Source organism: Deinococcus humi (genome assembly GCF_014201875.1).
Taxonomy (GTDB): domain Bacteria; phylum Deinococcota; class Deinococci; order Deinococcales; family Deinococcaceae; genus Deinococcus; species Deinococcus humi.
This window is the reverse complement of record NZ_JACHFL010000007.1, coordinates 57672-115342: the sequence shown is the minus strand read 5'-3', so window position 1 is coordinate 115342 and position 57671 is coordinate 57672. Positions and strand designations below refer to the sequence as shown.

General features: G+C 62.8%; 39 protein-coding genes and 2 pseudogenes (1 of these 41 only partly in view). 22 read left to right on the top strand and 19 right to left on the bottom strand.

Annotated features, from left to right (window positions below):
- Window positions 1–73: 73 nt before the first annotated feature.
- Both nagZ and HNQ08_RS27450 read left to right on the top strand, forming a co-directional pair.
- On the top strand, window positions 74–1537 hold the full coding sequence (gene nagZ / locus HNQ08_RS14280; RefSeq protein ID WP_184133436.1) for a beta-N-acetylhexosaminidase: 1464 nt from the start codon (window positions 74–76) through the stop codon (window positions 1535–1537).
- A gap of 656 nt (window positions 1538–2193) precedes the next feature.
- A pseudogene (locus HNQ08_RS27450) lies at window positions 2194–2723 on the top strand (GGDEF domain-containing protein).
- Window positions 2724–3148: 425 nt separating this feature from the next.
- Here HNQ08_RS27450 and HNQ08_RS14260 read toward each other — a convergent pair.
- From HNQ08_RS14260 to HNQ08_RS14250, 3 genes are all read right to left on the bottom strand, one after another.
- Window positions 3149–4612 carry a potassium/proton antiporter gene (locus tag HNQ08_RS14260; RefSeq protein WP_184133422.1) on the bottom strand — a complete coding sequence of 488 codons (1464 nt, stop codon included), beginning with the start codon at window positions 4610–4612 and terminating at the stop codon, window positions 3149–3151.
- Window positions 4613–4982: 370 nt separating this feature from the next.
- The gene (locus HNQ08_RS14255; protein WP_184133420.1) at window positions 4983–7091 is read right to left on the bottom strand and encodes a tetratricopeptide repeat protein; all 2109 of its coding nucleotides are present in this window, start codon (window positions 7089–7091) and stop codon (window positions 4983–4985) included.
- A gap of 122 nt (window positions 7092–7213) precedes the next feature.
- Window positions 7214–7519, bottom strand: coding sequence for a hypothetical protein (locus HNQ08_RS14250; protein WP_184133418.1), 306 nt, complete (start codon window positions 7517–7519; stop codon window positions 7214–7216).
- 131 nt (window positions 7520–7650) lie between these two features.
- On the opposite strand from HNQ08_RS14250, the gene HNQ08_RS14245 reads away from it, so the two are divergent.
- Window positions 7651–7989: a hypothetical protein gene (locus HNQ08_RS14245; RefSeq protein ID WP_184133416.1), complete on the top strand. Its 339-nt coding sequence runs from the start codon at window positions 7651–7653 to the stop codon at window positions 7987–7989.
- Window positions 7990–8204: 215 nt separating this feature from the next.
- Here HNQ08_RS14245 and HNQ08_RS14240 read toward each other — a convergent pair whose 3' ends face one another.
- Window positions 8205–8966 carry a carboxypeptidase-like regulatory domain-containing protein gene (locus tag HNQ08_RS14240; protein WP_184133413.1) on the bottom strand — a complete coding sequence of 254 codons (762 nt, stop codon included), beginning with the start codon at window positions 8964–8966 and terminating at the stop codon, window positions 8205–8207.
- Between the two features lie 433 nt (window positions 8967–9399).
- On the opposite strand from HNQ08_RS14240, the gene HNQ08_RS14235 reads away from it, so the two are divergent.
- The 3 genes from HNQ08_RS14235 to HNQ08_RS14225 all read left to right on the top strand — a co-directional run bounded on the left by HNQ08_RS14235 (window position 9400) and on the right by HNQ08_RS14225 (window position 15869).
- Window positions 9400–10413, top strand: coding sequence for a hypothetical protein (locus HNQ08_RS14235; protein ID WP_184133411.1), 1014 nt, complete (start codon window positions 9400–9402; stop codon window positions 10411–10413).
- Between the two features lie 648 nt (window positions 10414–11061).
- Complete coding sequence (locus HNQ08_RS14230; RefSeq protein ID WP_184133409.1) at window positions 11062–12381, top strand: Vgb family protein; 1320 nt, start codon at window positions 11062–11064, stop codon at window positions 12379–12381.
- A 419-nt stretch (window positions 12382–12800) separates the two neighbouring features.
- A complete protein-coding gene (locus tag HNQ08_RS14225; RefSeq protein WP_184133407.1) occupies window positions 12801–15869 on the top strand; it encodes an ATP-binding protein in 3069 nt (1022 codons plus the stop codon).
- Between the two features lie 108 nt (window positions 15870–15977).
- Here the strand turns inward: HNQ08_RS14225 and HNQ08_RS14220 are convergent, their stop codons facing one another.
- Window positions 15978–17834: a glycoside hydrolase family 2 TIM barrel-domain containing protein gene (locus HNQ08_RS14220; RefSeq protein WP_184133405.1), complete on the bottom strand. Its 1857-nt coding sequence runs from the start codon at window positions 17832–17834 to the stop codon at window positions 15978–15980.
- Between the two features lie 549 nt (window positions 17835–18383).
- Here HNQ08_RS14220 and HNQ08_RS14215 point away from each other — a divergent pair.
- From HNQ08_RS14215 to HNQ08_RS14195, 5 genes are all read left to right on the top strand, one after another.
- The gene (locus tag HNQ08_RS14215) at window positions 18384–19712 is read left to right on the top strand and encodes an ABC transporter substrate-binding protein (RefSeq protein ID WP_184133403.1); all 1329 of its coding nucleotides are present in this window, start codon (window positions 18384–18386) and stop codon (window positions 19710–19712) included.
- A gap of 115 nt (window positions 19713–19827) precedes the next feature.
- Entirely contained in the window at window positions 19828–20775 is a 948-nt protein-coding gene (locus HNQ08_RS14210; RefSeq protein ID WP_184133401.1) for a carbohydrate ABC transporter permease, read from the top strand.
- On the top strand, window positions 20772–21632 hold the full coding sequence (locus HNQ08_RS14205) for a carbohydrate ABC transporter permease (protein WP_184133399.1): 861 nt from the start codon (window positions 20772–20774) through the stop codon (window positions 21630–21632). The genes HNQ08_RS14210 and HNQ08_RS14205 overlap by 4 nt, the downstream gene beginning before the upstream one ends.
- A 2-nt stretch (window positions 21633–21634) precedes the next feature.
- Window positions 21635–22663 carry a glycoside hydrolase family 43 protein gene (locus tag HNQ08_RS14200; protein WP_184133397.1) on the top strand — a complete coding sequence of 343 codons (1029 nt, stop codon included), beginning with the start codon at window positions 21635–21637 and terminating at the stop codon, window positions 22661–22663.
- Window positions 22660–23583 (top strand): glycoside hydrolase family 43 protein, encoded by a 924-nt coding sequence (locus tag HNQ08_RS14195; protein ID WP_184133395.1) that lies wholly within the window; start codon window positions 22660–22662, stop codon window positions 23581–23583. The genes HNQ08_RS14200 and HNQ08_RS14195 overlap by 4 nt, the downstream gene beginning before the upstream one ends.
- Window positions 23584–23643: 60 nt before the next feature.
- On the opposite strand, the gene HNQ08_RS14190 is transcribed toward HNQ08_RS14195, so the two are convergent.
- Window positions 23644–24912 (bottom strand): MFS transporter, encoded by a 1269-nt coding sequence (locus tag HNQ08_RS14190; RefSeq protein WP_184133393.1) that lies wholly within the window; start codon window positions 24910–24912, stop codon window positions 23644–23646.
- Window positions 24913–24954: 42 nt separating this feature from the next.
- Here HNQ08_RS14190 and HNQ08_RS14185 point away from each other — a divergent pair, with 42 nt between their 5' ends.
- Window positions 24955–25656 carry a helix-turn-helix transcriptional regulator gene (locus HNQ08_RS14185; RefSeq protein ID WP_184133391.1) on the top strand — a complete coding sequence of 234 codons (702 nt, stop codon included), beginning with the start codon at window positions 24955–24957 and terminating at the stop codon, window positions 25654–25656.
- Window positions 25657–25970: 314 nt separating this feature from the next.
- On the opposite strand, the gene HNQ08_RS14180 is transcribed toward HNQ08_RS14185, so the two are convergent.
- The 3 genes from HNQ08_RS14180 to HNQ08_RS14170 form a co-directional block, all read right to left on the bottom strand.
- The gene (locus HNQ08_RS14180) at window positions 25971–26774 is read right to left on the bottom strand and encodes a GNAT family N-acetyltransferase (RefSeq protein ID WP_184133389.1); all 804 of its coding nucleotides are present in this window, start codon (window positions 26772–26774) and stop codon (window positions 25971–25973) included.
- A 169-nt stretch (window positions 26775–26943) separates the two neighbouring features.
- Window positions 26944–27153 carry a hypothetical protein gene (locus HNQ08_RS14175; RefSeq protein ID WP_184133387.1) on the bottom strand — a complete coding sequence of 70 codons (210 nt, stop codon included), beginning with the start codon at window positions 27151–27153 and terminating at the stop codon, window positions 26944–26946.
- Window positions 27154–27271: 118 nt separating this feature from the next.
- Window positions 27272–28306, bottom strand: a complete 1035-nt coding sequence (locus tag HNQ08_RS14170; protein ID WP_229790066.1) for an alpha/beta hydrolase — start codon at window positions 28304–28306, stop codon at window positions 27272–27274.
- A gap of 290 nt (window positions 28307–28596) precedes the next feature.
- Here HNQ08_RS14170 and HNQ08_RS14165 point away from each other — a divergent pair, with 290 nt between their 5' ends.
- The 3 genes from HNQ08_RS14165 to HNQ08_RS14155 all read left to right on the top strand — a co-directional run bounded on the left by HNQ08_RS14165 (window position 28597) and on the right by HNQ08_RS14155 (window position 34633).
- Window positions 28597–29448: a patatin-like phospholipase family protein gene (locus HNQ08_RS14165; protein WP_184133385.1), complete on the top strand. Its 852-nt coding sequence runs from the start codon at window positions 28597–28599 to the stop codon at window positions 29446–29448.
- Between the two features lie 164 nt (window positions 29449–29612).
- Window positions 29613–32132, top strand: a complete 2520-nt coding sequence (locus HNQ08_RS14160) for an ATP-binding protein (RefSeq protein WP_184133383.1) — start codon at window positions 29613–29615, stop codon at window positions 32130–32132.
- Between the two features lie 1124 nt (window positions 32133–33256).
- Complete coding sequence (locus HNQ08_RS14155) at window positions 33257–34633, top strand: replication initiator protein A (RefSeq protein ID WP_184133381.1); 1377 nt, start codon at window positions 33257–33259, stop codon at window positions 34631–34633.
- Window positions 34634–34911: 278 nt separating this feature from the next.
- Here HNQ08_RS14155 and HNQ08_RS14150 read toward each other — a convergent pair whose 3' ends face one another.
- The gene (locus HNQ08_RS14150; protein WP_184133379.1) at window positions 34912–35391 is read right to left on the bottom strand and encodes a YbjN domain-containing protein; all 480 of its coding nucleotides are present in this window, start codon (window positions 35389–35391) and stop codon (window positions 34912–34914) included.
- A 352-nt stretch (window positions 35392–35743) separates the two neighbouring features.
- Between HNQ08_RS14150 and HNQ08_RS14145 the strand changes: the two are divergent.
- From HNQ08_RS14145 to HNQ08_RS14130, 4 genes and pseudogenes are all read left to right on the top strand, one after another.
- Window positions 35744–36574: pseudogene (locus HNQ08_RS14145) on the top strand (SDR family oxidoreductase).
- A 728-nt stretch (window positions 36575–37302) separates the two neighbouring features.
- On the top strand, window positions 37303–38244 hold the full coding sequence (locus HNQ08_RS14140) for a dienelactone hydrolase family protein (RefSeq protein WP_184133377.1): 942 nt from the start codon (window positions 37303–37305) through the stop codon (window positions 38242–38244).
- A 165-nt stretch (window positions 38245–38409) separates the two neighbouring features.
- Window positions 38410–39303 (top strand): C39 family peptidase, encoded by an 894-nt coding sequence (locus HNQ08_RS14135; protein ID WP_184133375.1) that lies wholly within the window; start codon window positions 38410–38412, stop codon window positions 39301–39303.
- 242 nt (window positions 39304–39545) lie between these two features.
- The gene (locus HNQ08_RS14130; protein WP_184133373.1) at window positions 39546–39821 is read left to right on the top strand and encodes a hypothetical protein; all 276 of its coding nucleotides are present in this window, start codon (window positions 39546–39548) and stop codon (window positions 39819–39821) included.
- A gap of 387 nt (window positions 39822–40208) precedes the next feature.
- Here HNQ08_RS14130 and HNQ08_RS14125 read toward each other — a convergent pair whose 3' ends face one another.
- On the bottom strand, window positions 40209–41294 hold the full coding sequence (locus HNQ08_RS14125; RefSeq protein WP_229790067.1) for a M20/M25/M40 family metallo-hydrolase: 1086 nt from the start codon (window positions 41292–41294) through the stop codon (window positions 40209–40211).
- Between the two features lie 794 nt (window positions 41295–42088).
- On the opposite strand from HNQ08_RS14125, the gene HNQ08_RS14120 reads away from it, so the two are divergent.
- Window positions 42089–42379 carry a WGxxGxxG family protein gene (locus HNQ08_RS14120; protein WP_184133369.1) on the top strand — a complete coding sequence of 97 codons (291 nt, stop codon included), beginning with the start codon at window positions 42089–42091 and terminating at the stop codon, window positions 42377–42379.
- 436 nt (window positions 42380–42815) lie between these two features.
- Here HNQ08_RS14120 and HNQ08_RS14115 read toward each other — a convergent pair whose 3' ends face one another.
- Window positions 42816–43871: a LacI family DNA-binding transcriptional regulator gene (locus HNQ08_RS14115; RefSeq protein ID WP_425321350.1), complete on the bottom strand. Its 1056-nt coding sequence runs from the start codon at window positions 43869–43871 to the stop codon at window positions 42816–42818.
- A gap of 301 nt (window positions 43872–44172) precedes the next feature.
- Here HNQ08_RS14115 and HNQ08_RS14110 point away from each other — a divergent pair, with 301 nt between their 5' ends.
- A complete protein-coding gene (locus HNQ08_RS14110; protein ID WP_184133365.1) occupies window positions 44173–46110 on the top strand; it encodes a glycosyl hydrolase family 28-related protein in 1938 nt (645 codons plus the stop codon).
- Window positions 46111–46449: 339 nt separating this feature from the next.
- Here HNQ08_RS14110 and HNQ08_RS14105 read toward each other — a convergent pair whose 3' ends face one another.
- From HNQ08_RS14105 to HNQ08_RS14080, 6 genes are all read right to left on the bottom strand, one after another.
- Window positions 46450–46674: a hypothetical protein gene (locus HNQ08_RS14105; RefSeq protein WP_184133363.1), complete on the bottom strand. Its 225-nt coding sequence runs from the start codon at window positions 46672–46674 to the stop codon at window positions 46450–46452.
- Window positions 46675–47095: 421 nt separating this feature from the next.
- Window positions 47096–49285 (bottom strand): ATP-binding protein, encoded by a 2190-nt coding sequence (locus HNQ08_RS14100; protein WP_184133361.1) that lies wholly within the window; start codon window positions 49283–49285, stop codon window positions 47096–47098.
- Window positions 49286–49631: 346 nt separating this feature from the next.
- On the bottom strand, window positions 49632–50816 hold the full coding sequence (locus HNQ08_RS14095) for an ATP-binding protein (RefSeq protein ID WP_184133359.1): 1185 nt from the start codon (window positions 50814–50816) through the stop codon (window positions 49632–49634).
- A gap of 86 nt (window positions 50817–50902) precedes the next feature.
- The gene (locus HNQ08_RS14090; RefSeq protein ID WP_184133357.1) at window positions 50903–51577 is read right to left on the bottom strand and encodes a response regulator; all 675 of its coding nucleotides are present in this window, start codon (window positions 51575–51577) and stop codon (window positions 50903–50905) included.
- A gap of 94 nt (window positions 51578–51671) precedes the next feature.
- Window positions 51672–52157, bottom strand: a complete 486-nt coding sequence (locus HNQ08_RS27145; protein WP_221284202.1) for an SHOCT domain-containing protein — start codon at window positions 52155–52157, stop codon at window positions 51672–51674.
- A gap of 415 nt (window positions 52158–52572) precedes the next feature.
- Window positions 52573–55053, bottom strand: a complete 2481-nt coding sequence (locus HNQ08_RS14080; RefSeq protein ID WP_184133339.1) for a tetratricopeptide repeat protein — start codon at window positions 55051–55053, stop codon at window positions 52573–52575.
- 177 nt (window positions 55054–55230) lie between these two features.
- Between HNQ08_RS14080 and HNQ08_RS14075 the strand changes: the two genes are divergently transcribed.
- Window positions 55231–57045, top strand: a complete 1815-nt coding sequence (locus HNQ08_RS14075; RefSeq protein WP_184133337.1) for a S8 family serine peptidase — start codon at window positions 55231–55233, stop codon at window positions 57043–57045.
- A 214-nt stretch (window positions 57046–57259) separates the two neighbouring features.
- Here HNQ08_RS14075 and HNQ08_RS14070 read toward each other — a convergent pair whose 3' ends face one another.
- Window positions 57260–57671, bottom strand: the end of a protein-coding gene (locus HNQ08_RS14070) for an NAD(P)/FAD-dependent oxidoreductase (RefSeq protein ID WP_184133335.1). It continues 545 nt past the right edge of the window; the window shows 412 of its 957 coding nt (coding positions 546–957); the start codon falls outside the window, past its right edge — the gene reads right to left on this strand; its stop codon occupies window positions 57260–57262.

Genomic DNA, 57671 nt, shown 5'->3' with positions numbered 1-57671 from the left:
GACAGGCCAGGAGGCGGCTGTTCACGATCTATCGCCCGCTGGCCGCCACCCGCCTTGTGGAAGGTGACCTTCGATGAATCCTGCCCGGACCCTGATCGTCGATCTGCCCGGTCCTGACCTGACACCGGAGCAGGGCCGCTTTCTGGCGCTCTACGGCTTCGGTGGCATCTGCCTGTTTGCGCGCAACATCACGACGCCGGAAAGGACGGCGCGGCTCGTGCGGGACATCCGCGACGCGCTCGGTCACGACGCCCTGATTGCCACCGATCAGGAGGGTGGAGCCGTGTTGCGCCGGCTGGACGTTCCCCACGCACCAACGCCACAGGCGCTGGGCTGGCTGAACGACGTGGAAGCCGCGCGGGAGGCCGGACGGGTGGCGGCGCGCGGAATTATTGAGCTGGGCCTCAACTGGAATTACGCACCCAGCCTAGATGTGAATGTGGACCCGCTGAACCCGGTGATCGGCGAACGCTCCTTCGGCGCAGACCCGCAGGTGGTGGCTGAACTGGGCGTCGCCTGGGCGCAGGGCAGTGAGGAAATGGGTGTCATGAGCTCGGTCAAGCATTTTCCTGGCCACGGTGACACTCGCACTGACAGCCACTTGGCGCTGCCCGTGGTGGACAAATCTCGCGCCGAATTGGAGGCTGTAGAATGGCGGCCTTTCCAGGCGGCCGTCCAGGCAAATCTGGGCAGCATCATGACCGCCCACATTCTTTATCCACAAATCGACGCCGAAGAGCCCGCGACCCTCTCTCGGCACCTGCTCCATGATTTGTTGCGGCGTGACTGGGGCTACGACGGCGTGGTCGTCACCGACGCGATGGACATGCGGGCGGTGGCGGACCGCTATCCGGATGGACACGGCGCGGCGCTGGCCCTCCACGCTGGAGCAGACGCCGTGCTGAGCTGTGGTCACGGTGATCTCGACATTCATGTCCGCCACCTGGGGGCCGTCGAGCGTGCGCTTCGGGCGAACGAACTCTCGGCAGAGCGGCTGGCGGAAGCGGTGGGACGGCTGGAGAAAGCGGCACGCCGTTTCCCCGGGAGTCCTCGGCCATACCGGGCAGCGCAGCGGCAGGCAGACGAGGCGTGGACTGACGCTATCGCCCAGCGCAGCCTGCAGCAGGTGGGCAGCATTCCCAGGCTTGATCCTCACGAGACGGTGGTGCTGATCGCTCACCGGCAGCCTGGGCTGGGCGGACCCTACGGCGACAGTCTGAGCGGTGAAGCTCTGGCCGAAGCCTTGCGGCCGACTTTTCCAGAACTACACCTGGCCGTGCACGACGGACAGGATCTATCTGGGGTGACCGCCCTGCTCTCCGAGTTCCCGGATGCCGCCATTTTGCTGGCCACCACTGAGCGCTGGGACGTCGGCGAGGCTGTTCAGCAACTTGCACAGGACTTGAAAGGGCGGCGAACCGCGCATCTGGCACTGTGGAATTCCGACAGGGCGGCGGAGCTGAAATTGCCCGCGCTAGTGACCCACGGCTTTCGTCCGGCACAGTTAAGGGCCTTGACCGCTCGTTTAGCCAGGTGATGTGGGTGTTGTGGAGGATAGTTGACGGGTACAGGCAGTGAATTCATGCAATTGCGGGTCACAGTTGCAAGGTGCCGCCCCGCACCATGCGCACAGAAATGACCACAAAGCTTGAGAAAACCGACGTTCTGAAGAGCTCTAACGGGATGCTCTCGCCTTCTTTGAACGAAGCCGTACCTGCACAGTGGCCAGGTGCTGCACGGTCTATTTCTCCTGGCCTGCGGTGATATAGCCCTAATGCTTTACCCGCGTCTGATTGGGACGCTCCAGTTCCAAGTCCAAAGGAAAAACGGTCTATTCGGTGCGGAGTTGGAAGCACCAACAATGACGGCTAAGCTTTACGAATTGAAACACAACGACTCTCAGGGCCACCCAGACCAGTAAGGGCTGGCCCTCCTTTCGTCTGGTGCGGCAGCGAAATGCCCTCTCGTGAGGAAAATCTTCCAGAAAAGTCAGAGGATGATTAGTCACACCGACTGAATTCTTGCCTTTTAAAAGCAAAGAACTGTTTTGAACAGCTCAAAAGCGAGGGGAGAGAGAATTCACCTCCTCAGGGTGATCTGTCGCATTTTCGTCTCTGCTCAGACTCGCTCTACAGGAACGCGCTGGTGCTCTTCGACATCACGGACCGCCGCGAAGCGGAGCGTCAATTGGAAATGCTCGCACAGACCGATGGCCTCACCGGAACCACTAATCGGCGGCAGTTTCTTGAACTGGCCGAAAGCCAGGCGACACAGGCACGGCAGGAAAATCGACGTTTTGCCCTCCTGATGCTCGATATTGACCATTTTAAAAGCATCAACGACACCTACGGGCACTTGGCGGGCGATTAGGTGTTGCGGGAGACAGCCCGGATCTGTGGCTCGAATCATCGTCCATCAGACCTGCTCGCCCGCTATGGCGGCGAGGAATTTGTGGCCTTGCTGCCAGATGTCACGCTTGATGAGGCTGAAGTTGCCGCACGCAGCCTGGGCGCCGCCGTCGAGTCGCTTCGGCTGGAGCACGACGGGCGCACTTCTCCATCACCTTGAGCATTGGAGTGGCACGCTTCAATAGCGCCTCGCGCGACACGCTGGAACGCAGCATGAATGTCGCAGACGCGGCACTTTACACTTCCAAGTACAATGGTCGCAATCGGGTCACGGTAGAACCGAAAATTTCAGTCAATTCGGTTATTAGCGTCTGACACAGCTCCGCATCTATGATTTTTCACCTCATGCAATTAAACCTTGTCCACGAATGTATAGCTCTATACTTAAGGTCAAAATGCACACTGACTACGCCTTATCAAATAGTAGCAACTTCTCATATATAAATGAGTGTATAGAAACTCAAAAATCATTTTGAGATCAAAACACAGGAATTCCATGACGCATCTAAGTTGTGTTCGAATCAGCTCGGCAGGACTGGCGCCAGAGATATTCGGCGGCAAAGACAGGCACGGCGAGCGGGTTATGCATTCACATGACCCTCTTCTCTCGATTTCGGACAGTGAATCCTTACCTGATGCAGCACTTGCGGTCTGGGACGCTTCGCCAAACTTCAAGCAGGGTAGGCAAGCACAGGCATCACCGGAATTCCTGACGGGACGTCATTCCGCCCGAAACCCGATCAGGCCTCATGGCCCAGCTGGCGCTGAACCTCGCGCAGTTCCTCTGCCTGAGCCAGCACCTGCACGCTGTCGCCGGCCATGAGCCGGGTCGCACCTCTCGGAATCAGGTATTCGTCCGCACGGTGAATCAGCACCACGAGTGCCTCTGGGGGCAGATGCAGGTCGACGATGCGCTGGTTGTCAGCGAGACTACCCGGACACACTTCGACTTCTACCAGTGCATTCTTACTATGTCCAGTGGGCGTGTAGGTCATGGGTGGAGTGGACGGTGCGGTGCGGGTTTCACGCAGGCCCAGCAGATCCGCCATGGTGGTAAGCGTGGTGCCTTGCAACAGCACGCTGGTCAGCACGATGAAAAAGACAATATTGAACAGCTCCTGTGCCTGCGGAACTCCGGCCAGCAACGGAAAAGTGGCGAGCACAATGGGAACCGCGCCGCGCAGGCCCACCCAGCCCACCATCGCCTTGTGACTGAACGGCATGCGTGAGGCAGCCAGGCTGACGACCACACTGACGGGCCGGGCCACGAAGACCAGCACCAGCGCGCAGGCCAGCGCGAGTCCGGCTGTGGGCAGCAGCTCGCGCGGATTGACCAGCAGGCCCAGCGTCAGGAACATGGCCACCTGCATCAGCCAGGCCAGACCGTCATGAAATGAAAGCAGGCTGCGCTTGTGCAGGAAGTCGGCGTTCCCCAGGATGATGCCAGCGACGAAGATGGCCAGAAAGCCGCTGCCACCCACCACCGCTGTGACGCTGAAGATGGTCAGCGCCAGGGCCAGGGTCAGAACCGAATACAGGCCCTCAAATTGCAATTGCAGACGGTTGAGCATGAACAGCGCCCCTCGGCCCAAGACCATGCCCAACACGCCACCAATGACCATTTGCTGCGCGAACAGAGGAATGATGTCTAGCACGCCCATGCTGGGGTGGGCGATCAGTTCCAGCAGACCCACGGTCAGAAACACGGCCATCGGATCGTTGCCACCCGATTCGAACTCCAATAAAGGTCCGATGTCTCCTTTCAAGCCCAGCGCCCGCTCCTTGAGAACGCTGAAGACTGCCGAGGCATCGGTGCTGCTAACCACTGCGCCCAGGAGCCACGCCACCAGCCACGGCAGGTTCAGAGCGTAATGCGTGAAAACGGCCATCACGCCCGCCGTGATGAGCACGCCCAGCGTCGCCAGACTCAGCCCCCGCCGGATCACGGGCCGCGTCTCGCTCCAGTTGGTGGTCAGACCCCCTTGAAACAGAATGAAACACAACGCGACGGTCCCCAAGGCCTGTGCCAGCTGATAATCGCTGAACTGAATGCCCAGGCCATCCGACCCGGCGAGCATCCCCACCCCCAGGAAAAGCAACAGGCCTGGAATGCCCAGCCGTCCACCCAAGCGGCTCACGATCAGGCTGATGAGCAGGAGTATTCCGGCAGCGAGCAGATAGAGTTCAGTGGTGACGACTGGCACGTCTCAGAATGTCACACGGCCCTTGCAGCAAGTTGTTGAGGGACGGCGACGCGGTGGTGAGGGTTCAGAAGCTGGCGTGTCCATCCTGGAGGTCCGCCGAGCTTAGCCGCTATGCCGTCCTGCTGGGTGGTGCCCTGAACGACGGGGGCGGGTGCGGTGGCCTGGGCGGCTCCGGCGAGTGTCAGGGTGGCAAGGAGGGAAAGTCGGCGGCGGGAAGTCGTCTTGTCCATGGCATCTTCTGGCTGGCCTGTGCGGGCCTTTGAACTGCGCCCGCGGTAGAAGGGTGACAATGATGGGCCGATGGTGGAAAAAGACGCCGAGGGGAGGCCCTCGTCTTCCGTGACCGCACCCTCCGTGCGTGTCCCCTCGCTCAGCGTTCGCGCCAGTAAGCGGCGGCGGCGGCGATGCCGAACTCCTGCTCAATCTTGCCCTCCCACAGCCCGGTGGAGGCGTCTGGTCCCGCACCCAGCGAGCCTTTGAGTTCCACGCGCATCCCGGCGTCCTCAATTCCGTCCTTGCCGAACTTGATGTACACGCCTTCCTTTGCCCCGATCCCACCCGTGACAGGCACACCCTTGGGCAGCTTGAGTTCGGCCTTCACGCCCGTAAACAGGGTGGCATTGCCGTTCCAGTCCAGGCTGGCGGACGCGAATCCGCCCAGCCAATCGGTGCCCATCAGGGATGAGGTGGACAGTTCGATGTCGACTTTCTTGCAGCTCAGTGAAAAGCTCAGGCCCAATCCCTGCGCCTTGAGGGCGGGTGAGGGCACCTTGGACTTCACCTTGGCTCCAGAGAACATCCCTCCACAGGGATCGGCGTCGAGAGTGGGCAATTCGGCGAGGTCGAGCGGGACGCCCGGCAGAGTCTGTTCGGTGCAGAACAGACTCGGCACTTCGCTGAAGAAGACCCCTCCGTACACGACCGGGCCGTAGAACATGGCCTTGGCCGACGCCTCGATCTGCGCCCGCTTGGAGGCGCGTACCGCCGGATCAGGCAGGTTGGCGGCGAGCGCGGTTTCGAACTTGACGCGCGCCGAGACGTAGCGCGCCATCGCCTGTTCCTGCCCCTTGAGGTAGGGCCGTAGGGCGTCCATATAGGTCTGGTAAGCATCGTCGTATACCGTGTCCACGTCCGCGCAGGTGTGCGGCACCGAAGCCAGGCGCGCCATGCCCGCCTCTATGGTCTTGTTGCGCTGATCGGCCAGTGGACGCCGCGCCTTGTCGAGCGCGTAGTGGGCGTCGTAGGCCGCCTTATGCGCGGGCCAGACTTCCGGCTCGAAGATGGACGTGGTGATGGCACCGTTGACCAGCTTGAACCAGCGCATCTCGCCTGGGTCGAGCACCTGCGAGAGGTTGACAGCGCTGGCCCGGACGCCCAGAGCGCGCAAAATCGCGTGTCCCTGCTGCTCGAGGGCCTCATACTGCGAATGCATCACGATGGCCTCGCGGCGGGTTCTGGGCAGCTTGAGCTGTGGCAGATCAAAGGTGGCACCGCGCGATAGGTCGAACAGCGAGGCCGACGGACGGCGGGTTGGAGACTGCTCGCGCGGCCCTACCCCGTCGCCGTGGCGTCCTGGTGTCTTTTCCTTGAGGATCAGGTCGCTGTTCTCGGGCGCAATGGTGCGGCGCAGTGCCACCCGCAGTTCCCTCGTCGCGCCGTTCACGTCGCCGTTGCACAGCAGGGCCTTGGACAGGTTCATGCGCGCCTCGGAGAGATCTGGGGCAAGCGAGAGGGCCTGTTTCAGCGGGGCCTGCGCCTCGCTCCAGCGCCCCAGTCCCAGGAAAGCATGCCCCCGGTTGGTCAGCGCAATGGCTTGCCCGGGCACACCCCCTGGCGTGGGCAGCTTCCCGCCCAGTTCCGCCGCCCGGTCGAGCACCGCGATGGCCTCACGGGGCAGGCCCGCAAGAGTCAGCACGCCTGCAAGATTGACCAGCGTCATGGCGTCTTTGGGCTTCGCGCGGTGACCGGCCAGCAGGAGGGCAAGGGCTGCGCGGGGACTCTCTGCTGCCAGGGCCGCCACCACATCCGACGACGAGCCGCCCGTCGCTTTTCTGCCCCTGGCGCCCACCAACGTCTCCGCCGTCCTGAGGGCCGTTTCGAAGGTCATGGCACCTTTCTCGCGGCGCACCGGCAGGGGCAGCACCTTGGTGCCATTTTCCTTCTGCTCGCGCGCCATCTTCAGCGAGTGTTCCAGCCCCGCACGAGCCGGGTCGCCGGGCTTGAAGGTGGCGAGCATCTTTTCCAAGGACCGGATCACCTCGTCGATGTCTAAGCCGCCGACGGGTGCCAGGCCGGGCGTCTTGTAGTCGCGCACGGTGGGCTGGCAGGCCTCGGTGCGAAGTTTGGCGACCTGGGCGCGCATCCCGGCTTCCGGCCCGAGGATGGTCTGGTCGCTGAGGGATACCCAGCCCCCGGCAGCCAGGGCGGGCGAAGCGAGCAAGGCGACAGCAAGGGGGAACAAGCGGTTCAATCTGTTCATAGGCGCAGAGTGACGGAGGGGGAATGATGGGGAGATGATGGGGTGCCGGGAGGGCGGAACAAGCCGACTGGCACCGGGGCGCGCGGGCCCACAGTGCCAGGGAAAGGGGGAAAGCCAGTGGATCAGGGATTCAACAGGCGAAGTTCCATCAGTTTGTCGCCCCGGTTCAGGAAGCAGAACCCCACCGCCGCGGCTAAGACGGGCTCAGGCTGGTGACTGGTGCTGATCAGCATCCGTTGCCGCTCGCCGTTAAAGGTCTGTACGGGGGTGACCCGGTAGAGCCCCAGCGGAATCTTTGTCGATTCCACTGGTGACTTGAGAGGCTGAACCGTGAGCATCGCCGTTTCACCCAGGACGTTGGGATACACGGGGATCAGAGTCAATTCCAGGCCAGCGTCAAGGTCTACAGCGGAATGCACGTCGCTCACGTCCACCGACCGTAGAGGTTGGTGCCATTCAGATACACGAAGTCCCGAGCGGTCCCCCGGGCCGAGGTAAACGGCGTGATGTCTTGGGTTCGGTGGGTACGTCGAGCAAATCACCGCCCTCGCTGACTCGCATGATTGCCTCAGTCCGCCGTGGGCCGGGGCGAGCGGGCAGGGCGACGGAACAGTTGCCCTGGGCATCGGTCATCGTGCCTATCGTGAACGCGGTGGCCTCGTGGATGGCCCGGACTTCCATGTTAGGTATGGGCCTCGGCTCGCCGTTGAGCACCCGGCCGGTCAGGGCGCCCACCACGGGCGAGGTGACCCCACCGGGCACTGAGGGGCCGGGACGCGGCGCGGGCGTGGAGGAGCTGGCACCTCCGCAGGCGCCGAGCGTCAGGATAAGGGCGGTCAAGATCGGGGGAAGGGGAACGCTTCATGGTGGTCCCCAGGGCGCAGCAGGTATCGGATGACGTGGGAACGGCCCACCCCAAGGTGCGATGATCCGAGGGCTCTGGAACGGCGTGACAGTTAAACCGTCAGGACATTCCGGGTTCTTGATAGATGGCGCCATCGTGATGCCGGAGCGGTCTTGGTTATCCTGGATCAGGACAGCATCTTTAACAGGGGCCGACAGTGCATCGGCGGTCTGGCCCGGCGTCTCTGGAGGTGAGAACAGCTCCCGGAACTACGGATTTTTCCAGAACAGTTCCATGTTGGGGCCGTAATGGCTGTCGTTCAGGAAGCGGGCTACGGCCTGCGGAAGATAGTTCGGGTTGTCGCGCGTGGCGATCAGGAGCTGCTCCTTGACCCCGTTGCGGACATGGGTGGCCGTGACCTTGTACTGCCCCAGCGGGATATCTGGCAGGCCGTAGCCGAAGGGGTACTTCACCATGAAGGGCGCCGTGCTGTGAGCCGAGTTGGGGCCGTCCGGCGTAAACGTGACCTCCATTGTGTTGTAGTCGATCTCCACGTTCGAGTTGTCGATGTAGTCGAACACCTTGCCCTTGGGCGCATCCTTCGCTCGATACACGAAGTCGCGCACGGCGCCGTGCGCTCCGGCAAAGGGGTTGTCATCCTCAGGGGCCAGACGCACCTCGAAGTCCTCGCCGCCGAAGGTCAGGGTCATGGTGGCCGACACGTTCCAGGAGCCCAGTTGTTGGGCCAGGGCAATACGGTAGCGGCCCTGCGCATCGGTGACGCCCGAGCCGTAGGTGTAGGACACCGTGTGCGAGGCCGTCACCTGCACGCCGGCGAGCGGCTGACCGGCCTCGGTTAAGATGCGGCCGGTCACCGTGTAAGCGCCGGGAGCAGGCTGCGGCGCTGGCGTGGGGCCGGGCTGTTCCTGGCCGGGCGGTGTCGGGCCGGGCTGGGAGGGAGTGGCCCCACCACCGCAGGCGGACAGGGTGGTGACGGCCAGGGCAAGCAGCAGCAGTTTCGCGTTCTTCATGTCGTTCCTCCTGGGCGGCCGTAGGTGCGCCGCTTTCAATGACTGGAGCGTAGGTGGGTACGGATGATGAGCGGATGGTGCTGCTGACAAACCGCCAAGGGCGGAGGTGACTGCCCGCACCAGCTGACCTGTGTTGAACCTGTGCGCTCGCTGCTCCGTCTCTCCGGTGCGACGACCCGTCAATTGGGTCGCCCGGAAGTTTTCAATCTGCGAAGAAAGCTTCCCCGCTGTAACGCAACGGCCTGGCTTTCGTTGCTCAAAACAAATGACCGCCCTCACTGGGACGCGGGGTCCCTTGAGCAGGGCGGAACCCATCTTCTGCTTTCAAGGGGCCGCCGCTCGCTGTGTCCCCGTGGGCACCATCGGGTCATCATCCTGTCGCCCGCATGCTCTGGCCAGTCAAAGCGCACCAGCGTGCGCAAAGGGAGACACCATGATGTACGTCCGACTGCTGGCCCTCGCTCTTCTCATTCAGCCCGTCGCCACTGCCACTTCCGCCGACCCTATCAGCGGCTCCTGGCAGGGTCTTTTAGACGGGTTCTACCCCCTTGAAGCGACCCTCACCCTCAAAGGCAACAAGGTCACGGGCGTCACTCATTTCGCGAAGATGGATTTCCCACTCACAGGCACCTTCGACACCAAGAAGAACATCGTCACGTATACCTTCAAATGGGTGGATGGGAAGACCGCCACGGTCAACCTCAAGCTGGGGGGCAATACCCTGAGCGGAACGTACCAGGTCCACACCGCCTCAAAGGACAACACCATGAGCATGACGCGGGTCTCCCTCGTCACAGGCACGACGGCCAACGCCGCTGGCAAAGCCGGACCCTACGTCATGACGGGTATGGTGCGCGACGAAAAGGGCAAGCCCATTGCGGGCGTCCAGGTGTTCGCCGACCACACCGCCTACTACAACATGAATGCCCTGGGCACCACCGACGCCCAGGGCCGCTACCGTATTGCCCTGGCCCATCAGCCCGGCACCTGGGCGGCAGGCGCTTATCTGCGGCAGAGCTTCGGTGGAGAGCCCGTCGAAGTGCGCCTCTCGCCCGACGACGACACCGCCTTCGACGGCTCCCTCGGCGCCGTGCGCAACTTCACCTACAAGGCCAGCGACGCACCCTCCGGCAAGGTCTACACCTCCATCGCACACAGCAATGTCGAACTCGATTACGACTCGCTGGAGTTCACCTTCACCCCCGACGGGCCGAATGCAGCGGGCACCACCGCACCATTCACACGGAAGTTCGTTTTTGGATCTGGCGTCCAGAACGTGCCATTGGGCGGCTATCGGGTCAGCGCCACCCAGGTGCTGAACGGAGTCAGGCAGCAGCTGCTGTTGAGTTCGCGTAGCCAGAAGGAAGCCTCGACCAGCGTGCGCGCCGCATTTACCCATGACACCCACTACGGCGAGACCCTCGAACTTTTCCTCAGCAATCCCTGAACTACCGATGGGCACGGAGTCTTGCTCTGCGAGGCTCCTACTGCTTTGCATCATTACAAATGGCCCGGCAGCGACAGGCTAGAGAAACAAAATCAGACACACTCTGACCTGACTGAGCCTGGTGCTGGCAACTGAGTCTGAGAAAGGAACGATCATTGAGCAGGCGGCCTGACGTTCGGGCCGCCTGCTGCGACGTTTCTGACAGCACACTACACAGGCCTTGGCCGCCTCTAGATCATAGCGTGCTTACCCAACATCTCGCTGGCTGACAGTAGTACAGCTGCAAAGCGGAGGCCATGACGCCCAGGGAAGAACGATGGCCTTATGGGGTTCGCTCAGTCAAAGCCCAGCAACCTGAAGAGGTTAGGCTCCCAGAATCATCTGGAAAATTCTCAGGGAATCCTTTTAGTTGCTGATTACCTTTGAGCCGCACTTCCATCTGGGATTCAGGCCCATGGAGTAACTCCCACAGCTCTTAATATGAGAAAAAGGATACATATTGATCCGGTTTGACTGTTCAGCAAATGTGCTTGCTGTGTGATTTTTGACTGATACTCTAAACATTACATGAACCCGCGTGCTCATCGTTTGCTCTCCGCTTTTGCCCTGTCCTCCATGCTTCTCCTTTCCGCATGCGGTGGAGGGACTATGTCTCCTGTCATTCCCCCTGCTGATGGCGACAAACCTGTCGAACAGCCCAAGGCCAGCTTCAAAGTGGGGATTATTAGTCCAGAGAACGCCCTGCGGAGCGGTGACAACGCCGTAATTCGGGTGACCGTGACCCCGCAAAACGGCTTCTCAGGGAATGTCACCGCTGAGCTGGTGGACGCTCCAGTAGGGGTCAGCGCCCAGCCGGTCACAGCCACGGTGGGGGGCGCTACCGAGTTGAAAATCACTGTCAAGCTCGGCACGGCAGCCGGACTGCTCAAATTGCCCATCCGTGTCACGGGCGGCACTATCAGCCAGCGGGAGGACGCCTTCGCCTTCGTTTACCGCGTGTCCACGCTGCCTAGCGGGGCGCTCGATTGTCCTTATCCCACCTGTCGGTTTCCCGCCGGTCCCAGCGCGTTCGTTGACGGAGTGTACTGGGTAGCGGGCAGCAATGGATCTAACGCTAATTCCACGCTTGTTGGGGTCAGTGCCCGCGACGGCAAGACACAGACCCATGATTTGGGCCTGGAACGGGGGAATGCTGATTACTATGACTATGGGCTGGCCGTAGCGTCTGGGAAAATCTGGTTGGGGATCTCTCATTTCAGCACGGTGGCGTATTTGCTTGGCTTTGACCCAGTGAGTGGGACCAGAACGCAGATCGAAGTCGGCGAGAGAAACGGAAGGATAATCAACGTGGTATCCCTCCCCGATGGCCGGATAGCCTTTCTGTTCCGTCCGGACTATCAGCCCGAAGCCCAGGCTTGGTCGATTGGCGTGTATGACCCAGCGAGCAACGTTTTGAAATTAACGCCTATCACCGCTCCAGGCAATACTCTCTTTGCTTTGAAAGTGGCTCCAGACGGTGCACTTTGGACCACTGAAAATTACACCTCACCTGCGCTGGTCCGGTTTGATCCCACCACCTTCACGACCCGCAAATTCAGTATTGGCAAGGAGCGCGCCAATCTGGCTCTGAATATCGCTCCCACCGATGACGGCAAGATCTGGTATCTGGACTCGTGGGCTAACACTTTAAACATTCTCAATCCCATGGACGGCTCAGTAAAATCTTTCAACAAGTATTATAACTCTGGACAGCTTTATTCTTTCGGCGACTCAGTATTCTTGATTAATAATGATCCTTCTATAAAGGGCGTCGAATTGTTAGTCTCCGATGGGGAGGAATTGGTAAGCTTGCCTTTTCCTTCCGCCCTCGGTGTAAATAATGATTTGGATGGCTTCATTGTCTCACCAGAAGGCGATTTAGCTTATGAGAGCAGCGGAGAGATTTATATTTTACCAATAACTCAGTGAGATAGTGCAATGTTATATATTTTGGCAGTGTTCTCAAATTTTCTTCGTCACTTTATATGAGTCTACTAATAAGGACAGCCATCTGTTTCATATTTTATACAGAACGGCGCTGTTCAGTCACTCCACCCCGCCTATTTTTCCTTCTGCACGAATGCCCATGACTAAGACAGCAGATAATCACAGGCCGCACCTTCCGGACGAAGCTCCGCGAGGGCTGCTCGCCTTGCCAAATGTTTTGGACGTCAGCTTCTGGCAACCTCGTCCAGCAATTTCCGAAGCGTGAGTGGACTGCTTCTGCCTGCGGCGAACCGCCGGGCACCCTGAGGACTTCAAGTCGATACCATCGGGAAAGAACGATTGAGTCTCAGGCTCCCCCCAGTCTGATCCTCAACGAGGCCCTTCTGGTATCTTAAGGTCCCATGAACAGCGCAGCCTGGCACCTGGCGGCCTTCGGCAAACCGCGTCTCCTCGGTCCCTCCGGGCAGGCCGTGCGCTGTGAACAGCGGACGCTCGCCCTCCTGACCTATCTCGCGTTGGAGGGGCCGACGTCTCGCTCTCGCCTGGCGGGCCTGCTGTGGCCAGACACCCCCGAGTCAGGGGCCCGCAACAATCTCGTCCACCTGCTGCGCCGGGTGGCGAAAAGCCATCATCCTGATCTCGTCCACGCGGGAGAGACGGTCGCGCTGGGCAGCGTTCTGGAATCGGACGTGGCAGCCTGGGGAGTCATGGGGGGGGCTCTCCCCGCGCCCGAAGCCGTGCCCCCCGGCGTATTGCTGGACGGCCTCTCATTCGATGACCAACCTGACCTCGCCGAGTGGCTGCTGGCGTGGCGTGAGCGTATCGACCTCGCGCGGGCCGAGCGGCTGGCGGATGCCGCGACCCACGCCGAGGCCGAAGGCGATCTTGTGGGCGCCCTGCGTCTCGCCCGCGCCCTTGTGGACCTTGATCCCCTGTCTGAAGACGCGCACCGCCGCCTGATGCGGCTGCTGTATCTCGCCGGCGACCGTCCGGCGGCCCTCAAGGCATACCACCGTTGCCGGGACGTGCTGGAACGCGAACTGGGCGTGGAGCCACTGCCCGAAACCCAGGACCTTGCCCAGCTCATTGACCGGGGCGCGGTTGAAGCGCCGCCCGTACCCGCTGCGCCCCGCATCCCGCTGTCCGTCCTGAGGCCGCCAGTGCTGGTAGGACGGGCGGCCCAGTGGGCCCGGATGGAGCAGGCATGGGCAAACGGGCAGTCCATCCTGCTCGTCGGCCCAGCCGGATCAGGCAAGTCGCGGTTGATGCACGACTTCGTGGCGAGCAAGGGCGCGGCCTTTCGTCTGGAGGGCAGGCCGGGTGACCGCGCCGCACCTTTCACGACCACTGCGCGCATGTTGCGCCGCGTGCTGGACCTGCTGCCGGCGGATTTCGAGCTTCCAGCCTGGGTCATGCCCGCCCTTGCCCCACTGCTGCCCGAGACCAGAGCGGACCTCGGCGGCGGCCACGCCGACCCCCGCATGATTGAGGCGATTCATCTCATGTCGGGCGTGGCCATCCAACTGCAGGGCGCGGTGGTGAGCGTGTTCGAGGATCTGCATGACGTCGATTCCGCGACCTCTGAGATGGGCATGGCAATGTTGGCGAACCACTTCCCGCTCGGCCAGCCAGGGGGACTTCCACACTTTATTGGGACGTTCCGCGCCGAGGAACTGGACCAAAGCGCGCGCGCCCTATTCGGGCGGTTCGTGGCCGCCGGTCAATCGGTGTGGATTGACGTTGCCCCCCTGGGGGATGCGGACGTGCGTGAACTCGCCGTGAGCCTCGACCTGCCCGGCCTGGGGGAGCGTGGGGGGGAACTCGCCCGCTTCACCGGGGGCAACCCGCTGTTCGTGTTGGAAACGGTCAAGCACATGATCGAGCAGGGACCTCTCGACGCCGGGCAGCCTCTGCCGGTGGCTGGGAAGGTTTCAAGCATCATCTCCAGGCGCCTCTCAGGCCTCTCGGTCCCCGCCCTGCATGCCGCGCGGGCGGCAGCGGTCCTCCAGAGTGACTTCGACCTTGAACGCGTGGCAGAGGTGCTGCGCGCCCCCCTGCTGGAGGTCGTCACTGCCTGGGAAGAACTGGAGGAGGCTCAGATTGTGGTCGGCGAGCGTTTCAGTCACGATCTCATCGCCGAGATCCTGCGCCAGGAGACGCCCGAGGGAGTGCGCCGCTTGCTCCACCGGGCGGCCGCCCGCGCGCTGGGCGCGTCGGCCGGGGTCTCTCCGGCCCGGGTGGCCGGGCACTGGCTCGCCGGTGGACAGCCGGCCGAGGCTGCCCCGTGGCTCATCCAGGCCGGACACGTGGCCTGGCGGTCCGCACGGCTGGAAGAGGCCCAGCGGTTCTTCGCTGAGGCTGCCGAACGGCTCACCGCACCCGACCCTGCCGCCGCCTTCGGTGCCCTCGCGCTGCGGGCCGAGGTCCTCGCCAACATGGACGATCCCCGGCACGCGGATGTGGTGCAGGCATTACACCAGCGGGCGGTCACGCCGCTGGAGCGTGCAACCGCCTTTATGCAGGAGTACCGCGCCACCGAGGGGACCATGGACGTCTCCCGCATCGAACCGGTCGTGCGCGCGGGGCTCGCTGCCCTGCGCGCCGCGGAGGTGGGGCCTGAGGCCTGGCTGGTGGAGGCACAGCTCACCGAGGGGCTGGCACTGATGGCGTACATTCGCGGACAGCGGGAGGAGACGCTCGTTCACCTCAGGCGGCTGGCGGACCTGGGCGAACGGGCAGCGTCGCTGGAGTGGCAGGCCAAAGCGCAGGAGGGTCTGGGGCTCGCACTGACCGCCACCGCGCCCTGCGAGGCGAGTTTTCACCTGGAACGGGCAGAGGGGCTGCATCTCAGGCGCAATGACGTCTTGCGGGCCGGGTCGAGCCTCGGCAAGCTCGCACGGGTGTTGTGCGAGCTCGGCGAGGTCGCGGCCGCGCGCGAGGTGGTGGCGCGCGGCGCGGCCCATCTGGGTCGCCTCGACGCCAACCACGGCGAGCGCGTGGCGCTGCTCAACGCGCAGATCATAGTGGCGCAGACGTCAGGCGACCTTGGCCTCGCCGGAGCGCTGTATCAGCAGGCCCACCGGGACCACACGACCCAGCACAATGCGCTCCTAGGCTCATTTCCGGTCCTCCACGCCAAGACGTTGCGACTTGCCGGACGGCCCGAGGAGGCCTGGGCAGAGATCGCGCGTGCGAGGGACGGCCGCCCCTTCCCCACACACCTGAACGCCATGCGCGCCCTGGAGGAAGCGGCCATCCTGCTCATGCTTGAAAGGGGTGACGACGCCGTTCCCTACCTCACCGAGGCGCAGGGTCAGCTTGAGCGCGCGCCGAACGTCGCGTGGCAGGCCCAGTTGCACGATCTCTGGGCCAAGCGACTGAGGGAACAGGTGGGCGGGACGCATCACGCGGCGGCGCAGGCTTTACGCGAACAGTATGGCCTGCCCGAGCATCACTGGAGCGCCCTGTAAACCTCCGGCAGGCCCTGTCTGCCGAGAATTCCCTCACGCCGCTCCTCTCCTGGCTGAAGGGGTTGGGCAACAAAAGGGGCCCGGACTGCGTGTCCGGGCCCCCTCTGCTTACTTCAAAGCGTGGAGGTCCTCCGGCCTCGCCTGCGCTTCCCGCTCCCGCCAGCGATCCGTGTAACCCAGCGGGTGTGGGTCGGGATCCAGGTCGATGTCCCAGGCATGACGCGGCCCTCGGGTCGCCAGCGCCAGACGTGCAAGGTCAGCCTTCGGCTCGCGGTTCTCGGTCAGGATGCCATTTTTTTCCTGAAAAGTGTCGGTCAGCTGGGTGTAGCAAAAGCCGGCCAGAGCGTCGCACTCATGGACGGCCGCGAGCAGCCCCTCGTACAGTTCCAGAAACGCCGTGCTGTCGCCTGCCCGGTGGTAGCCCCAGCCCCGCTCGTCTTCCAAGCTGTAGGCGATGCCCCCAAATTCGCTGAGGATGGCCGGTTTGCCCTCGGCGCTGAAGTCATCCAGCAGCAGGCGGCGGCCAAAAGGCTGGGTCAGCAGACGAGACAGGGCCTCCGGGCTTCCGTATCGCCGGGTCAGCACGGCAGGATCATGGGCGTAGTCGTGAATGCCCAGCAGGTCAGTGGCCACATGTTCCCAGCCATCGTTGCCGATCACCAGTCGGCTCGGGTCCAGGGTCCGGGTCAGGTGATACAACGCCCGGACGTAGTCGCGCTGTGCCGGGTTGGTCGGCAGGTCCGGCACGCCCCAGCTCTCGTTGAAGGGCACCCACGCCACGATGCACGGATGCGAGACGTCGCGGCGGATCACTTCCATCCACTCGCGGGTCAGGCGCTCGACCCCCTCCGGGGTAAAGCGGTACGAGCTGGGCATCTCTTCCCAGACCAGCAGCCCCAAAACGTCGCACCAGTACAGCCAGCGGGGGTTCTCAACCTTCTGGTGCTTCCGGGCCCCGTTAAAGCCCAGCCGCTTGGTCAATTCCACGTCGCGGCGCAATTCCTCATCGGTCGCCGTCATCAGTCCCTGCGGCCAGTACCCCTGATCCAGGACCATCTTGAGGGTGTAGGCATTGCCATTGAGCAAGAAGCGCTGTCCGTCAGAGGTCACCGAGCGCAGCGCCGTGTAGCTCTGCACCTGATCCACAACCCGTTCGCCGTCCATCACCTCGATGGTCGCCTGGATGAGCTGGGGATGTTCCGGACTCCACAGCAGTTCGTTGCGGGCGTCATCAATCCCAGGATCAGGAATGGCGATGCGGCGGCTGACATTACGGTTGGTGAGCTTGTAGGTGTCCTCGACGAGTTCACGCCCCTGGGCGTGCAAACGCACGCGCACCCGCAGTCCAGCAGCCATTGGACCGGTCAGCTGCACTTCCAGTCCCAGCTCCCAGTGGTCCAGCCAGGGTGTCCATCGCAGGAACTCCACCCGGGTTTCCGGCACCCATTCGAGCCAGACACTCTGCCAGATCCCGGTGGTGCGCGGATACCAGATGATGTGCGGGTTAGCCTTCCAGTCCTGTTTACCGCGTGGCTGTGCCAGCTCATGTGGATCGTCCTCAGCCCTCACCACCAGTTGAACGGTATCGCCGTCGCCAAGCGCTTCAGTGATGTCCACGGTAAAGGGGGTGTGACCGCCCTCATGCTGCCCGACCAGACGGCCACCCGCCCACACCTGCGCGGCATAGTCAATCGCTCCGAAATGCACCAGCACCCGTCCCGCCACTTCCTGGCGATCCACTGAAATCTCACGGGCATACCAGGCCACCGGATGAAATCCACTGTCGTGGATCCCACTCAGGGCGCTCTCCGGGGCGTAGGGCACCATGATGGTCCGGTCGAAGGTCACGTCTGCCGGCTGCTGCCAGCGGGCCATGTCGTCGTAGGCGAACTGCCACTCGCCGTCGAGGCTGCGCCAGGTTGGGCGCTGGAGCTGAGGCCGGGGATGGGGGGATGGGGTGTTCATGGAATCTCCAAGGCAGGACAACAGGACGGGCGTGCAGGACAGGGCGGAACAGCTCAGGCTAAGGAATGGTTTCTTCCCAATCTCTTTCACCCTTACGATAGACAAACTCTGTTAGAGGTGATTAGACGTAGGCAAGCCGGGTGCGGTGGGCCAAGGTGTCATGAGCAGGCCCTGAAGAGCGATGCGGAGCCGGAGAATGTCCGTCGGTCTCCCGAGGATGACGTGAGCGCAAGAGGCGGCTGGTCCCCACGCTCGATCATCCCAGGGAAAACATCTGCTCAAACGGTGTGGCTGCACCTTGCGGGCCTCAAAAGTCAATGAGGGGTGCAAACATTTAGAGCAACTCAAGGAACATGGCAAGAAAAGTGAAAACTACACTTATCCTCAACTGTTATCAAAAGATTGACGGCTATTTTGTGGTGAGGTACTTTGAGAGCTGCACACAACGCAAGTTTCTCAGGCTGCCACCGCGCAACACCGTTCAGGACATTACGGTCTCGGAAGCCCGGCTTCCCGACTTTGATTTCCACTTACTGGAGGTTTGATCCAATGAGCACACCACTGTCCCGTCTGGTCCTGCTGACCGCCGCCGTCACCTTCGCCGTCTCCTCTGGTCCGGCCAACGCCCAGGGCTACACCGGTCCCAAGGTCAACCTGACCTTCTTGCACGGGTTTACCGGTCCGGACCGGCCCGTGATGGAAGGGCTGATCAAGAAGTACAACGACAGCCACCCCAACGTTCAGGTGCGGGCCCAGGCCCAGCCATGGGGCACCACTTGGCAGCAGCTCCCGGCCCTGGTTGCCTCGGGCAAGGCCCCCGACGTGGTGGTAATCAATGAGGACCAGATCACTGGTTTCGTGGCGCGCGGCGCAGTCTCGCCACTGACCCCTGCCGAGCTGAAGGGGGCGGGCATCGACAAGTCCAAGTTCTTCGGGCCGCTGTTCGCCACGGCGGATTACAAGGATCAGGCGTACGGGGTGCCGATTTCCAGCGTCGCCTACGTGATGTTCTACAACAAAGACCTGATGAAGAAGGCTGGGCTGGACCCCAACAAGCCGCCCCGCACGCGCGATGAGCTCCTGAAGGCGTCCCTGGCCTGCACGGTGGACAAGAGCGGCAAGAAGGCGGGCCAGACGGGCTTTGATCCCAAAAACCTGGACACCTGGGGAATCAGCCTGTACAACAACTGGGTGGGCGCCCGGGCCGCCTACGCGGCCATCCTTCAGAACGGTGGTCAGATGGTGAACAAGGACCAGAACGCGGCCTTCAACTCGCCGCAGGCCATCAGCGCCGTCCAGTTCCTGGTCGATCTGGTGCAGAAGCAGCATGTGGCGCGTCCCAACAGCACCGAGGAAGCCGAACTGGCCGCCTTCAGCCAGGGCAAGGTCTGCTTCTTCCCCAGCGGTCAGTGGTACCTGGACCGTTTCGAGAGCCAGAAGATGAACTTTGGCGTGACCTTCATGCCACGCGTGGGCGGAACGGTCAAGGACGCGGCCTGGGGCGGATCCAGCCACCTGACCCTGCCCAAACAGCCTTCCAGCTACGACGCCAATAAACGCAAGGCTGCGTTGGACTTTATGGCTTGGCTGAGCCAGCCCGCGCAGAACCTGACCTGGACCAGCACCGGCAGCCTCCCCACCCAGGCCGCCGTCGCCAAGAATGCCACTTTCGAAAAGGCACCCATCAGCGGCATCTTTGACCGCCTGGACAGCGTGTACGCCACCAGCGGCTACCCGTGGGTGGGTCAGGTGATGGCACCATTCGATCAGGCATGGGAAGCCGCTTACCTGGGCAAGAAGACCGTCTCGCAGGCCCTGAACGACGGCGTGAAGGAGTCCAACAAGCAGATCGAGCAGGCCCGCAAGAACTTCCAGTAATGCCGGCCCAGTAAGGCAAGCGGCGGCCCGGCCCCTTTCCCTCTGACACCGGAGGCAAGGTGGGCCGGGCCGCTGTCTTCGTCGGTCTCTCACCCCCGCGAGAGGTGTCCCGTCCATGACCATCACCCAGGCGCCCGCCCGGACCACCACGGCCCCCGCTCCCACTCCGCGCCGCCGCGTCCCGCTGGAACCGTACCTGTACCTGCTGCCCCACGCGGTGCTGTTCTTCCTGTTCACTGTGTATCCCATCGGTTACGGGCTGTACATCAGCCTGCACCGCTGGGATCTGCTCAATCCGGTCAAAACGTTCGTGGGATCCGAGTTCTACCGCAACCTGTTCACACCGGGCACGCCACAGGCCGACTTCTTCTGGAAGACCTTGTGGAACACCACCTTCTTCACCATCGTGAGCGTGCCGCTGTTGCTGATCGCCGCGCTGGGGCTGGCGCTGCTGCTGCACCGGCCCATCTTCGGGCGTACCTTCTTCCGGGCTGTGTTCTTCATGCCGGGCATCCTGACTGTCTCGGTGATGGGTATTTTGTGGCGCTGGATGTTCGACAACCAGATCGGGCTGGTCAATGCTGCACGCATGGTGCTGGCGAGTGCCCCGCCGATTCCCTGGCTGTCCACCGAGGGGTTGGCCTGGGTGCCCATCGTGGTCGGAACGGTGTGGTGGACCGTGGGCTTCAACATGACGCTGTACTTAGCAGCGCTGGGCAACGTGCCCGTCAGCCTGTATGAGGCCGCCTCCCTGGATGGGGCCACACCGTGGCAGAGCCTGCGGTTCATTACCATACCTCTGCTGGCCCCGGTCACGCTGTTCGTGTTCGTCACCACGGCACTGGCGTCGTTTCAACTGTTCGGACAATCGCTGCTGATCACCAACGGCGGACCGAGCCGCTCGACACAGAGCGTGATCCAGTACATCACCGAGGAAGGCTTCACCAACGCGCAGTATTCCAGCGCCGCGGCCATGGGCTTCGCTTTCGGGCTGATCATGCTCATCTTCACGGCCGCGCAGTTCGGCCTGATGGCGCGTGACGTGAAGGGGGACGAGGGATGACCACGACTGCCCCCGTCCGCCGTGTGCGCCGTCGCCGGATGCCGCGCGATCTCCCACGCTTTCTGCTGCTGTGCGTGCTGGCGATCATCTTCCTGGCCCCGGTCTACTGGATGATCTCCACCTCATTCAAGACCGAGGCCGACGCCATCTCACTGCCGGTACAGTGGATTCCCAGCCGGCCCACCCTGGACAATTACCGTGAGGTGCTGACCTCGCCGGACGGCAACATCCTGCGCTGGACCGGCAATTCACTGTATGTGGCCCTGGCCTTTACCGTGTTGCACGTCGCGCTGTGTGCGCTGACCGCCTACCCGCTGGCGCGCATGCGTTTCCCGGGGCGCAACGCCTGGTTCTGGTTCATCCTGTCCAGCCTGATGATCCCCGGCATCGTGACCCTGATTCCCACCTACATCATGATGCTCAATTTCAACTGGATCAACTCGTACCACGCGCTGATCTGGCCGGGGCTGAGTGGGGTGTTCGGCGTGTTCCTGCTGCGCCAGTTCTTCATGGGCATTCCGCGCGAGCTGGAGGAGGCTGCGCGGCTCGACGGCGCGAACAGCCTGCAGATCCTGTGGCGAATCATTTTGCCCCTGAGTATTCCCTCTCTGGCGACGCTGGCGGTGTTTGCCTTCATGGGATCGTGGAACAACTTCCTGTGGCCGCTGTTCACCGTCACGGACGTAGACAAGATGACGTTGCCGGTGGGCATCACCACCTTCTCGCAGCGTTACGTGACCGAGTACGGCAAGTTGATGGCCGCCACCACCCTCGCGGCAGTTCCCGCGCTGATCGCCTACCTGCTGGCGCAGCGCTTTCTGGAATCGGGCCTGTCCACCACCGGTCTCAAGGAGTAACCATGTCGCGTTTTCCACTGCTGCTGGGCCTGGGCCTGACCGGCGCTCTGCTCTCCAGTTCCACGCTGGCGGGCGGGAGCGGCCCGGCGACGGCCCGCCCCGCGCCGGCCCCCACCGCCACCTTCCGAAATCCAGTCCTCGACGAGAACTTCCCCGATCCAGGCCTGTTGCGCGTCGGCAATGTCTACCACGCCTATTCCACCAACAGCTCGAATGCCAACGTGCCGCACGCGGTCAGCCGGGATCTGGTGCACTGGGAGGCCGCCGGCGACGCTATGCCGGTGCTGCCCGAGTGGACCAGGGGCGGACGGACCTGGGCCCCCGAAGTCACTCAGATCGGCAAGACCTTTGCGCTGTACTTCACTGCCCAGGACGACGCCAGCGGCCGCCAGTGCATCGGCGTGGCGACGGCGGCCTCGCCGGCGGGACCGTTCAGGGACACCTCCGGCAAGCCGCTGGTCTGCCAGCTTGCTGAGGGCGGCAGCATCGACGCCAGCCCTTTCAAGGATGCGGACGGCAAACGCTACCTGCTGTGGAAGAACGACGGCAACTGCTGCAACCAGGCCACGAACCTCTACCTTCAGCCGCTCAGTCCAGACGGCCTGAAGCTGACTGGAAAGGCCAGCACCCTGATCCAGAACTTCCAGCTGTGGGAGGGCAACGTCATTGAAGCCCCCACCCTGTACCGCGCAGGCGGCGTGTATTACCTGCTGTACTCCGCCGGGCCATACGACAGTGACCTGTACGCGGTAGGTTACGCGACGGCAACGCGCGTGACCGGGCCATACAAGAAGGCTCCGGAAAATCCAATCCTGGTCAGCAAGGGCGAGGTGGCCGGGCCCGGCCACCAGACAGTGGTGACCGACGGCGCGGGCCGCACGTGGCTGGCTTACCACGCCTGGACTGCGGGCCGCACCTCGGACGCGGTGGGCGGATACCGCAGCCTGCGGCTGGACCCGGTGACCTTCTCCGGCGGCCGGGTCCAGGTGGCTGGGCCTACCCTTGCGCCGCAGCGGGCACCCACCCCATGAGCCGCCCTCCCCCCTCTCCCTCGCTGCCGTCCGGCCCCCTATATGCCGGTTATTTTGCCGATCCCTTCGTGCTGCTTGACGGCGACACGTATTACGCCTACGGCACTGGCCTGAACGGCGAGACAGGCACGCGGGCTTTCGAGGTACTGTCCTCGCCGAACCTGGTGGACTGGACCTCGCACGGCGGCGTCCTGGAGCCGCTGCAACCGGAGCGGCTGGATTACTGGGCCCCGGAGGTCGCGCGTAACGGCGATACCTTTTACCTGTACTACTCGGTTGGTCACGGTGATCAGGGACATCATCTGCGAGTGGCAACGGCGGCCCACCCGCTCGGTCCTTTCGTGGACCAGGGGCTGAATCTCACACCGGACGAGCCCTTCGCCATCGATCCCCACCCCTTCCGGGCCCCGGACGGAACGTGGTGGATGTTCTTCGCGCGTGATGATCTGGGCGGTGAGCGCCCCGGCACTGTGCTGGCCGTCGCTCCTCTGCACGACATGACCCGGCTGGGCGAATCGCAGACCATCCTGCGGGCCAGCAGCGAGTGGCAACGTTACCAGGCGGGACGGTCAATGTACGGTGAGGTGTACGACTGGCATACCCTGGAAGGTGCTTTCGTGCTCTTTCGCAACGGTCAATTTCACCTGCTGTACTCCGGTGGGGCGTGGACCAACGAAACCTACGGCGTCGGACACGCGGTAGCCGATCACCCACTCGGTCCCTGGACCGAACCGCTGGAGGGCGCGAATGTGCTGCGGACCGCCGGAACGCTGATCGGTCCTGGCCACGCCAGCGCCACCACCCTGGAGGGCCAGGACGTCCTGATCTTTCATGCCTGGGACGCTCAACACACCCGCCGGCAACTGCACGCTGCCGTCCTGACCTGGGAGGAGGGGCGGCCCTGGGCCTTGAAGCCCTGACAACGCATGTCAGGAGGTAGTGGCCCAGCCGAGCATGCTCGGCTGGGCCACTACGCCGCCTCATGTGGTCGCGTCCTCGCCTGGCGTGCCCACGGCGTGCCGATCCCCAACTGGAGCGCTGGGGGGCCGCAGCAACACCGTGGCCGCCACAGCGCCCAGCAGGGTGAGGCCGCCGGCTACGGTCAGAAGGCGTACCGGGCCGATCTGAGCGCCGATCAGGGCCGCTCCGCCGGTGGCGATGACGCCGGCGAGCGCGGTGGTGGTGCCCAGCGCCCCGTACACCCGGCCCCGGTACGCGTCTGGCGTGGCCAGTTGCACCAGCGTCGAGGTGGCCACGTTTGAGACCACCATCGGCACGCCCAGCACGGCCGTGACGGCGAACATGACTGTCAGGGAGGTCTGCGTATACATCAGCAGCATCAGCGCGCCCACCAGCAGGGTGCCGCCAGCCGCCAGCCGCGCCAGGGGCAGCCGCCCGACGGCCCAGCTGGCGATCACACCACCCAGCAGGGTGCTGGCCCCCATGACGGTGCTCAGCAGGCCCACCTGGGCAGCGTCTGCGTGCAGTACACCCTGCACGAAGGGCATATAGGCGGAATCGATCAGGGTGCCGCCCAGACTGGTCAGGCCCAGCACCACGAGCAGGCCCAGGATGACGCGGTTGTGCCGGATCACGTGCAGCCCCGCACGCCACTCGGTGGCCAGTGCTCGCCACGAACCGATGAGCGTGTCCGGAGCCGTGTCTGACACAGACTGTGTCACAGGAACCCGGGGCAGCCGCATGAAGCACAGCGCCGCGCCCAGGAAGGTCAGGGTGTCGAAGATCACCACGCCGCGCACTCCCGCCGAGGCCACCAGCACGCCCCCCAGTGGCGGCCCCAGCAGGCGGGCCACCGTGGTGCCGACCGACAGGGTGGCGTTCGCGCGGCCCAGCCGCTCCTCGCCGACCAGAGAGGGCAGCAGCGCCGCGCCGGCGGGCATGGCGACCAGGCTCAGGGTCAATTCGGCGAAGGTCACGGCGTACGCGACCCACAGCCACCCTGGTTGGGTGGCCAGCAGCAAGAGCAACATCACGGCTCCCTGCAGGATCTGGCTGATGATCAGGACGCGTCGGCGATCCCAGCGGTCCGTCAGGACCCCGGCGAAGGAACCGAACAGCAGGCCCGGCAGGTACACCGACAACGCCAGCAGCGCCGTGGCGGTCACGGAACCGGTTTCCTTGAACACGAAGAACCCCAGCGCCAGGCCCAGTGCCCGGTCGCCGATCTGCGAGATCACCTGTCCGAGCCACAGGGGAAAGAAGGCGGGAACGCTCAGCAACCGGAACATAAAGACCCCATAGAGCGCAGCGTGGCCGGTATGCTGGTGAACATGACACCGTCCGATTCACCTAGCCTGGGAGCGTGGCAGCGGCTGGACGACCCGGCGGCGGCGCGCGTCCTGGCCGACGCATATACCCGGCAGTTCTTCGAACCGTTCATCTGGCGCGAACGCCGCGTGTCGGACGTGGCCCGCGAGGTCGGCGTCTCGACAAACGCCATGCTTTACCGCGTGCGGCAGTTCCAGCGTCTGGGCCTGTTGGAGGTCACACGCACAGAGGCCCGGGCCGGACGCGCTGTGCGGCATTACCGCGCGACCTCCCGGCAATACTTTGTGCCGTTCACAGCGACAGACGCCGCGTCCGTGCAGTCGCTCTACGAAGATTCTCTTGACAACGCGCGGCGCTCGACGCTGGACAAGCTGACCCGCGCCTGGAGCGAACTGGGTGAGGATCCGCGCTGGTTCGGGCTGTATACCTCCGGAGACGAGGGTGGACTGCACAGCCATACCCTGCTGCCCTTCCCGCCAGACGGCGGCCGCGTGCCGGGGCCGGGAGGCTTACTGGACGTGCTGCTGGAGGAAGCGTACCCGGCGATCTGGGACAACACGACGACCATGACCCTGCGTCCAGCTGACGCCAAGGCGCTCCAGCGGGAACTGCGTGACCTTCACCGCCGCTACCGCGCCCTGGCCAGCCCGGACGGTCAGGAGCACCTCCTACGGTTGACCCTGGCTCCCCTGACCACAGCGTGATCGGCGGCTCTGTGCGGGAACGATCTGTTGGGCGGCGGCGCGGTTGAATTACTGGATGGGGCGCTCCGTCTTCGCAGCCCTATGGACCAATGTCAAATTCTCTCTGGAATGCGTGCTGACCGAGATCTGGGACGTTGGATGCTCGGGATTCCAGCCAGATGAGCACCCTGACCTGCTCCGGTGGAGACTGATCATTCCGCAGGCAAGGACCAGACAGGAGGCGACTCCTTCGGACCTCGAGGGTGTCTTCTCGGAGCCGTTATGCGGAGGGGCACGACTGATCCGCCTGAACCAGCACGGTCAGGGCAGGCGGGTTACGTCCTGCTAGAAAGCAGCAGTTGCTGACGTTCCACAGTCTCAAAACCGACAGATGCGTACACACGTTTTGCACTCGCATGGTCGTCGGCCACGATTACCAGCTTACGGGCACCGAAGTGCTGGCGGGCATGCTCACCGGCGAAGAACGTCAGCGATGCACACAGCCCCTGCCTGCGGTGGGCCGGATCGGTGCCGACACTCTGATAACGGAGCAGTTCACCGCCATCGGAAAACACCCCCAGGTCCGCCACCAGCCGGCCGTCCAGAAAAGCGCCGTACCAGAAGCCCTGGCCCGCACGGCACATTTCACGCAGGCCCTGCAGTTGCGTTTCCTTGAAGCGGCGGTAACGTTCCTCGTCGTGTCCGTCTTCCCGGCTGGCGACCTGATTGTCCAGGGCCTGCACCCATTCCTCGTCCACATCTGCCAGCGGCCGGTACTGTGCGTTGCTGTTGGGGCGCGGCGGGGCATGCAGCTGTGGCGCCGCCATGACGATGTTCTCTTCCAGTTGATAGCCAGCCTCAAGGAACTCGTCCAGCTGAGGTGCCTGGGTCACCGGAACGTCCCAACCGAACAGGCGATGCGGAGTCGCTGGCGGCTGGCCGACGTGCTGCGCGAACAGCGCCTCCCAATGGGCCAGGTCGCCGGGCTGCGGTGGCCTGTGAAAGATAAGCAGATTGCCGAAATAATGCGCGGGGCTGCGGGGATTCACGACAGCGACGGCCTCTTCCAGCTCAGTCACTCGGCCACGGAAGCGCGCGAAAATCAGGTCTGTGCGGTATCCCAGAGACTTCAGGTTCATGGTGAGACTTCCTTTGGAATGGGGCCAGCGGCGTGCCTGACCGCGTGACCGAATAGGACGGAGACCAGAGCAACCTGCCCCAGGACGCTGGTCAACGGACCATGCTGGGTGCAGCAGCACGCCTGGGGCTGTGTGGTGCGAGTTGAGGTCCACCAGAACACAACGGCCCTCATGAGCGGGTGAATTCGCTGTACAGATGGTCAATGCAGTCGTCGATGCTGGCAAAGTAGCGCCTCTGTGCGAGAGTCCCTTCCCGCAGGGAGGCTCGCCAGGTCAGTCCACTGGCATGGACGCCGGGTTCACGCCAGATGCGGAGAACATAGACCCGTTCCTGAGACGTTGGTTGAGGGGGGGTGGACCTGTCGGATTCCTGGGGCATATTGGCTCCTTGCCCAGTTACCGTACCGAAGACAGGATGACCAGCCGATGATGCATGCTTTCCTGCAGCCCAAAGGACTGGCCGTAATTGAGGATGACAGTCACGCGTGCGGATCCCCTCAGGACGAAGGCCCGCCGTTCTGATGCTCCAGACGCAGTCCTCGCCGCAAGGCCTGTCTGCTCCGGTCTAGGAAAACCCCCGACACCGAGGCGCCGGGCATGAACAGCTCGCTCGCGTGGTATCCGCCCTCCACTTCAAAGAACTCGCATGGCACGTCCGCCTGCGTCAGGCGCTGCGCGTACGTCCTGTCCTCGAGGTAAAACAGGTCTAGCGTCCCAACGCCGATCCACGCCGGCGCGAGCCCCCGCAGGTCCGTCCGCCGGGCAGGCGCCGCATACTCCGGCGCCTGCTCCGGGACCGGCGGATGGCCGAGGTAGGTGGTCCACCCCAGCCGGTTGGACCCGGGGGTCCACACGAACTCTCCCCGGCCGCCGTGCTGTTCACGGAGGACCGTGCGGTCGTCCAGCATTGGATACAGCAGCAGCTGAAAGGCAGGCTTCACCTCGCCGCGGTCGTGCGCAAGTTGCGCCAGACCCGCAGCCAGCCCGGCGCCGGCGCTGTCCCCTGCCAGGGCGATGCGTTCAGGGTCGAGGCCCAGCCTGGCGGCATGGTCGCTCATCCACTTCAGCGCGGCGTAGCAATCCTCCAACGGTGCGGGGAACGGCGCTTCCAGGGCCAAACGGTATTCCACGTTCACGACCAGCAGTCCGAGCTCGTTCGCGAAGCGCGCGCATTGCTGGTGGTAGTCCTGGGCCGAACCTGAGATAAACCCACCACCGTGGATGTACAGCAGCGCCGCCGTGTTCCGCTGCCCATCGAGCGGCCGGTACAGCAGCACCGGGACAGCTGGTGAGCCCGCGGGCCCCGCGATGTCGCGCCGCTCAAACTCCACGTCTGTCGGGTCTGGCACGGCGCGCGTCACGCGGCGCATGACCGAAACGAGCATTCGCGTGAACGCGGGATGACGCAGCCGCAAGAGGGGATGGCGCAGCTCGGGATGAAGCCGCGCATACGACGCGGCGCGGCGGGAATACAGCCATCCACCCGCCGCGCCGAGCGCCACGATCCACGGGACGATGCTTCTGGTCTTCATGTGGGTCTCCTTTTCCACTACCCATCATGGGCGCAAGGGAGCGGCCTGAACTCCTGCGTCCAACAGATTCATCCTGATCTTGCAAGTGTGCCTGGCTCCCCCGGACCACGCAGGAATCATTTTATGGTGACCGCTTCAGGGACCGGAGCAGGGCGGATCGGGGCCGCAGTTCCTCCTGGAGGCGATCCAGGGTGGAAATCGTCTGCACGTGCCAGCGCACAGACGGCAGTGTCCTGCTCTCCAGGGCTCACGGGTTTGTCGTTCCTCCCCGGACGCGGCATGATGAACCGATGACCCTTGAACGTGCGCTGGTACTGGGTGGCGGGGGCGTCACCGGCATTGCCTGGGGCCTGGGCTTCCTGACAGGTTTACTCGACGAGGGACTTGACCTGCGAAATGCCGATCTGGTGGTGGGCACCTCGGCAGGCTCCTCTGTCGGGGCGCAGATCACCAGCGGAGCACCTCTGGAACAGCTGTATGCCCGTCAGCTCGAATCCTCCGCGGAACGGGCCGCCGACTTCGACGCCGCCGCCCTGGGCCGCACCTTCGCGGCGCTGATGCAGGAGGTCGGCCCCGATCCCACAGCGATTCGCCGGCGCATCGGGCAACTGGCTCTGGGCGCCTCTAGCGTGCCTGAGGCCGAGCGCCGGGCCATCATCGCCTCACGGCTGCCGAGTCCCAAGTGGCCGGCGGAGCGTCTCGTGATCGTGGCGGTCGATGCGGAAACAGGCGAGCCGCGCTTTTTTGACCGGGACGCTGGCGTGTCCCTGACCGACGCGGTGGCCGCGAGCTGCGCGGTACCGGGGGTCTGGCCGCCCATGACCATCGAGGGTCACCGGTACATGGACGGCGGGGTCCGGTCGGTGACCAATGCGGACCTGGCCATGGGCGCACAGCGGGTCCTGGTCTTGTCCCTCCTGCCGCCTGGGCCCCAGTCCACACTGCCCCGTGAGGTGGCCGCCCTGGAAGGAGCGGGCTCGGCGGTCCTGGTGGCCGAACCGGACGCCGCATCCGTGGAGGCCATCGGGCCCAACGTGCTGGACCCAGCGCGGCGTGAGGAGACGGCCCGGGCGGGGCGGGCACAGGGCCGCCGCCAGGCAGCCGAGCTCTCGGCGTTCTGGACAGGGTCCGTGAACGCCTGACCCTGCACCGGGCTTTCCCTGCGGGCGAGCGAGTTGGGCGGGCGCTGTATGGAACACCGCGAGCTTCAGCCTTCAGCGCGGACGATATGCCGCCGGTTCTGGGCACCGCGCGGCCTCGGGGTGCCCGTGTTCCAGGCCACGCCCGCGGCACTACACTTTCTAACGTGACTCCTGACACTCAGGCCCCACTTCTGCGCAGCAGCTTCGCTGCACTGGAGGGGGAACACGCAGGTGCGCTGCCAGTCGCCGTGCTCACTGCCGACCTGCGGCTCGCCCACGTCAATGCCGCGTTCGCAGCGCTGAGTGGATTCTCGGTGGACAAGCTGTCAGGACAGCCGCTGAAGGGCTGGGCGCCTGAGCTCCAGGCGGCCTGTGCCCGGGCAGTCCGGGAAGACAGCGCCCAGACCAGCCTGGCCTACACGCCTGACCACGGCGCCCCCCAGAAGGTCAGCGTGTGGCCGCTCCACGGCGGGCCGTCGCAGATCATTGGCGTGGCGCTGCGCACTCAGCCACTCCACGACGAGGCAGCCGTGACCCTGGCCCTGAGCCGCCCCCTGATACAGACGCTCACCGTAGACGACGTGCGTCAGGTCCTTCTGAAGCACGCCTTGAACGCTGTGGGAGCATATGCGGGCACATTGATCGAAGTGATCGACGAATCCAATCTCTTCATGGTGGGCAGCGCTGGCTACGGAGTTCCCGTCGAGCAGAGCTGGCAGCAGTTCCCTGCCCATTCAGGCTTTCCGGTCGTGCACGCTGCCCATACTGGAGAAGCTGTTTTCGCCACGCTGGACGACCTGGGGCAGAACTACCCGGATTTCCTGCCGTTTATACAGCCGGCAACGCGTTCGTTTGCCGCACTGCCTCTGATGGTAGACGGCAGGGTACACCTGGTGCTGACGCTGTCGTTCCGGCACACCCTGGCAGGCACCGCTGGCTGTCAGCGGTGCCTGCGGACCCTGGTGGATCTGGCTGTGCAGGCGCTGCGCCGCGCACAGCAGTACGATGCGGCGTGCCAGGCCCAGGCGCGCGCCACCCTGCTGTCCGACGCGAGTTCCGCGCTGGCTTCCTCACTGGATGTGAAAGAGACGCTGGACCGCATCACGGCCCTGTCCATTCATCATGTCGCGGACTGGGCAGCCGTCTATCTTCCAACCGCCGAGAGAAGCATCACTGCCGCAGCCATCGCGCATCAGGACCCGGAAATGGTCGAACTCCTGCGCAGCTTCGTGACACAGAGCCTGACAGAGGCGAATCTGCCCGGAACTCCGGCGTGGAGCATGCAGACTGGTCAGGCGTTTATGCTGCCGGTCGTTCCCCCGGCCCTGATCGACCAGAATCCGGATCCTGAGCGGCGCGCGGCGCTGCACCGCATGGGATTTCATTCCTTGATCCATGTGCCCCTCACCGTGCAGGGACGGGTGGTAGGCGTGCTGGGTCTGGCCAGCTCCCACCCTGAGCGCACTTACGGCCCAGACGACCTGCTTCTGGCCGAACAGTTGGCCGTACGGGCCGCCCTGGCCCTGGACAGCGCGCTGCTGCACGAGGCTTCGCAGCTCAGTGAACAGCGTTACCGCTCGCTGATCGACGCGACGCGTCAGACCGTCTGGACGAACACGGCGGACGGCCTGCTGTTGGGCGAGCAGCCGGGCTGGGCGCGCCTCACCGGGCAGGATCAGGCGGCCTACAGTCGAACCGGGTGGTTGGAGGCCATTCACCCGGACGACCGCGCCCGGAACCTTGAGCAGTGGCAGTCAGCGGTCCGCGCCCGCACGACCTACGACACCCACCAGCGGGTGCGGGTGGCAGACGGCACGTACCGGCACTTTCAGGTCCGCGCCGTGCCCGTGCTGCAGGCCGACGGTATGGTGCGGGAGTGGGTGGGGGTTCACACCGACATCACCGAGCAGGTCGAGCTTGAAGTGGAGCTCGAACGCCGGGTAGAGGAGCGCACGGTGGCCCTGGCACGCAGCAACGCGGAACTGGAACGCTTTGCCTACGTGGCCAGTCATGATCTGCAAGAGCCGCTGCGGACCATCGCAGGCCTGACGGGGCTGCTGGAACGCCGTTATGCCGATGTCTACGATGAGCGCGGGCGGACCCTGCTGCACATGGTGGTTCAGGGCACGGAGCGCATGAAGACGCTGCTCGATGACCTGCTGGTGTACTCCCGTCTGGGGGCTGAACGCCTGACGCTGGAACCGGTGGACACCAGCGCGCTGGTGGAGGAGGCGCTCGAGCGCCTCAGCGGCACGCTGGAAGACAGCGGAGGGCGGGTAACATACGCTGCGCTCCCGACCGTCCTCGGCAGCCACTTCCAGCTGGGCCAGCTGTTTCAAAACCTGATTGGAAATGCTCTGAAATTTCGCACGCCTGGATTATCTCCCGAGGTGCACATCCAGGCGGTCCGTGACGAGGAGTTCTGGCACCTTACGGTGACGGACAACGGCATCGGAATCGAAGACAGCTACCTCGAGCGAATCTTCGTGATGTTCCAGCGGCTGCATACCCGTGAAGCGTACGCCGGGACCGGGCTGGGCCTGGCGATCTGCCAGAAGGTGACGGAGCGGCATGGGGGCCGAATCTGGGTGGAATCGCAGCCTGGGGTCGGCAGCACCTTTCATTTCACGTTGCCCAGCGTGTCGATCTCCGCTTCAGCGGCCAATCCCCTATCCCGCCGATGATCACGCTGTCAGCCCGAAGCTGTGTTAGAGGGCCAGCAGGAGAGCTGAGCATGGCTCGGGCGATCTGGTCGGCGGCTTGGACGGCTCTGGCGAAGTGTTGCGTGGCTATAGCAGCTAGAGCTATGGCCCAATCCTGAAGCGCCAAATCGTTGTGGTGAATGTGATGGCGTTGTCGATGAAACACAAGGTGAAGGGCAGATTCGGCTGGCCTTGCTATCACCGCTCATAGGATGGGCAGGCTCAGTCCAGCGGCGTGAAGACTGACTCAGAGGTGCGATTTGCCCAGTGTCCCAGGCACCGCGATGTGGACGCCCAGCGTCCATCTTCAAGCGAGAGCTTTGCCATCAATCCGGCCACGTATAGCCCGTACACACAGTTACCGGACACCGTCTGGGCGCACCTCGTTTTTCGACCTTGAGCAGTCATACGGGTCCTGGACTACTGGTGTCGCAGAGGAGCGTCCTCTCTCAGCCCGGCCTTCTGGTGAGCTGGTCACGTACTAACGCCTGCTGTCATAGCGCTCAAATGGATGGCTCCGTCTAGGGAGTAAAGAGGGCACTACGGGTCATCGCAGCTTCCGCTTTCCCCAACGACACACCTGAGCGATTGCCTTATCACCCCATGAGCAGCCTCTGTCCTCTTGACGGAGGTTTTCAAAGGTCCCGAGGTCATGCTGGGCAGGCGACGACGACACACCTGAGCGATTGGTCCATTCTGACCGACGACACACCTGAGCGATTGACCCACTCTATGGACGACACACCTGAGTGATTGCTTGATTTTACCGACGACACACCTGAGCGATTGCCCTATATACAGCCACGACACACCTGAGTGATTCGGGTAAGCCTCGACGACATACCTGAGCGATTGCCGACGACACGCCTGAGCGGTCCCCAACGACACACCTGAGCGGTTTGATCGGCTAGGAACGACACACCTGAGCGATTGACCGCTTCTACAGACGACACACCTGAGCGATTCTGTACGACACACCTGAGCGATTTGAAGCATTCCCATCGTCTGACACGCAATTGCTCAAAAACCTTTGATGATGTCATCAATCTTTTTATTCAAATCTTTTCTTTCAAAAGAAGGTAAAATTCATCAATCAAGGGGGACGAGTGACCGCAAAACCCAGCAGGTTTGACGAGCTGAATCTGTCACGCCTCAACCTGATTTCCGCCGTCGACCAGGCCGATACCAACGAATGGGACGTTACCTTCGAGTCTCAGGGCCGTGTGGTGCGGGTCAAATGTGAGGCCTTGCCCAAATATGCTGTCCCACATGGCCTGGACAGTGATGTAACAGCGGCCTTGATCAACCTGTACATGGAGGTCGGCGAACCCGAGGATGGACGCTTCACGGTCAGTGCCACCACCCTGCTCAAGTTGTGCGGCTGGCACAACACTGGCAAATACCACGCCATCTTGCGTACCTGCCTGGAACGCCTGCATACCTCGTCCTACAGTGTCAGTGGTGGATGGCGAGACCATCCCAAGGGGCGCTGGACCCACGCCAAATTCCATTTCATCGAGTCCCTGGACTTCAGCAGCGGCGACCGCACCGGAGCTTTTGACGAGCGGACCATGATTTCTGGCCGTCTGGCCGATGCCATTGTGGCCAGCATTCGCAGCGGATATGTCAAGCCGCTGGACACCGAGTTCATGCTCTCGCTGTCCAGGCCCAGAACGCGGGCGCTGTACCGGATTCTCGATGGAGCGCGCTTCGATCCTCAGAACCCTGAACAGCCGCTGGAAACCCTGGAGGTCAGCCTGATCGGTTGGGCGGATCAGTGCAAGATCCCCAGCACCATTCCGGGCAACATTCGCCGGGCGTTGTCTTCTCCGCATGATGAACTGGTCAAGCGGGGTTACCTGCGCTCAGTTACCCTGACCGGGCGGGGCAAGGACCAGATGATCCGGTATGAATTCGTGCGCGAGTTCACCCCCATGGACGCGGTCCTTGCCCGACGCTTCCGGGGTTATGGGGTGGCCGACGGCGTGGCACGCAGATTGGTGCGTGAACATGGGCGGCCCTTCCTGATCGAGTGTATGGACCGCTTTGACCTGCTGGTCCGTGACGCTGTGCTGGTGGTCAAGAAATCCAAGGCCGCGGCGCTGATGCACCTGATCACCCACCCTGACGAATACCCCTTTGCGGGCCATCACAAGCCCTCTGACGGGCCTGCAGCCTCTTCTCCGGCCTCCATACCCGTCCGGGCGAAGGCAGGGCGTATGGAGCCGCTGCTGGCTATGCCCAGTCTTGCTGATGAGTTCCAGGGTCTGACGCCAGAGCAGACGGCCGAGAAGGCGGTGAGCCGGCTGGGCTTTCATTACCGCCGACTGCTCGATATCGCGGATCTAGATCTCTTCCGTCAGGCGGTGCTTGATGGTGAACTGGATGTGGTCAGCTTGCTGGAGGACTCGGTCACGGCAGTGGCCAAGATGAAGAAAGACGAATTTGCCCGCGAACTCAAGTGGCGTCTGGGACAGCGTTGAGACTCGGCCATACCGCATTGCGGATCAGCGGTGTGACGCGTAGATCCATGTTTTTATGGTCAAAAGGGATCAGTAAAGCAATATTTTCATATTGCTGGCCTCCTCAGGAGCGCCCGTGAGGAGGCGTTCACCGCCAGTGGAAGCGGAAGGCGGTGGTGGGGAGATGGTGAGTTCATCCCTGGATCACCTTCTCCGTCACCGGCCTGCCAAGAACACCCCATTTTAGAGGGCCAGACTGTCTCTGGCACTCTCTGCTGCCCACCCCGCGTATTAAACGCTCAGTATAGTTTCTCCCCGAAATCGCCGTAGTCCTCCAGGTAAGCATCGAACCAGGCGGTGAAGTTGGCCTTGGTGTACCCGCCTGTGAGCATGTAGGAGGCATCCAGGTACACACCGTCCTTGTCCTCGTAGGCCTGGCTGTACCACTCGGCATTCCAGCCTGCCAGCATCTTGGTCAACCCACCTCTGTCTTTTGGAAACTCGAAGCCGTTACTGGCAGTGACGCGGCGGCACAGTCCGTTCTCACAGCCGCTGAAATAGAGATATATGGTATCGCCGCTTACCTTGAGGGCAATCGAAGGCTGCGTCTTGTCGTCTCCTGGTCGCAGTTCGGGCTTATATCCCTCGTCACTGAGAACCTTGACTAGCGAGGCGGGCCTGGCATCGAGCACGTCCGCCGTGACGGCATGGGCGGGCGCCAGGGCGGTGAGCGAGAGGGTGGCGAGGAACAACGGGAGCGGGAGGAGATTTCTTTTCATGCCTCCAGGGTGCCAGAGACGGGATGATTGGAGGATGACGCCGGGCTGCATCCCCGATGATCGTGTGTCTGACATGCCCCCGCGAACGCGGGGAAGATTGAGAGCGCTCAGCTCCCATTGCGCAGAGATCAGCAACAGCTGAGTTGCGCAGCCTTGCGTCTTGACATTCGGGAGCAAAACAAACGCGCTGTGGAGTTGCTCGACATGTGTCTGCCTGAGCTAACTTCAGAAGGCCATTCACCCATTTTTGACTCTCCCTGCTTTGGTCTAATTCTCAACTTTCAGACCTCCACGGCAATGAGAAATAGCTGGCATGTCCTAGAATGACGATCCGCGTACGCCCGCCCCTTCTATTTCCCCGAAGCACCAGAAAAATCCCGGGACCGAGGCCAGGCTCGAACCCGCCGCTGACCACGGTGAAACCTCTAACAAGGGCAGCGGCAAGCTGGAGGGTCAGGCGGCGCTGATTACTGGGGCCGATAGCGGCATTGGCAAGGCAGTCGCTCTGGCCTCTGCCCGGGAAGGGGCCGACGTGGTGGTCTCGTACCTCAACGAGGACAATGACGCCGAGGATACTGCCCGCCTCGTCCGTGAAGCAGGGCGGCGCGTGCTGATCCTGGCCGGAGATATCGGTGATCCAGCCCACTGCAAAATGTTGGTGCAACGCACGGTAGATGAGTTTGGCGTACTGGACGTACTGGTCAACAATGCCGCGTATCAGAACAATTTCAAGGAACTGGCCGACGTTACGCCCGAGGAACTGGAGCGCCACTACCGCACGAATGTCTATGCCATTTTCTACCTGTGCCAGGCGGCGCTGCCCCACATGAAACCGGGCGCCACCATCATCAACACGTCGTCGGTGCAGGCGTATCAACCCTCGCCAGACATCCTGGCCTAAGCTTCTACCAAGGGCGCGGTGGTCACGCTGACCAAGGGCCTGGCGAAACTGCTGGCCGAGCAGGGCATCCGCGTCAACTCAGTGGCTCCGGGGCCGATCTGGACGCCGCTGGTGGTGCAGGAGGATGCGGACTCCGCGCCGCAATTCGGCCAGGACACGCCATTGGGCCGCCCAGGTCAGCCCGCCGATCTGGCTGCAACCTATGTTCTGCTGGCCTCGGCAGACAGCAGCTACACCACCGGAGCCATCTATGCCATCACGGGCGGTGAACTGACCGCCTAATTAGACTGATCGCGAAGGTGCTGCTGGAGGGCATGCCTAAGGGCTTCTCCGGTCCAGTGGAAGATGTGGGAACTCTGGTCCCCTCCCCTGGAGCTGATGGGGCGTGTTGACTTGCAGTCATCAGAGCACTGAATAGCGAAGGATGGGACCCTACCTTATGCCTTCTGGCAGCCAGCGGTCAGGGGACAATGTCTGATTGTCCTTCTCGCGATCTGAAGCCCTGCGTTGTCTGTTCCATCCCTGCGCCGCAGTCTCCCCAGCTGGTTTCGCGTCTTCGCTGTCCTGTGGGAGACAGAACGATGGAAAAACTGCCGTGAGCCTGTGCCTTCACTGCGGTCAGGTCTCGATAATCCCCTGCTGCCCCATGGTAGTGGGAATGGGGCTTTTCCGGGCCTGTCCGCTATTCGCTGATCCGGCGCCTAGGCGCACTGGCTCAGGGGTAGCTGCGCGTTCTGCCATCCGTAGACAGCAAGGTAAACCTGTAGTCGCACTCTGACTTTGCGCTCACGCTTCTGGCATTGAGGGTCACTCCGGGCGCCGTGCAGATTGCCCTGGCTGTTTGCCGCCCTGAGTGCCATGACACAGATCAAACCTCGCTCGGTGTAGTATTCCTAGACAGAACGTTTAACATCATTGCTTTATAACCCACCTCGTTGTTCTTCCGGTTTGGCATGTCGTCCTTTCCCGCCTAGAGCTGCGGCTCGCCCTTGTGTCAGGAGGTTGTGCGTATGGCTGAAGACCGTCAAGATCTGTTCCGGTACGTTGTTGAAGAATTTGCCGAGGATTACCACGAGGGCGAGTTGCAACGCCGTGAATTCCTGCGTCGTATGACCCTGCTGGGCGGCGGTGTCGTAGGCGCGCGCGTGTTGCTCACCTCGCTGGGGATCGCCGGGATCAGTGCCGCCGAACTGGCACAGGCCCAGACGGCTCCACCTCAACCGGATCCGGCCAAGGGCGCCGGCATGGTTGATCCGCGTGACCCGGCCATTGCGGCGAAGCCCGTGACTTACGAGGCCAACGGCTTTACCAATCTGGCGTATCTGGCCCGTCCGGCTGGCAACGCACCCGCCCCTGGTGTCCTGGTTATTCACGAGAACAAGGGGCTGCAACCGCACATTCAGGACATCGCGCGCCGTCTGGCGAAGGCAGGCTACATCGCGATGGCCCCCGATCTGGTCTCTAAAATCGGCGGTACCCAGCAGTACATCGACACCGCACAGGTTTCCAGCTATCTGGCGCAGACCTCTGGCGACGAACACATTGCCAATCTCCAGGCGGCGTTGGCTGTTCTCAAGACGCAACCCGGCGTGCAGAAGATTGGCGCAGTGGGCTTCTGCTTCGGTGGCGGTCTGACCTGGCGGCTGTCCACCGAAGCACCTGAACTGGCAGCCGCTGTTCCCTTCTACGGGCCCGCGCCCGACGCGGCAAAAGTGCCGGCCATCAAGGCGGCGGTGCTGGGAATTTATGGCGGCAATGACACCCGCATCAATGCCGGGATTCCGCCGCTGGAAACGGCACTCAAGGCAGCTGGGACGACGTACCAGATCAAGATCTACGATGGGGCAGGACACGCATTCAACAACGACACCGGCCAGAACTACGTCAAGACGGCGGCAGACGACGCCTGGGCACAGACGTTGGCCTGGTTTGACAAGTACCTGAAAACGTAGTGCCGCTTGCCTGAAGCGTGGGCCGGGAGGGTGAACTCCTGGCCCACGCTTATGTCATGGAAGCCGGCGGCGGTTCGGCGAATCCGGCAGTATTGCTCAATATCAAATAAAGCCGACTGGTGGGCCAGAACATCTCTCTGACACGACTTTCAGACACAATGATTTATGTCCCCCACCTTTCGCCTGCTGCTGATGGGCCTGACCTTGACTGCCAGTGCCGCCGCCGCACCAAGCAGCATGACGCTCAAGAATATTCGCCATGAATATCAGGGGCCAGACAACTGCGCGCCCGTCACTGCCCTGACGGTCCTGGGGTACCACGGCACCCGAGTGACACAGGCTGCAGCGGAAGCCGCCATGAAGGATTATCCTGGCGACCCGCAGGTCAGCAGCCTGGAACTTGCAGCCTATCTTGGGAGGTTCGGCCTCCGGAGCGTCATTCGTTATGCTGGAGATGCCGAAGTCCTGCGCGAGCTGGTCTCGCGGGGTTTTCCGGTGGTGGTGCAACAGCGGCTCAAATCTGGCAGCAATGTGGCTCATTTTCGTACCGTCTACGGCTACAGCAGTGGGTCGTTTCTTCTGAGCGATCCCCTGCGCGGCCCATCGCTGCGCCTGAGCAACGCTGAGATGACCGACCTGTGGAACTTCTACAACGGTGAGTATCTGGTGGCTTACCCACCTGCCAGAGAGGGCGAGGTTCAGGCTGCGATGGGCGACAACTTCAACGCCACCGCCAACTGGCGGAACGCCCAGATGCGCGGCGAGCAAGATGTCAAGGGACGGCCCAGCGATCCCTATGCCTGGTGGGGGCTGGCCAAGGCCACACTGCGCCTGGGGGACGCTGAGACGGCAGCACAGCAGTTTGACCGTGCCGTCAATCTGGGCGTCCCCACCATTTATTACCTGTACCGTCAGGAGGCCTTTGAGGCGTGGACGCAGGCAGGCTGGTACACCAAAACGCTTCAGATCACTGGACGCGCACTTGATGCCTTTCCCAAGAGCAAGGAGTTGCAGAAGTTTCGCGATCTGGCGAATCGGGCGCTGGAAAGAGAGGGTTGACGGGTGATGCCTTCAATCTAGGTCATATCTGCTCGCTTCTGCTCGAGCTTTCGGGTCTACGCCGCCACCGTTGGTTTGTTCTCGTAAAGACAGAGCCGGCGTTAAGAACTATGGTGCATGCGTCGTTGTGTATAGCCTGCCTTGAAGTAATGCTACAAAGGATATGCACCTCGACTCTGGCCCTCTTAACCTCGGTATTGACTGGCTCAGGAAAGCCAGTCGTTCCCACCCTCAGTGAGGCCGTGGACATCAATGAGAGCGGGTCAGTTGTCGGCAATTACGTACTCGAAGCCTGCAACGAAGACGTGATCCTGGGGTCAAATACCCCGGAAGTTGACAGGATCGTCCTGGCAACGCTCTTCGAGAAAATACGCTGCGAGGCGTATCTGTCCAATCCGGAAGGCGAGCCTCTGACCGACGCACGGGTGGACAGCATGACCAAGACACTTGCTGGCAAGCTGAGCTTCCGGGTGTGCTCTCACAGTTTGTTTGCGGTGGAGGATGAGGAGGAACAGTGACAGGTGGCCTATCAGTCTGACAAGATCCCCGTCAATCTGGAGAAGCAGAAGAGCCAGCTGGACTTTTTTAAGCCCGCTACCCTGATTATCGCTGGAAAGCTCTTCACTGCATAACCAGTAGTGGATGGTCCATACCGCGACAACTTCATCCTGCCGAGCGGTGAGGCAACGTCGAGAAATCTTGGAGTGGTTCTCCACGCTTTTGACGTCAACAATCTGCTGTCTGAAGTGACCTCTACCTGCAATTGCGATGACAGCTAGGGCCAGCCGTACAGGATTAAGGCGGGCCTGAGGAGTTACCATTCGCCTGAGGAAGGCTGAGCATGGCGCAGTTGTGGCGCCACGCTCAGCCTTTCATTGGCTTCGCGAAGTGACAGAAGCGGGGGCTCAAGCTGACGGTTTCTCGTCCAACGACGTGAACCCCAGTTCTAGGTTGCCAAGATCCTGTAAGAACCCTTCCAGAAGGCTCACAGCTCCCACAAGATCGCGGCTGTCAAGCACCTCGACAGGACTATGCGTGTAGCGGTTGACCACCGACACGGCGCCAGTCGGCACCCCCTGCCCAAGGTATTGCAAAGCGCCGGCGTCGGTACCGATGCCCTTAAGCACTTCGCGCTGCACCGGCACCCCCCGTTTCTCAGCTGCAGCGAGCAGGCCCCGGCGAATGGCTGGATGCGCTTGAGTCGAGGAGTCCATGATTTTGATGGTGGGTCCAGCGCCCAGTTGCAGGTGTGGGCTGGAAAACTCTGGCGTATCGTCGGCAGCCGTCATGTCCAGGGCCAGCGCAACGTCGCTCTGAAGATGGCGGGCCAGCGCCTGCACGCCGCGCAGGCCAATTTCCTCTTGCACCGAGAACACCAGGATCAACGTGACGGGTGGGGGCGTGTCCTCGTATCGTTCAAGCAGAGTCAGCAGCACGGCGCAGCCGGCCCGGTCATCGAGGGCGTGTGCGGTGTAGCGGCCAGTCTGGTGGCCCAATTCGGTAAGACTGCCAACGAAGCCTACAGGATCACCAATGGCCACACCCATGCTGATCACCTCCTCCCGACTCCGCGCGCCGATGTCCACGTAGAGGTGGGCGTAAGGGACGATGCTCGAGCGGTCATTGTCACCCAGCAGGTGAGCACTCTTGCTGCCGATGATGCCCAGCAGACGCTCGCCGCTGTCGGTGCGAATCCACACACGCTGCGCCAGGAGAATACGGTCATCAAAGCCACCGAGTTTCTCCAGGCGCAAGAAACCGTCGGCGCCGATCTTATAGACCCGGAAGCCCACCTCGTCCATATGTGCCGAGATGATGCAGCGGCGTGCATCGTCGTGCGCGGCGCGGCGTACGACAACCACATTGCCGAAAGCGTCTACATCGAGCGTGTCCGCGTGGGGGCGGACGGCGTTGACCACCAGCTGGACAACGTCTTCCTCAGACCCACTGGGTCCGGTGGCCTCCACCAGAGTACGCAGATGGTTGATCACAGACGTAAGAGTGGAACCTTGGTGGATGGGTTCGTTCATCAGGGACTTCCTTGCCTGGCACTTTTGAAGAGGGAGGCGTACTGAGCATGTTCGGCGCCCAATCATCCCTTCAGCCAGCCGAGGAGTTGATGAATGAGCCCCATGCAGTGTAGTGGCAATGGCCACCTCATCCCGGCGGAGGCCTCAGGTGTGGGGGTAAGGCTCCCATGTGGCCACCTCTCCTTCACTCAATGAATCGGCTTTAATTTTTGACTTCCTACCCTCCACCAAGGCTTTTCACCGAGTCAATATGCCGTTCGGCAATGACTCCGCAGGCGTGGATTCGTCGATCCTCTTTGTCATGAATTTCCACTACCCTCGCTGCCCATCACCCTCGTTGTCAGCCACACTCCGGATTCAAGATGCGTTGTGAAACCGTGTGCCGGTCGACCTTACTTTCTAATCGCCTGTCTTCCCGAGGTCTACTTTTTTTATCGACGTAGCTACCTTAGCTTAACTGTATGAATACCAGGCTCTGCTCGCTTCTTTTTCTTCGTTAACGTCAAGCGGCCAGAGGCAGTGCTAATAAAAATGCAAGTTGAAGCTTGGTCAACTGTACTATCTTTAGAAAAACCCAATCGTCGCGCCATGGATTTAGACTCAGTAAAAGTGCTTCATGAACATTCATTGTATCAAATCGCATAATCGCGACGCTCCCGTCGTTTAACTTTCCAGCACCCGCAGAAGACAACGGGTTAGACAATAAAGAAGTCAAATCCGATGATCGGCATGCGAATTCAACAAGGTGGTTCCCTATGAAAAAAGCTCTGCTTCTCTCACTGCTTCTCTCTGTTTCATCATTGGCTCTGGCACAGGACACGACCACGGATACCACCTCTACGGATACCACCATTACGGATACGACCACCCAGCCGCTTGATCCTAACAATGATGGCGTTGTCGATACCAACAACAATGGTCGTGCCGATACCCGCGAGTTTCCGTGGGGCTTGTTGGGGTTGATCGGACTGGCAGGTCTGGCCGGACTTAACCGCAAAACTGTTACCCCAGTGCGGGTTGAACCCCATAACAACACCCGCCCCTAACGGCGCCCGTGTTTTTGAACGCTCGTCCCTGATTTATCAGAGACGAGCGTTCTGGTTTGAGGTGCTCATTGCGCGCCCCCATGTCATTGGGTCTGATCCACTCGCTGCTGATCTCTCTAAATCCTAGAACGCGGCAATAGCGTGTCGATCGCTCCTGCCTGCATAGAGGTGGCTTCACATGGGGCACAGCATGGAGTAAAGAGACTGTTCGTAGGGCTGGTTTGGAGCACTCCTCAAACAGCGTCGCTGAATATGGCGAAAGGAAGACGGATGACAGGGAGTCATGCCTGCTCAACCCACCATGTCCCAACCTCAACAATAACTACAAACCGGGACCAGTGAAGTGCTTATTTGATTCGGCTGGAATAATTGGCCTCGTCATCGGACCGAACACTATAGGTGGGCATGTGATGGGCAGCAGAGCTCAGGTGGACGCTCACTGACGCAGTTCTTCACTGCAAGGGGGGGCCGTCGACTCACGCTCGATCAGTTCAGTTGCAAACGGTGGCGGCACGGCAGGCTCTCGCCCCTCAGCCAGCGCCACGAGGATCTGCACCGCCACCTCGCCAATCTGCGCCAGGGGTTGACGCACCGTCGTCAGGCCGGGGCGGGAGGCGGCTGCAATGGGCAGGTCGTCAAATCCCACCACCGAGAGGTCCCTGGGAATATGCAGCCCACGGTCCTGGGCAGCATGTATGGTGCCCAGGGCCATCGCGTCGCCGGACACGAAGATCGCGCTGGGGGGGCGAGTGAGTCCCAGCAACAGTGCGGTTGCCTGCTCTCCGCCCGGCTTGGTGTAGTCGCTGTGCTGAACATAGTCATGAGGCACGTCTAATCCCGCAGCTGCCATACCCTCCCGGTACCCTCGCAGGCGCTCGTCTGCGTCGTCACGGTCGTGCTGTCCCGGGTGGAACGGGTGGCTGGCTGGCCGCCGCCCGGGAGACTCCAGCCCGCTGATGAAGCCGATGCGGGTGTGGCCCAGCTTCAGCAGGTAGTCCATAGCCAGGCGGGCACCGCCGTAATTGTCCACTGTGAGCTGCAACTCTCCGGGGCCGTCCACACTAACCACATGAACTGGCAGAGCCGCACGCTGCCAGTGGTTCACGTGTGACGGCTGAATCAGCAGTGCCCCAGCCGCGAGGCGGGTCACGACCGATACGTCTGAGAAGCCCTGCTCGCTCAACATCATGACGATCAGATCGTAGTTGAGGCCCTCAGCCGCCAGGGCTGCGCCCTGAATAACCTCGCTGGCGTAGGGCCGATTGAATTGTGGGGAAAACACGGTGATCATCCGGCTCTGTCCCCCCGCTAGAGCGCGGGCCACTGCGTTGACCCGGTAACCGGTCGCCTCAATGGCCTCAAGAACCCGCTGACGGGTGTTCGGGCGGACGCCAGCCTTGCCGTTGATGACATTGGAGACTGTCATCGCGGAAACGCCTGCTCGCTGAGCTACGTCGCTCAGGGTTGCTCGGACTTTCTTCTCTTGAACCACAGTTGCCTGAACCTTCTCACATCTTCCCTTGAAAGACAACGTTCGGGGTTGTCCTCCCCAATTTTTAGCGCTATAATTGCTGGGTAATTACAAACGAGACACGCCCGTTTCGGATCCTATTGCTGTGGGGCCTGATGTGGCTGTTCCGCCTATTTCAGGCTTTTGCGCTTTTCCGACTGATGTTCACATGTTCTGCCACGGTGCGCTTTGCTCCGTGAGCCCTGTGGATTCCATTTGCTTCCGCTGAGGGCTCCTGTGCTGCCTGAGCTGACCAGACTTCTTCACTTCCCTGGAGGTTGATATGTCCAAGAAGAGCTACGCCCTCACGGTCGGACTGACATTATTGCTGAGCGCCTGCGGTCAGCAATCGGCAGGACCGACGAACGCACTTCAAGGTGGTGGAAAGGATCTGGATGCTGCCGCGCTCCCGGTCGGGGGCTCCCTGGGTGCCAACGTCACGATCTTTACTCCCAGCATGTCAGTCGAGGAGATCAAGGCAAAGTTCGACGCCATCACACTGGCACAGTTCTCCAACGAGTTCGGACCGCGACGCGACGCGGTTTATTTTATGCCGGGCACCTACGGCACACCACAAAAGCCACTGAACGTTCAGGTGGGCTACTACACTGAGATTGCCGGCCTCGGCGCCTCCCCGACGGACGTGAAGATCAATGGCACGATCAATGTCTACAACCGCTGTCTCGCCGACAACGAGAACGGCAACTGCATTGCGCTCACGAACTTCTGGCGGTCCATGTCCAACCTGACCATTTTCGCCAAGGGCGGCATGACTGACGTGCTGGGCGAGGCGAAGCCACGACCGAGCTGGTGCACCGACACCGAGTTCTGGGCCGTGTCGCAGGCCGCTCCGCTGCGCCGGGTCAACGTTGTCGGCGGCATGTCCTTCATGGATTACTGCTCAGACGGGCCGCAATATGCCAGCGGCGGCTTCATGGCCGACTCCAGGCACAGCGGCGCGGACGCGCTCGTCAATGGCTCGCAACAACAGTTCTACGTGCGCGACAGCAATATCGTCTCGTGGTCCAACGCGGTGTGGAGCGCCGTCTTCTCGGGCGTCAAGAATGCCCCGGCGGAAACCTTCCCGGCGCCCAATGCCTATACCGTACTCGACCAGACGCCCGTCAGCCGCGAGAAACCGTACCTCTTCGTCGACGGCTCGGGCAAGTGGAATGTCCGCGTACCGTCGGTGCGGCGTGGGAGCCGCGGAACGACCTGGGAAAGTGGTCTGACGCCCGGACGCACCATCCCGCTCACCGACTTCTTCGTGGCAAGACCAGGCGACTCCATGCAGGAGATCAACAACCAGCTTGCCCGTGGCAGGCATCTGATTCTGACCCCCGGCGTCTACAGCGTAGACCGGACCATCAGCGTCAAGCGTGCCGAAACGGTCGTGCTTGGCCTGGGTTACGCCACGCTGACCGCCGCGAACGGAGTAACGCCGATGAAGGTCGCCGACGTGCCGGGAGTCGTGATTGCTGGGGTCACGCTCGAGGCCGGACCGACAATGTCGCAGGCCCTGCTGCAGGTGGGCACCAAAAACGGCAACAATGGCTCGCAGGTTCGTGCCAGCGTAGCCAATCCGACGACGCTGTCAGACGTGTTCTTCCGCGTGGGCGGTGCACAGGTCGGCAAGGTGGATGTGGCCCTGGAAATCAACAGCGACAACGTCCTGATCGACCACATCTGGGTCTGGCGCGCGGACCACGGGATCGAAGGCCCCGGCGGCACCAGCCTGCCCGACACCGAGCGCTGGAAAAAAGTAATCGGCAACAACGGTGTCGTCGTGAATGGCAACAATGTGACTGCCACCGGCCTGTTCGTCGAACACTTCCAGAAGAACAACGTTGTCTGGAACGGTGAGGGTGGCACGACGATCTTCTTCCAGAACGAGCTGCCCTATGATCCGCCCACCCAGGAGGCGTGGAACGCCGGCAACGGCGGGAACTCCCTTGGCTGGGCTGCTTACAAGATTGCCGACAGCGTGAAGACGCATCACCTATACGGTGGCGGCGCCTACGTCTTCAATCAGAACAATCCGTCGATCCGCACCACCAACGGCTTTGAATCACCCAACACGCCGGGCGTCGAGTTGCACCATCTCCTGACAGTGAACTTGAGTGCCGGTACCATTGATCACGTCGTGAATGGCCTGGGTGGCCCTGCAGACACCTCCAAAGTTGGCGTGCCAGTGTACATCGTCAACTTCCCGACCCCCTGAACGTCGTAGGGAAGTCGGCGGCTTTCTGGGGGGGAGCGGGTGTTGCTCCGCCCCAACTCGTGGCGAACCACACTTGCGCCGCTCTGGGCAACTGTTTCAAAGTCATGGGGCGCATCGACTCACGGTTTGATAGTTCTGTCTGTCTTAGTCAGGATCCGTTCGGTTATCCCCTGACGTCCGCACAATTGGGAATCATTTTTCTGACTCCGACGCCGGCTGGACGCCAGAGTGGAGGCGCTGAGGACTCTGGCCCTGTCCAGGCACTCAAGGTGCTGCGGCGTCAGTTCCACGTCCAGCGAGGCGACATTGTCCCGAGGTCCGTCACCTGTCTGGCGCCGATCATCGGTACGGTGATGCCCAGGCCACTTGCGCCAGCGGCCGATCCAGTCCAGCCCAGCTCTGCCCCGTGAATTCGCCGTCGCCAAATGGATTGGAGCCGTCGAGCCTGCCCTCCTCTCCGCCTCCCTCGGCCTGGCGCTGATCTTTACCGGTCTGGAATCCGGCAGCCAGGGGGCTGATGATCAGGTCAGACCAGCCCAGTATGCGGTAGCCAGTCAGCTTCACGGATGCTCGTTTCAATAGAGCTGGCGGTGATGCTCCAGTCTGTTGCGCGGGCACCTCATTCGGCGGGCTGCGCGTGGTGGAGGCGACTTGCTTGCGCGAGTGCCCCACCGATGAAGTTGAAGTCCCTGGAATCATCAAGACGTTTGCCCCACGCTGCAGGGGCCAAAGCACCATCACCGCTATCGTTGAGGCTCTTCTGCGCCCCCAATTCAGCCTGACGGATAGGCTCCGCATGGAACTCGCTCTGTCCGTTCGCGAGACGCGTGATTGCCTCTGTCTCTGCGAAACCGGCGAGAAATCTTGCGCTGATCCAGATGACGGATTGGCGTCTACGCTCTCAATTCGGCCAACCCCGGTATCGATTCTCTGACAGGTTTTTCGGCTGGACTCCTTCGGCCAGGCTCCATGCTTGAGGCTCGACTCACCCGTCCCTGGCCGCATCCATCAGAGTAAAAGAGAAGGTACTGCCCACACCGGGTTCAGATTGCGCCCAGACGCGCCCTCCATGATGCTCCAGAATCTTCTGGACGACGGCGAGGCCCATACCGGTGCCTTCGTACTGGTCCCTTCTATGCAGGCGCTGAAAGATCTGGAAGATCTGTTCTGCGTACTGAGGATCGAATCCGATGCCATTGTCCTGCACCTGGACCCTCCACCCCTCTCCGTCACGCTGCGCCTCAATCCTGATCTCTGGCCTCACGTCCGCCCGGCGGAATTTGAGGGCATTGCCAATCAGGTTCTGAAACACCTGAATCAGCTCGCTGTGGACACCGAGGACGTCTGGCAGGTCCTGCGAGGTGATTCTGGCCCCGCTTTCCGCAATGGCGGTGTGGAGAGCGTCCAGCGCTTCGCCCAACGCCGCGTCCAGCAGCACCGGAGACAGCGGGTCCTTGACCGCGTTCAGCCGTGAGAAGACCAGCAGATCGTTGATCAGCACCTTCATGCGCCTGGCACCCTGAATCACAAGACTCAGGTATCTGAGCCCCCGTTCATCTAGGCTGCCTGCGTAACGCTGTTCAATCAGCTCTGCGAAACTTGCGATGGTGCGTAACGGTTCCTGCAGGTCATGGGACGCCACATACGCGAAGCGCTCCAGTTCCACATTGCTGCGTTCCAGTGCACGCCTCTGCTCCTCCAATTCACGGGTCCGTTCCTCCACCCGCTCTTCCAGCGTGGCGTGGCTTTCGCGCAACTGCTGGTGGAGTCTGGCATGGGCCAGGGCCAGGCCAGCCCGGCGCCCAAGTTCCAGTGCGAGATTGAGGTCCTCAGGCGTGAAGCTCCGATCTGTTTCCGCCAAAGCAAAGGACATGACCCCTACCGTCTGACCGTGCGCCAGCATCGGCACGCCCATGTACGACCGCAGTCCCAGCTCATGCACCCGCGCCTTCTGTTCCGCGCTGACCTCCAGCGCATTGATCATTTCAGGGGTAATGCCAGGAAAATACAGGAACGCGCCGCTGCGGTAGATCTCGGCTGTTCCCCCAGCAGAGTCGATTCGGACCGGCGTCTCATTGACATATTCACGCAGCACCCTCACCTTCTCTGGGTTCGTATGGGCGAGGCCATGGGGGTGGAGATACGGACCTTCGGGCAGGTAGACGGCGCACCAGTCGGCGATGTGGGGAACCGCCAGTTCTGCGAGACGGGCCAGGGTGGCTTCCAGATCCAGTGAGGAAGCCAGCGCCTCGCCCGCTTTCGCCAGGAACGCCAGCCGCTCCCGGGCATGACTTTCACCCTCCAGCAGGTGCGCGCGGTGCAGGGCCAGCGCGCACTGTTCCGACATTGCGGTCAGAAAGTGCCGCTCCGCGTCTCCAAAGGCCTGTGGGGTGTCGTACACCAGGGCCAGATACCCGAACGTCGTGCCCTGCACGCTCAGCGGCAGGACCGCTGCTGCGGCAAGCTGGCTTGGACCGACCCTGGAGAGCGCCGAGAATCGTGCTTCCAGCACGGCGCGTCCCCCGAAGACAGGCTGGCCCGTTCGAACCACGTGACTGCCAGGAATATCCAGCGTCAATGGAAACTTGTCCAGCGCTGCTTTGACGGTCGCGTCGTATTTCAATTCGCCCAGCAGGCGCAGGTGATCGCCCTCTGGCGTAAGGATACCCACGGAGCCACGAGTGGCGTCGGTGCTTGGCATGACTTCCCGGAGAATCATCTCCACAACCTGCGCGGGTGTCGCTGCCTGTCCCAGATTGCGCGCAACCGCACAAAGCGCGTCCTGCCGGACCTGGGCGCGTACCTGCTCAGTGAGATCGCGCAGATAAGCTGTGAAGGAGGGGCCGCCGTCCTTCACAAGCACCGGATGGATGGTAAGTTCGCAGGGAAAGACCTCGCCGGAGCGGCGCTGGGCTTCCACGCGAAGGCGCTGGTTGAGGGTAAACGCTTTGCCAGTCTTCAGGTACTGGTCCAATCCTGCACGATAGGCTGTGGGAAGGATCAGATCGCTGACTGATTGCCCCAGCGCCTCGGCGCTGGTGTATCCGAAGGTCTGTTCAGCCGTGATGCTCCACTCAATGACCTGCCCCTCCTTGTTCATCGAAAGGATGCAGCCGAGCGAGGCATTGAGGGGCGTGGCGTTGAGGGCATCCGTAGGGAGGGCGATAATTCGCATTCTACCTCCCAATCGCCGCTCCAGGAAAAGAATTTGAAGGCATCGCGCCAGCGCTGGCTGCCTTTGCCTCCTGTTGAGCGGGTTCAGCCGTCGACCAGCCCCGACGCTACGTTCGCAGGGATTTCGTCTTAACCCTTAGGAGGCGTAAAACCTGCAAGCATGAAGGGGAAAAGCGAAGGTGGACATTGCCCAGTTTGCACGCTTGAAGCTTGACCGTCACGCTTGAATCAGCAATTCTGCCCACCTGAAAAAACGATTCGTTGAGACGCTGCCGATCGACTTACGGTCAGTTCTGAGCTCTATGTCTCACAAGGAACCTGACCCATCCTCACGGGCCTCTGGAGAATTAAAGCCCACCGACTGGCACGTGAGCGGCGGTGGGCAGGTCACGACTAGGGGAAGCAAAGATGAGCGTGAACTCTGCGCCGCCTGCCGGATGGTTGCGGGCCTTGATCACGCCGCCCTGCGCCTCGGTCAGTGCGCGGGCAATCGCCAGCCCCAGACCGCTGCTGGCGCGTCCGCTTGGATCGCGGGTGCGGCTGGCGTCGGCGCGGTAGAAGCGCTCGAAGGCGCGCGACAGGTCATCACTCTGAAAGCCGGGGCCATGATCCCGGATGGTGAGGACCGCTCCTGTCGCGTCCGTGTGGGCGGACAGTTCCACCAGTCCGGGTGCGGCGTAGCGCAGAGCGTTGTCCAGAATATTCTGCAACGTCTGCCGTAGCCGGTCCGGGTCAGCCGTCAACGGAACGGAGTGCGGGGCGTTTACGCTGAGGGTCACGTTCACCTCTGCCGCGCGCAGGGTGTACGCATCGGCAAGCGAACGCAGCACCTCTGCTCCGTTGAGCCCTGTGGGCGAGAGGCTGATCGCGCCGCTCTCGGCCAGCGACAGCACCCGGAGATCGGTGACGAGGCGGGCCAGCAGCAGCACTTCCCCGTGCAGCCGGGCCAGGGCCGCCCCGTCGGTAGGCTGCACGCCGTCTTGCATGGCCTCGATCTCAGAACGAAGCACGGCCAGTGGCGTCCGCAGATCGTGGGCGATGTCGGCCATCAGCCCGCGCCGCCAGGCCTCCTGCCGGGCCAGGGCCGTGGTCAATTCGTTGAATGCCCCGGTCAGGTCGCGCAGCTCGTCACGGCGGGGGGGCAGGGGCAACTGCACGTCACGCTGACCCGCCTGCAGGCGGCCTGCGCCGTCCACCAGCCGTGAGAGCGGGCGCGTGAGCTGCCGCGTCACCAGCCCAGCCACAATGACTGCCAGGAGCGCGCTGAGCAGCGCCGAACGAACCGCGCTGCCGATGATCTGCCGTCCGGCGTCGCGCGCCAGCTGTTGCTGCGGGCTGAGGACCGAAGCGTCCACATTCCAGCCTCCGTCCCTTAGCGGGCCAAAATTTAGCTCAGGATTGAGCTGTCGGATCACTCGGAAGGCTGAATTGACCGTGCCGAACGTCGTGACCAGCACCGCCAACACGGCCACCAGCGCGAACATACGGGTCAGGCGGGCGCGCAGGCCACTGCGCCGTCGTTGGCGATCCATGTATTTGGAGCGCGGAGATGGACGAGCCCTGAACCGTTGTCCAGATTCAGGCCGCCTTGCCCCGCGCTGTGTTATCCCGCGTTGTTTCATGAGTCCGGGCGCAGACGGTAACCGACACCACGTACGGTCTCCAGCAAATCGGCGTGTTCGCCCAGCTTGCGGCGCAGATTCTTGACGTGGGCGTCTACCCCGCGCTCATCGGTGCCGCGCTCCAGGCCGCCCAGCGCGGACAGCAGTTCGGCGCGCGTTCTCACCACGCCGGGCGCGCGGGCCAGCGCGGACAGCAGGCGAACTTCGGCCACCGTCACATCCAGCGCCCGACCGTCCAGCCGAACCTCGAAGGCGGCCGTATCGACGCTCAGTGGCCCAGCGCGCTGCAGCGTCGGCACATTCACCTCTCCCCCCGAACGGCGCAAAACAGCTTTCACGCGGGCCACCACTTCACGTGGACTGTACGGCTTGACCACATAGTCGTCGGCGCCGATGCCCAGCCCCACCAGCCGGTCCACCTCCTCGTCGCGGGCGGTCAGCATGATGATCGGCAGGGGGGATTCGGCACGCACGCGGCGCGCCACTTCCAGGCCGTCCATGCCCGGGAGCATCAGGTCCAGCAGCATCAGGGACGGACGGGCCGCACGCCACAGTTCCAGTGCCCGCAGACCAGTCATGGCGCGTTCGGTGGCGTAGCCCTCACGGCGCAGGTATTCCTCCAGAATATCGCCCAGCCGGGCCTCGTCTTCCACGATCAGGATGGTGGTCATGCGCGTGGGCCTCCTTGGGGCTGGGCCTTATTGTGCACGTCAGGGTGAGAAAGAGGCGACAGAGGATGTCCCGCTGCCGCCTGTAAACCTGACTTCAGAGCTTCAGTTCATCGTTCCCAGCGTTGGGCCTGCTCAGGTCTGCTCCTGTGTGTTCGCCCTCCTCACTTAGCGTCCGGCGCAGGTTCTCGTATTCCTCGGCGTTGATCTCGCCCCTGGCGTAGCGCTCGCGGACGATGGCCAACGCACCGTCGCTGAAGAACTTCTCGCGGCCCCGGCGGAACATCTCGCGCATGTCTTCACGTGGATCTTCGCGCAGATTCCAGTCGTTCTCGGGGGTGGTAGAGGCGCCGCCCGCCATGTTCAGGCGTTGCATGTGCTGACGTCTGGCCCAGCGGCGGCGCTTGCCCCGCCCCCGCAAGAAGATCAGGCCACCGATCAACAGCAACGGTAGAAGGAAGCCGGGGCCACCATGGGTGTGGTACCCGTAACCGGGACCATAGCCCGGACCGTATCCGGCGGGGGCCTGAACCATGGGTGCGTACTGGGTCTGCGGGGCGGGGTTGTTGATGATGACGTCCATGGGCATTTCTCCTGTGTTCGTGTTGACGGGCCACCCGGCGCGGCCCCGTTCCTTGAAACAGAAGGTAGGACGGAGTGCGTGAAGCGCGGGGGAAGAGCATGTGAATGCCGCGTGAACGGCCTGAGCGGGCTGCCAGGGTGCAGTGATTTCAAAAATGAAAGAGGGGTCCCTCCAGGTTGTGTTGCCTCAACCCAGTCCTACAGCCTGACCTGACGTGCCCTATCCGCCCGCCACCGACACCCGATCCAGGGCGGCTGGCATCTTCAGACAGGTCTCTCACCGCCTAGAAACACGCGTTCTGCCATTGAGTAGGTGGGTCCTGACCACCTTCGCCCCCCGGCCGCTCCACAGTCAGGCAAGACCATCGTTTCTCGCCATCCTCGAGCACTTTGAGAGGGGACCAGGACACTCGCTTTCAGTCCACACCCAGCGCCCTGAGGACATCCGCCAGATGGCGGCGTTCCTGCTCGGCCAGCTCCTCCTCGCCGTGCAGTTCGTGCCAGCGGATCAGGTCCTCGCGGCTGTCCGTGGCCAGTGGATCGGTGGCGATCAGCGCGCGCAGCGCGTCGCGGCGGTGGACCTCGGCCGCCGGCTGCGCCTGAGCGTGAAGCCGCAAGGCGTCGTGCAGGAGGTGTTCGGCCCAGGCCCGCTCCTCGGTCAGTTCAGCAGGCAGGTCGGAGAGAACAGTCAGCGGAGCGGTGAGCGGACGCAACAGGGCCGCCAGGCCGGTCAGATCTTCGCTTTGTAGAGCCCGGCGCAGGTCAGCAAGGTCACTCTGAACCGGAAACAGCAGGGACATCAGGCCGCGTTCGCTGCCCACCAGCGGAACCCCGAACGTGCTACGCAGATGGTAGATCGCCGTCTGCAGACTGGCCAGCGGATTCTTGGCACCGGGCCAGAACCGTTCGGCCAGCACTTCCCGTGACTGCGGGTGTTCGGCCAGGGCCAGTGCAACCAGCAGCGCCGCGCTCTTGCGGGTCGGGAAATCGGCCAGTTGCACCTGGCGCCCGGCGTGGGTGAAGCGGAGTGGTCCCAGGGTCTGAATGCGCAGCGGGAACAGGGCGCGGGTGGAGGGGTCCTGGGCCAGGCTGGCCAGTGGGGCGGCGGCGCGGCTGCCCAGCACGGCCAGGTAACCATGCTGCCGGATCAGTTCCAGCGCCTCTTGCAGATCCTCCGGGGTGGATCGGTGCAGCAGGGCGGTCACGAGTTCCAGACGCGCCTCCTCCTGCCGCGCGGCCTCAATTACCGGATCAATCTCGGCTTGCCCCAGCAGGGCTTCCTCCAGCTCGGCGCGCAGGCCCAGCGGGCGGGCTGGCTGCAGGGTGGCCAGCGCCTGCTGTGGCTGCCCGAGTTCCCGGTAGGCGCGCACCCGCAGCAGGGCCGTCTCTGCCTGCAAGCTGCGGTCGTCGGTCTGAATGCGGTCCAGCGCCGCAATGGCCTGAGCCCCCTCGCCGAGTTGCAGGGCCAGAATGGCCTGCACCCGGTGCATCCAGCCGGCTGTGAGGCTGGAGGGGTGACGCTCGTTGTGGGCTGCCGCCGCTTGCAGGTGGTGCTCGGCCTGATCGAATTCGCCCAGGTAGATGTGGGATTCGGCCAGATTCAGGTGGGAGAACACGGCGTCCTCTGGAAAATCGGCAAGGGACAATTGCAGCGATTTCCGGTAGGGCCCAAGCGCCTCACGCAACAGTCCACGTCCGAAATGCAGGGAGCCAAGCGTCTGGAGACTGTAGACCTCCCTGAGCAGGTCACCGGCCTCTCTGAAGGCGGCCACAGCGGCATTCAGGCTGGATTCGGCTTCGGCATGTCGCCCGAGCTGCACGAGCAGGGTCGCGCGGTTCTGACTGGCCTCTCCGGCCGTCCGCCCGTCGCTCTGTGCGGCTTGCGTGAAATCGTCCAGCGCTCCGTCCACCTCTCCCCGCATGGCCCGCACCACCCCACGGGCGTTCAGGACCAGCGCCCCCGCCCCATCTACCAGACCGGTCAGGGCGCGGGTATACAGCGTCTCGGCACGGTCCAGATCCCCCACCACCCGGGCCACCAATCCCGCGAGGTACAGCGCCTCGGGTGCTGTCCGCCAGCGTTCCGGCAGACGACGCAGCTGAGCGCGCAGGGCCGCCTCTCCCTGGCCAGTCCGGGCAGTCCGGATCAACAGCGACAGGTAGTCGGTCCACAGGGCCGCGTCGGCGAGCGCCTCCAGCGCCGCGCTGGTGTGATCGGCCTCCTGCAGGGCCTGGGCAGCCCGACGGGCCAGGCCGGGATCAGGGTCCGGCGTCAGCACGCGGCGCAGCAGGGACGGGAAGGCCCAGCCGCCCGCTGCCGGCCACAGCCAGCCGCCCTCGACCAGCGACTGCCAGACCGTCGGGGCCACGTCCAGCGCTGCCCCCACCCCCGGCGTGACCAGCGGCGATACCGCCAGCACCCGCGCCGCTGATCGCAGTTCTTCAGGAGGCAGAAAGGGAGCCAGCAGCACGCTGGCCTGGGGCTGCCGGTAGGCCTCCCGGTCACCGGGCCGCTGCCGGGCCAGTTCCAGCGCTCCAGGCCAGCCGCCACTGACCGCGAAGGTGGCGGTCCGTTCGGCCTGGGTCTGATCAGGAAGGGCCGCAGCCCAGTCCTCGGGGGTGTAACACAGGTCTGCCCCACCCAACACCAGGACATCTTCAGGAGCGTAAGGCAGTTTCTGCAAGTCCTGCCGGGCCGCTGGAAGCCACAACCACCCGGTCTTCTCCGGCGGTGGCGGGGTCCGCCAGACCGTCCAGCCCTGCGCCTCAGCCCAGGCCGTCAGGCCGGACTGGTTGGCCCCCACCTCTACCGGTGCCACCACGCCGGCCCAGCGTCCGTCCCGATGATCCCTTTGCAGGCGCTGCAGCAGCCGGACGGGCAAAGGAAGAAGTGCCATGAACCGAGTATAGAGCGGCGCAAATGGGCGCTCCCAACGCCAGTTTCAGACGGGTCCTGCGTTTGTCACTCCGGGTCCGCCGCGCTGCGGTTCGCGCTTTATGACTGCTTTGTGTTTTTTTTGAGAGTTCCCTGCTCCAATGGGCTCAAGCACCTAATGTATCCAAAGGAGTCCCCCATGAAGAATTTCTCCAAGCTTGGCCTGGGTCTGACCGTCATCCTCGCTTCCTGTGGACAGAGCACTCCTCAGGGTTCCGTTACCCCCACCGCCGCCCAGCTGGGCCGAGTGAACGCCCAGGCCACCACCCTCTCGGCGTGCTCGGCCCTGTATGCCTCTGGTCCCAGCAGCGTGCAGGTCGACAGCTCGATGCGGTACGGTCAAGTGGGCACCCTGATCCTGTCATTCGCCGACGATACCAGCAAGGGCCGGGCGATTCGCTGGATGGATTCCAACATGAATGTGGATCTCGGGCGCGGCCTGGGTGCCCTGAACGTGCTGCCGATGGTGGCCGTCAAGACCCTGATCACTCCGGAACTGATTGGCCAGCTCAAGGCCAGCCTGCCCGGCCTGCAATCCATCTATCAGGACGCCCCTTTGCAGTACAAACTCGCTGAGAGCGTCAAGTTCATCGGCGCCGACACCGCCCAGAGCACCTACGGCGTGAGCGGCAAGGGCATCGGCGTGGGCATCATCGATTCCGGCGTTGACGGCACTCACCCTGACCTGGCCCACGTCGCCAAGAACGTGAAGCTGGTGGGTCCCGTGACAGACACCCCGGCGGGCGGTTACCTGTATCTGGATCTGCCCAACACGGACACGAGCAGCGGGCACGGCTCACACGTTGCCAGTACCATTGGCGGCAGCGGCGCGGCCTCGGCTGGCAGCGCCCGGATGCGGCGCGGGGTTGCACCCGGCGCCACCCTGGTGGGTGTCGGCGCGGGCGACGGCCTGAGCATCCTGTACGCCTTGCAGGGCTTTGATTACCTGATGAAGCCCGAAATCCGCGAGACCTACAACGTGCGTGTGATCAGCAACTCCTGGGGCAGCAGCGGCGAATTCGCGCCATACAACCCGATCAGCATCGCCGCCAAGCGCGCCTACGACGCGGGAATGGTCGTGGTGTTCGCTGCCGGCAACGAGGGGCCAGATGCCAATACCCTCAACCCGTACTCGGCCAGCCCCTGCGTGATTAGCGTGGCCGCCGGTGACAAGCAGGGCTACCTCGCTGACTTCAGCAGCCGTGGCCGCGCCGGTGACGCACTGGTCCACCCCGACGTGACCGCCCCTGGCGTCGATATCAGCGCCGCCCGCGCCCTGACTGGCCTGGCCGCCACCACCGTGCCGGATACCGACAATCCCCGTTACTCCACCATCAGCGGCACGAGCATGGCGACGCCCCACATCAGCGGCGTGGTGGCGCTGATGCTCGAGGCCAACCCCAAGATGAACCTCGACAGTGTGCTGGCCACTTTTAAAAAGACCAGCCGCGCGATGTACTACGCAGCCAGCGCAACCAGCGGCCTTGATCCGGCCCAGGTGGTCGTGAAGAAGCGCGAGGAATGGGAAGTGGGCTACGGCTATGTGGACGCCAATGCCTCGGTGCGGGAAGCGGTGCGCCAGAACCCCAACCGCTATTCGGTCCAGACCACCGTCCTGCCTGGCTGGAGCGGCACCGTGGACACTGCCGTCTGCGCCCCGACTGCCGGTTGCGTGAGCAACGCGCAGGACAGCCACGTCCTGAAGGTGCCCGCTGGCTCAAGTGTCCTGCGCGTCAGCACCGACTGGGGCAATCCGGCCTTTGACCTGGACCTGGAAGTCTACAACCCCGCTGGCCAGCTGATCGGTTCCAGTGCCCAGGGGACCAGCACCAATGAAGCAGTCAGCATTCCCAACCCCGTGGCCGGTGACTGGCGGGTGGTGCTCAAGGGCTTCCTGAACGCTCCTACCCCCTACAGCGGCACTGCCGAAGTTGACCGTATCGTTAAGCAGTAAGCCAGAAAACTGCCGCAGAGCAAGACGCCCCGTTCGTTCTGACGGGGCGTCTTGCTCTAAGGCACGGCCGTCCCGCGATCCCTCTTTTGTTTTTTCTGTGGCAGCCGGTAAACGTGTCATTGACCAGAACGAGGGTCACCGATGGTTGCAGTTCCAGTAGTAAAAAGCTTTGCACCTGTCGGTTCGCCCAGGATTGCCGGATCCGTCGAAATCTTCATGGGTTGCTGCGGTTCTCTGGCCTGTTCTTTTCCAGCGCGGCCAGTGGCCCGAAGAGCAGTGACTGGTGCAGTGAGGCTCCTGCAAATACGCCGTCAGCGGCAGCCATGCTTGCGTTGGCAACGCGCGGCGTGATATCGCCCGCCGCGTAGACGCCCGGCACGCTGGTCTGCTTGAACGCGTCGGTCTGAAGCAGCGGCCCCTGTAGACCCTCCTCTGTGGCGCAGCCCAGTTGTTCGGCAATGTCGCTGGCGGGGCGGATGCGCGATCCCAGAAATAGGGCGTCCAGCGCAATCAGGCGGTCATCCTCTAAACGAACACCGCTCAGCGCCGGGGCGCTGCCTTCTAAAGCCGTAACCAGAGCTGTTTCCACCTTTACGCCGCGCTCGGCCAGCTTTGCCAGAGTGACC

Excerpts from the sequence above, each read along its gene's own strand:
- nagZ (WP_184133436.1), top strand. The coding sequence starts at position 74 with ATGAATCCTGCCCGGACCCTGATCGTCGATCTGCCCGGTCCTGACCTG.
- HNQ08_RS14255 (WP_184133420.1), bottom strand. The coding sequence starts at position 7,091 with ATGAACAGATTGAACCGCTTGTTCCCCCTTGCTGTCGCCTTGCTCGCT.
- HNQ08_RS14245 (WP_184133416.1), top strand. The coding sequence starts at position 7,651 with ATGATTGCCTCAGTCCGCCGTGGGCCGGGGCGAGCGGGCAGGGCGACG.
- HNQ08_RS14240 (WP_184133413.1), bottom strand. The coding sequence starts at position 8,966 with ATGAAGAACGCGAAACTGCTGCTGCTTGCCCTGGCCGTCACCACCCTG.
- HNQ08_RS14235 (WP_184133411.1), top strand. The coding sequence starts at position 9,400 with ATGATGTACGTCCGACTGCTGGCCCTCGCTCTTCTCATTCAGCCCGTC.
- HNQ08_RS14230 (WP_184133409.1), top strand. The coding sequence starts at position 11,062 with ATGTCTCCTGTCATTCCCCCTGCTGATGGCGACAAACCTGTCGAACAG.
- HNQ08_RS14225 (WP_184133407.1), top strand. The coding sequence starts at position 12,801 with ATGAACAGCGCAGCCTGGCACCTGGCGGCCTTCGGCAAACCGCGTCTC.
- HNQ08_RS14220 (WP_184133405.1), bottom strand. The coding sequence starts at position 17,834 with ATGAACACCCCATCCCCCCATCCCCGGCCTCAGCTCCAGCGCCCAACC.
- HNQ08_RS14215 (WP_184133403.1), top strand. The coding sequence starts at position 18,384 with ATGAGCACACCACTGTCCCGTCTGGTCCTGCTGACCGCCGCCGTCACC.
- HNQ08_RS14210 (WP_184133401.1), top strand. The coding sequence starts at position 19,828 with ATGACCATCACCCAGGCGCCCGCCCGGACCACCACGGCCCCCGCTCCC.
- HNQ08_RS14205 (WP_184133399.1), top strand. The coding sequence starts at position 20,772 with ATGACCACGACTGCCCCCGTCCGCCGTGTGCGCCGTCGCCGGATGCCG.
- HNQ08_RS14200 (WP_184133397.1), top strand. The coding sequence starts at position 21,635 with ATGTCGCGTTTTCCACTGCTGCTGGGCCTGGGCCTGACCGGCGCTCTG.
- HNQ08_RS14195 (WP_184133395.1), top strand. The coding sequence starts at position 22,660 with ATGAGCCGCCCTCCCCCCTCTCCCTCGCTGCCGTCCGGCCCCCTATAT.
- HNQ08_RS14190 (WP_184133393.1), bottom strand. The coding sequence starts at position 24,912 with ATGTTCCGGTTGCTGAGCGTTCCCGCCTTCTTTCCCCTGTGGCTCGGA.
- HNQ08_RS14185 (WP_184133391.1), top strand. The coding sequence starts at position 24,955 with ATGACACCGTCCGATTCACCTAGCCTGGGAGCGTGGCAGCGGCTGGAC.
- HNQ08_RS14180 (WP_184133389.1), bottom strand. The coding sequence starts at position 26,774 with ATGAACCTGAAGTCTCTGGGATACCGCACAGACCTGATTTTCGCGCGC.
- HNQ08_RS14175 (WP_184133387.1), bottom strand. The coding sequence starts at position 27,153 with ATGCCCCAGGAATCCGACAGGTCCACCCCCCCTCAACCAACGTCTCAG.
- HNQ08_RS14170 (WP_229790066.1), bottom strand. The coding sequence starts at position 28,306 with ATGAAGACCAGAAGCATCGTCCCGTGGATCGTGGCGCTCGGCGCGGCG.
- HNQ08_RS14165 (WP_184133385.1), top strand. The coding sequence starts at position 28,597 with ATGACCCTTGAACGTGCGCTGGTACTGGGTGGCGGGGGCGTCACCGGC.
- HNQ08_RS14150 (WP_184133379.1), bottom strand. The coding sequence starts at position 35,391 with ATGAAAAGAAATCTCCTCCCGCTCCCGTTGTTCCTCGCCACCCTCTCG.
- HNQ08_RS14140 (WP_184133377.1), top strand. The coding sequence starts at position 37,303 with ATGGCTGAAGACCGTCAAGATCTGTTCCGGTACGTTGTTGAAGAATTT.
- HNQ08_RS14135 (WP_184133375.1), top strand. The coding sequence starts at position 38,410 with ATGTCCCCCACCTTTCGCCTGCTGCTGATGGGCCTGACCTTGACTGCC.
- HNQ08_RS14120 (WP_184133369.1), top strand. The coding sequence starts at position 42,089 with ATGAAAAAAGCTCTGCTTCTCTCACTGCTTCTCTCTGTTTCATCATTG.
- HNQ08_RS14110 (WP_184133365.1), top strand. The coding sequence starts at position 44,173 with ATGTCCAAGAAGAGCTACGCCCTCACGGTCGGACTGACATTATTGCTG.
- HNQ08_RS14100 (WP_184133361.1), bottom strand. The coding sequence starts at position 49,285 with ATGCGAATTATCGCCCTCCCTACGGATGCCCTCAACGCCACGCCCCTC.
- HNQ08_RS14095 (WP_184133359.1), bottom strand. The coding sequence starts at position 50,816 with ATGGATCGCCAACGACGGCGCAGTGGCCTGCGCGCCCGCCTGACCCGT.
- HNQ08_RS14090 (WP_184133357.1), bottom strand. The coding sequence starts at position 51,577 with ATGACCACCATCCTGATCGTGGAAGACGAGGCCCGGCTGGGCGATATT.
- HNQ08_RS27145 (WP_221284202.1), bottom strand. The coding sequence starts at position 52,157 with ATGGACGTCATCATCAACAACCCCGCCCCGCAGACCCAGTACGCACCC.
- HNQ08_RS14080 (WP_184133339.1), bottom strand. The coding sequence starts at position 55,053 with ATGGCACTTCTTCCTTTGCCCGTCCGGCTGCTGCAGCGCCTGCAAAGG.
- HNQ08_RS14075 (WP_184133337.1), top strand. The coding sequence starts at position 55,231 with ATGAAGAATTTCTCCAAGCTTGGCCTGGGTCTGACCGTCATCCTCGCT.